The organism is Agromyces sp. Marseille-P2726, assembly GCF_902809835.1.
Lineage (GTDB): Bacteria > Actinomycetota > Actinomycetes > Actinomycetales > Microbacteriaceae > Agromyces.
In genome coordinates this window covers 170179-224782 of the sequence record NZ_CADDWM010000010.1, presented here as the reverse complement: position 1 = coordinate 224782, position 54604 = coordinate 170179, and the positions used below count along the sequence as shown (strand labels likewise).

58 protein-coding genes and 1 pseudogene (2 of these 59 running past the window's edge) are annotated in these 54604 nt (G+C 70.0%); 21 read left to right on the top strand and 38 right to left on the bottom strand.

What is annotated here, in order from left to right:
* On the bottom strand, positions 1 to 1435 hold the 5' portion of the coding sequence (locus HUS56_RS04185; RefSeq protein WP_173922125.1) for a carboxyl transferase domain-containing protein. The gene continues 173 nt to the left of window position 1, outside the view; only the first 1435 of its 1608 coding nucleotides appear in the window; the start codon lies at positions 1433 to 1435; the stop codon falls past the left edge of the window.
* Between the two features lie 104 nt (positions 1436 to 1539).
* On the opposite strand from HUS56_RS04185, the gene HUS56_RS04180 reads away from it, so the two are divergent.
* Together HUS56_RS04180 and HUS56_RS04175 are read left to right on the top strand one after the other, a co-directional pair.
* A complete protein-coding gene (locus HUS56_RS04180) occupies positions 1540 to 2148 on the top strand; it encodes a TetR/AcrR family transcriptional regulator (protein ID WP_173922124.1) in 609 nt (202 codons plus the stop codon).
* A complete protein-coding gene (locus HUS56_RS04175) occupies positions 2127 to 2609 on the top strand; it encodes a GNAT family N-acetyltransferase (protein ID WP_173922123.1) in 483 nt (160 codons plus the stop codon). Before HUS56_RS04180 ends, HUS56_RS04175 begins: the two co-directional genes overlap by 22 nt.
* Positions 2610 to 2618: 9 nt before the next feature.
* Here the strand turns inward: HUS56_RS04175 and HUS56_RS04170 are convergent, their stop codons facing one another.
* The 4 genes from HUS56_RS04170 to pdhA are packed head-to-tail and all read right to left on the bottom strand — an operon-like array spanning position 2619 to position 6528.
* Positions 2619 to 2930: a 4a-hydroxytetrahydrobiopterin dehydratase gene (locus HUS56_RS04170; protein WP_173922122.1), complete on the bottom strand. Its 312-nt coding sequence runs from the start codon at positions 2928 to 2930 to the stop codon at positions 2619 to 2621.
* Positions 2931 to 2957: 27 nt separating this feature from the next.
* The gene (locus HUS56_RS04165) at positions 2958 to 4391 is read right to left on the bottom strand and encodes a dihydrolipoamide acetyltransferase family protein (RefSeq protein WP_173922179.1); all 1434 of its coding nucleotides are present in this window, start codon (positions 4389 to 4391) and stop codon (positions 2958 to 2960) included.
* Between the two features lie 2 nt (positions 4392 to 4393).
* Positions 4394 to 5404 (bottom strand): alpha-ketoacid dehydrogenase subunit beta, encoded by a 1011-nt coding sequence (locus HUS56_RS04160; RefSeq protein WP_173922121.1) that lies wholly within the window; start codon positions 5402 to 5404, stop codon positions 4394 to 4396.
* Positions 5401 to 6528, bottom strand: a complete 1128-nt coding sequence (pdhA, locus tag HUS56_RS04155) for a pyruvate dehydrogenase (acetyl-transferring) E1 component subunit alpha (protein ID WP_173922120.1) — start codon at positions 6526 to 6528, stop codon at positions 5401 to 5403. Before pdhA ends, HUS56_RS04160 begins: the two co-directional genes overlap by 4 nt.
* Positions 6529 to 6695: 167 nt before the next feature.
* On the opposite strand from pdhA, the gene HUS56_RS04150 reads away from it, so the two are divergent.
* The 4 genes from HUS56_RS04150 (at position 6696) to HUS56_RS04135 (ending at position 8983) form a co-directional block, all read left to right on the top strand.
* Positions 6696 to 7160: an Lrp/AsnC family transcriptional regulator gene (locus HUS56_RS04150; RefSeq protein WP_173922119.1), complete on the top strand. Its 465-nt coding sequence runs from the start codon at positions 6696 to 6698 to the stop codon at positions 7158 to 7160.
* A 4-nt stretch (positions 7161 to 7164) separates the two neighbouring features.
* Positions 7165 to 8058 (top strand): RimK family alpha-L-glutamate ligase, encoded by an 894-nt coding sequence (locus HUS56_RS04145; RefSeq protein ID WP_173922118.1) that lies wholly within the window; start codon positions 7165 to 7167, stop codon positions 8056 to 8058.
* Between the two features lie 62 nt (positions 8059 to 8120).
* A complete protein-coding gene (locus HUS56_RS04140; RefSeq protein ID WP_173922117.1) occupies positions 8121 to 8768 on the top strand; it encodes a transcriptional regulator in 648 nt (215 codons plus the stop codon).
* Between the two features lie 2 nt (positions 8769 to 8770).
* Entirely contained in the window at positions 8771 to 8983 is a 213-nt protein-coding gene (locus HUS56_RS04135) for a hypothetical protein (protein ID WP_173922116.1), read from the top strand.
* Between the two features lie 102 nt (positions 8984 to 9085).
* Here HUS56_RS04135 and HUS56_RS04130 read toward each other — a convergent pair whose 3' ends face one another.
* Positions 9086 to 11380 (bottom strand): polyribonucleotide nucleotidyltransferase, encoded by a 2295-nt coding sequence (locus HUS56_RS04130; protein ID WP_173922115.1) that lies wholly within the window; start codon positions 11378 to 11380, stop codon positions 9086 to 9088.
* Between the two features lie 274 nt (positions 11381 to 11654).
* On the opposite strand from HUS56_RS04130, the gene HUS56_RS04125 reads away from it, so the two are divergent.
* Complete coding sequence (locus tag HUS56_RS04125; protein ID WP_173922114.1) at positions 11655 to 11846, top strand: DUF5302 domain-containing protein; 192 nt, start codon at positions 11655 to 11657, stop codon at positions 11844 to 11846.
* A 167-nt stretch (positions 11847 to 12013) separates the two neighbouring features.
* Here the strand turns inward: HUS56_RS04125 and HUS56_RS04120 are convergent.
* A pseudogene (locus HUS56_RS04120) lies at positions 12014 to 12947 on the bottom strand (glycosyltransferase family 4 protein); the annotation flags it as partial.
* 203 nt (positions 12948 to 13150) lie between these two features.
* Here HUS56_RS04120 and HUS56_RS04115 point away from each other — a divergent pair.
* Positions 13151 to 13354, top strand: coding sequence for a dodecin family protein (locus HUS56_RS04115; protein WP_173922113.1), 204 nt, complete (start codon positions 13151 to 13153; stop codon positions 13352 to 13354).
* A 74-nt stretch (positions 13355 to 13428) separates the two neighbouring features.
* On the opposite strand, the gene HUS56_RS04110 is transcribed toward HUS56_RS04115, so the two are convergent.
* The 4 genes from HUS56_RS04110 to HUS56_RS04095 form a co-directional block, all read right to left on the bottom strand.
* The gene (locus HUS56_RS04110) at positions 13429 to 14058 is read right to left on the bottom strand and encodes an FMN reductase (RefSeq protein WP_173922112.1); all 630 of its coding nucleotides are present in this window, start codon (positions 14056 to 14058) and stop codon (positions 13429 to 13431) included.
* On the bottom strand, positions 14055 to 15278 hold the full coding sequence (locus tag HUS56_RS04105; protein WP_173922111.1) for an LLM class flavin-dependent oxidoreductase: 1224 nt from the start codon (positions 15276 to 15278) through the stop codon (positions 14055 to 14057). Before HUS56_RS04105 ends, HUS56_RS04110 begins: the two co-directional genes overlap by 4 nt.
* Positions 15279 to 15360: 82 nt before the next feature.
* Positions 15361 to 16140 (bottom strand): fructosamine kinase family protein, encoded by a 780-nt coding sequence (locus HUS56_RS04100; RefSeq protein WP_254431287.1) that lies wholly within the window; start codon positions 16138 to 16140, stop codon positions 15361 to 15363.
* Between the two features lie 105 nt (positions 16141 to 16245).
* On the bottom strand, positions 16246 to 17841 hold the full coding sequence (locus HUS56_RS04095; protein WP_173922110.1) for a M28 family metallopeptidase: 1596 nt from the start codon (positions 17839 to 17841) through the stop codon (positions 16246 to 16248).
* A 154-nt stretch (positions 17842 to 17995) separates the two neighbouring features.
* On the opposite strand from HUS56_RS04095, the gene HUS56_RS04090 reads away from it, so the two are divergent.
* Positions 17996 to 18796 carry a glycosyltransferase family 2 protein gene (locus HUS56_RS04090; protein ID WP_173922109.1) on the top strand — a complete coding sequence of 267 codons (801 nt, stop codon included), beginning with the start codon at positions 17996 to 17998 and terminating at the stop codon, positions 18794 to 18796.
* Between the two features lie 21 nt (positions 18797 to 18817).
* On the opposite strand, the gene HUS56_RS04085 is transcribed toward HUS56_RS04090, so the two are convergent.
* Positions 18818 to 19798 (bottom strand): alpha/beta fold hydrolase, encoded by a 981-nt coding sequence (locus tag HUS56_RS04085; RefSeq protein ID WP_371808293.1) that lies wholly within the window; start codon positions 19796 to 19798, stop codon positions 18818 to 18820.
* Positions 19799 to 19905: 107 nt separating this feature from the next.
* On the opposite strand from HUS56_RS04085, the gene trxA reads away from it, so the two are divergent.
* Entirely contained in the window at positions 19906 to 20283 is a 378-nt protein-coding gene (gene trxA, locus HUS56_RS04080; RefSeq protein WP_173922107.1) for a thioredoxin, read from the top strand.
* A 46-nt stretch (positions 20284 to 20329) separates the two neighbouring features.
* Here the strand turns inward: trxA and HUS56_RS04075 are convergent, their stop codons facing one another.
* Complete coding sequence (locus tag HUS56_RS04075; RefSeq protein WP_173922106.1) at positions 20330 to 20932, bottom strand: hypothetical protein; 603 nt, start codon at positions 20930 to 20932, stop codon at positions 20330 to 20332.
* A gap of 96 nt (positions 20933 to 21028) precedes the next feature.
* Complete coding sequence (locus HUS56_RS04070; RefSeq protein WP_173922105.1) at positions 21029 to 22018, bottom strand: DMT family transporter; 990 nt, start codon at positions 22016 to 22018, stop codon at positions 21029 to 21031.
* A 92-nt stretch (positions 22019 to 22110) separates the two neighbouring features.
* On the opposite strand from HUS56_RS04070, the gene HUS56_RS04065 reads away from it, so the two are divergent.
* Positions 22111 to 22656 carry a CGNR zinc finger domain-containing protein gene (locus tag HUS56_RS04065; RefSeq protein ID WP_173922104.1) on the top strand — a complete coding sequence of 182 codons (546 nt, stop codon included), beginning with the start codon at positions 22111 to 22113 and terminating at the stop codon, positions 22654 to 22656.
* A gap of 42 nt (positions 22657 to 22698) precedes the next feature.
* Here HUS56_RS04065 and HUS56_RS04060 read toward each other — a convergent pair whose 3' ends face one another.
* On the bottom strand, positions 22699 to 23262 hold the full coding sequence (locus HUS56_RS04060) for a type 1 glutamine amidotransferase domain-containing protein (RefSeq protein ID WP_173922103.1): 564 nt from the start codon (positions 23260 to 23262) through the stop codon (positions 22699 to 22701).
* Between the two features lie 115 nt (positions 23263 to 23377).
* Between HUS56_RS04060 and HUS56_RS04055 the strand changes: the two genes are divergently transcribed.
* Positions 23378 to 23830 (top strand): SRPBCC domain-containing protein, encoded by a 453-nt coding sequence (locus HUS56_RS04055; RefSeq protein WP_173922102.1) that lies wholly within the window; start codon positions 23378 to 23380, stop codon positions 23828 to 23830.
* Positions 23831 to 23851: 21 nt separating this feature from the next.
* On the opposite strand, the gene HUS56_RS04050 is transcribed toward HUS56_RS04055, so the two are convergent.
* From HUS56_RS04050 to HUS56_RS04040, 3 genes are all read right to left on the bottom strand, one after another.
* Positions 23852 to 24334, bottom strand: coding sequence for a hypothetical protein (locus tag HUS56_RS04050; RefSeq protein ID WP_173922101.1), 483 nt, complete (start codon positions 24332 to 24334; stop codon positions 23852 to 23854).
* Between the two features lie 107 nt (positions 24335 to 24441).
* Positions 24442 to 24711, bottom strand: coding sequence for a 30S ribosomal protein S15 (gene rpsO / locus HUS56_RS04045; RefSeq protein WP_173922100.1), 270 nt, complete (start codon positions 24709 to 24711; stop codon positions 24442 to 24444).
* A gap of 255 nt (positions 24712 to 24966) precedes the next feature.
* Positions 24967 to 25923 carry an NAD(P)-dependent alcohol dehydrogenase gene (locus tag HUS56_RS04040; protein WP_173922099.1) on the bottom strand — a complete coding sequence of 319 codons (957 nt, stop codon included), beginning with the start codon at positions 25921 to 25923 and terminating at the stop codon, positions 24967 to 24969.
* A 46-nt stretch (positions 25924 to 25969) separates the two neighbouring features.
* Between HUS56_RS04040 and HUS56_RS04035 the strand changes: the two genes are divergently transcribed.
* From HUS56_RS04035 to HUS56_RS04025, 3 genes are all read left to right on the top strand, one after another.
* Positions 25970 to 26338 carry a DUF488 domain-containing protein gene (locus HUS56_RS04035; RefSeq protein WP_173922098.1) on the top strand — a complete coding sequence of 123 codons (369 nt, stop codon included), beginning with the start codon at positions 25970 to 25972 and terminating at the stop codon, positions 26336 to 26338.
* Positions 26339 to 26466: 128 nt separating this feature from the next.
* Entirely contained in the window at positions 26467 to 27852 is a 1386-nt protein-coding gene (locus HUS56_RS04030) for an HNH endonuclease signature motif containing protein (protein ID WP_173922097.1), read from the top strand.
* Positions 27853 to 28011: 159 nt separating this feature from the next.
* A complete protein-coding gene (locus HUS56_RS04025) occupies positions 28012 to 28476 on the top strand; it encodes a hypothetical protein (protein WP_173922096.1) in 465 nt (154 codons plus the stop codon).
* 42 nt (positions 28477 to 28518) lie between these two features.
* Here HUS56_RS04025 and HUS56_RS04020 read toward each other — a convergent pair whose 3' ends face one another.
* On the bottom strand, positions 28519 to 29364 hold the full coding sequence (locus HUS56_RS04020) for a type II CAAX prenyl endopeptidase Rce1 family protein (RefSeq protein WP_173922095.1): 846 nt from the start codon (positions 29362 to 29364) through the stop codon (positions 28519 to 28521).
* Positions 29365 to 29411: 47 nt separating this feature from the next.
* Between HUS56_RS04020 and HUS56_RS04015 the strand changes: the two genes are divergently transcribed.
* A complete protein-coding gene (locus HUS56_RS04015; protein ID WP_254431276.1) occupies positions 29412 to 30536 on the top strand; it encodes a M4 family metallopeptidase in 1125 nt (374 codons plus the stop codon).
* Positions 30537 to 30582: 46 nt separating this feature from the next.
* Positions 30583 to 30921 (top strand): protealysin inhibitor emfourin, encoded by a 339-nt coding sequence (locus HUS56_RS04010; protein WP_173922094.1) that lies wholly within the window; start codon positions 30583 to 30585, stop codon positions 30919 to 30921.
* Positions 30922 to 30938: 17 nt separating this feature from the next.
* Here HUS56_RS04010 and HUS56_RS04005 read toward each other — a convergent pair whose 3' ends face one another.
* The 10 genes from HUS56_RS04005 to HUS56_RS03960 form a co-directional block, all read right to left on the bottom strand.
* Positions 30939 to 31733, bottom strand: a complete 795-nt coding sequence (locus tag HUS56_RS04005; RefSeq protein WP_173922093.1) for an anti-sigma factor — start codon at positions 31731 to 31733, stop codon at positions 30939 to 30941.
* A complete protein-coding gene (locus HUS56_RS04000) occupies positions 31714 to 32379 on the bottom strand; it encodes a sigma-70 family RNA polymerase sigma factor (RefSeq protein ID WP_173922092.1) in 666 nt (221 codons plus the stop codon). Before HUS56_RS04000 ends, HUS56_RS04005 begins: the two co-directional genes overlap by 20 nt.
* A 14-nt stretch (positions 32380 to 32393) precedes the next feature.
* The gene (locus HUS56_RS03995; protein WP_173922091.1) at positions 32394 to 33053 is read right to left on the bottom strand and encodes a class F sortase; all 660 of its coding nucleotides are present in this window, start codon (positions 33051 to 33053) and stop codon (positions 32394 to 32396) included.
* Between the two features lie 5 nt (positions 33054 to 33058).
* Positions 33059 to 33904, bottom strand: a complete 846-nt coding sequence (locus tag HUS56_RS03990; protein WP_173922090.1) for a DUF4397 domain-containing protein — start codon at positions 33902 to 33904, stop codon at positions 33059 to 33061.
* 98 nt (positions 33905 to 34002) lie between these two features.
* Positions 34003 to 36336, bottom strand: coding sequence for an FdhF/YdeP family oxidoreductase (locus HUS56_RS03985; protein ID WP_173922089.1), 2334 nt, complete (start codon positions 36334 to 36336; stop codon positions 34003 to 34005).
* Positions 36333 to 37190 carry a formate dehydrogenase accessory sulfurtransferase FdhD gene (fdhD, locus tag HUS56_RS03980; protein WP_173922088.1) on the bottom strand — a complete coding sequence of 286 codons (858 nt, stop codon included), beginning with the start codon at positions 37188 to 37190 and terminating at the stop codon, positions 36333 to 36335. Before fdhD ends, HUS56_RS03985 begins: the two co-directional genes overlap by 4 nt.
* A gap of 4 nt (positions 37191 to 37194) precedes the next feature.
* Positions 37195 to 37857, bottom strand: coding sequence for a lysoplasmalogenase (locus tag HUS56_RS03975; protein WP_173922087.1), 663 nt, complete (start codon positions 37855 to 37857; stop codon positions 37195 to 37197).
* A gap of 179 nt (positions 37858 to 38036) precedes the next feature.
* Entirely contained in the window at positions 38037 to 38408 is a 372-nt protein-coding gene (locus tag HUS56_RS03970; RefSeq protein ID WP_217423923.1) for an FKBP-type peptidyl-prolyl cis-trans isomerase, read from the bottom strand.
* A 155-nt stretch (positions 38409 to 38563) separates the two neighbouring features.
* Positions 38564 to 39721 (bottom strand): PrsW family intramembrane metalloprotease, encoded by a 1158-nt coding sequence (locus tag HUS56_RS03965; protein ID WP_173922085.1) that lies wholly within the window; start codon positions 39719 to 39721, stop codon positions 38564 to 38566.
* A 25-nt stretch (positions 39722 to 39746) separates the two neighbouring features.
* Positions 39747 to 41159: an FAD-binding oxidoreductase gene (locus tag HUS56_RS03960; protein ID WP_173922084.1), complete on the bottom strand. Its 1413-nt coding sequence runs from the start codon at positions 41157 to 41159 to the stop codon at positions 39747 to 39749.
* A gap of 75 nt (positions 41160 to 41234) precedes the next feature.
* Here HUS56_RS03960 and HUS56_RS03955 point away from each other — a divergent pair, with 75 nt between their 5' ends.
* Together HUS56_RS03955 and HUS56_RS03950 are read left to right on the top strand one after the other, a co-directional pair.
* Positions 41235 to 42746, top strand: a complete 1512-nt coding sequence (locus tag HUS56_RS03955; RefSeq protein WP_173922083.1) for an AlkA N-terminal domain-containing protein — start codon at positions 41235 to 41237, stop codon at positions 42744 to 42746.
* 113 nt (positions 42747 to 42859) lie between these two features.
* Positions 42860 to 43735 carry a fumarylacetoacetate hydrolase family protein gene (locus HUS56_RS03950; protein WP_254431275.1) on the top strand — a complete coding sequence of 292 codons (876 nt, stop codon included), beginning with the start codon at positions 42860 to 42862 and terminating at the stop codon, positions 43733 to 43735.
* A gap of 8 nt (positions 43736 to 43743) precedes the next feature.
* Here HUS56_RS03950 and HUS56_RS03945 read toward each other — a convergent pair whose 3' ends face one another.
* The 8 genes from HUS56_RS03945 to HUS56_RS03910 form a co-directional block, all read right to left on the bottom strand.
* A complete protein-coding gene (locus tag HUS56_RS03945; RefSeq protein WP_173922082.1) occupies positions 43744 to 45258 on the bottom strand; it encodes an aspartate ammonia-lyase in 1515 nt (504 codons plus the stop codon).
* Between the two features lie 130 nt (positions 45259 to 45388).
* A complete protein-coding gene (locus HUS56_RS03940; protein ID WP_254431274.1) occupies positions 45389 to 45715 on the bottom strand; it encodes a hypothetical protein in 327 nt (108 codons plus the stop codon).
* Positions 45716 to 45816: 101 nt separating this feature from the next.
* Complete coding sequence (locus HUS56_RS03935; protein ID WP_173922081.1) at positions 45817 to 46167, bottom strand: peptidase; 351 nt, start codon at positions 46165 to 46167, stop codon at positions 45817 to 45819.
* Entirely contained in the window at positions 46164 to 47342 is a 1179-nt protein-coding gene (locus tag HUS56_RS03930; RefSeq protein WP_173922080.1) for an inorganic phosphate transporter, read from the bottom strand. The genes HUS56_RS03935 and HUS56_RS03930 overlap by 4 nt, the downstream gene beginning before the upstream one ends.
* Positions 47343 to 47430: 88 nt before the next feature.
* Entirely contained in the window at positions 47431 to 47913 is a 483-nt protein-coding gene (locus HUS56_RS03925) for an 8-oxo-dGTP diphosphatase (protein WP_173922079.1), read from the bottom strand.
* Between the two features lie 7 nt (positions 47914 to 47920).
* Positions 47921 to 48952 carry a 6-phosphofructokinase gene (locus tag HUS56_RS03920; protein ID WP_173922078.1) on the bottom strand — a complete coding sequence of 344 codons (1032 nt, stop codon included), beginning with the start codon at positions 48950 to 48952 and terminating at the stop codon, positions 47921 to 47923.
* A gap of 78 nt (positions 48953 to 49030) precedes the next feature.
* Positions 49031 to 51160 (bottom strand): DEAD/DEAH box helicase, encoded by a 2130-nt coding sequence (locus tag HUS56_RS03915; protein WP_173922077.1) that lies wholly within the window; start codon positions 51158 to 51160, stop codon positions 49031 to 49033.
* A gap of 247 nt (positions 51161 to 51407) precedes the next feature.
* Positions 51408 to 53453 carry a DUF2207 domain-containing protein gene (locus HUS56_RS03910; protein WP_173922076.1) on the bottom strand — a complete coding sequence of 682 codons (2046 nt, stop codon included), beginning with the start codon at positions 53451 to 53453 and terminating at the stop codon, positions 51408 to 51410.
* 88 nt (positions 53454 to 53541) lie between these two features.
* Between HUS56_RS03910 and HUS56_RS03905 the strand changes: the two genes are divergently transcribed.
* Complete coding sequence (locus HUS56_RS03905; RefSeq protein WP_173922075.1) at positions 53542 to 53820, top strand: metal-sensitive transcriptional regulator; 279 nt, start codon at positions 53542 to 53544, stop codon at positions 53818 to 53820.
* A gap of 8 nt (positions 53821 to 53828) precedes the next feature.
* Positions 53829 to 54395 (top strand): O-acetyl-ADP-ribose deacetylase, encoded by a 567-nt coding sequence (locus tag HUS56_RS03900; protein WP_173922074.1) that lies wholly within the window; start codon positions 53829 to 53831, stop codon positions 54393 to 54395.
* Between the two features lie 93 nt (positions 54396 to 54488).
* Here the strand turns inward: HUS56_RS03900 and HUS56_RS03895 are convergent, their stop codons facing one another.
* Positions 54489 to 54604, bottom strand: the final stretch of a protein-coding gene (locus HUS56_RS03895; protein WP_173922073.1) for a hypothetical protein. The gene runs 118 nt beyond the window's last position; the window shows 116 of its 234 coding nt (coding positions 119-234); the start codon falls outside the window, past its right edge; its stop codon occupies positions 54489 to 54491.

Genomic DNA, 54604 nt, shown 5'->3' with positions numbered 1-54604 from the left:
CCTTGAACTCCTCGGCCTGCTCGGCCGTCCACTCCTCGCCGCGCACCGCGAGCTGATCCTGCTTCACGGTCGAGAGCACGGATGCCGCCTGCTCACCGCCCATCACCGAGATCCGCGCGTTCGGCCACATCCAGAGGAACCGCGGCGAGTACGCGCGGCCGCACATCGAGTAGTTGCCGGCACCGAATGAGCCGCCGATGACGACGGTGAGCTTCGGAACGCGAGTGGTGGCCACGGCGGTCACCATCTTCGCTCCGTGCTTCGCGATGCCGCCCGCCTCGGCGTCGCGGCCGACCATGAAACCCGAGATGTTCTGCAGGAAGACCAGCGGGATGCCGCGCTGGTCGCCGAGCTCGATGAAGTGGGCGCCCTTCATGGCCGACTCGCTGAAGAGCACGCCGTTGTTCGCGACGATGCCGACCGGGTGTCCGTCGATGTGGGCGAAGCCCGTCACGAGGGTGTCGCCGTACTCGGGCTTGAACTCGCTGAACTCGCTGCCGTCGACGAGGCGGCCGATGACCTCGCGCACATCGTAGGGCTGCTGCACGTCCACCGGGACGGCGGCCGTGAGCCCCGCCGGATCGACGGCCGGCGGCCGCGACTCCCGCACGGCCCACGCCCTCGGCGCCTGCTCGGGCAGGGTCGCGACCATGTCGCGCACGAGCTCGAGGGCGTGCTCGTCGTCGTCGGCGAGGTGGTCGGTCACGCCCGAGATCCGCGAGTGCAGGTCGCCGCCGCCCAGCTCCTCGGGTGTTACGACCTCGCCGATCGCGGCCTTCACGAGCGGGGGTCCGCCGAGGAAGATCGTGCCCTGGTTGCGCACGATCACCGTCTCGTCGCTCATCGCGGGCACGTACGCCCCGCCCGCGGTGCACGAGCCCAGCACGGCGGCCAGCTGCGGAATACGCATCGACGACAGCTGCGCCTGATTGAAGAAGATCCGGCCGAAGTGGTCGCGGTCGGGGAACACCTCGTCCTGCAGGGGCAGGAAGGCGCCGCCCGAATCCACGAGATACACGCACGGGAGCCGATGCTCCTTCGCGACCTCCTGGGCGCGCAGGTGCTTCTTCACGGTCATCGGATAGTAGGTGCCGCCCTTCACGGTGGCGTCGTTGCAGACGACCATCACGGGGCGGCCGTGCACGAGCCCGACGCCGGTGATGATGCCGGCACCGGGCGAGTCTCCTCCGTAGAGGCCATCGGCCGCGAGCGGCGAGAGCTCGAGGAACGGACTGCCTTCGTCGAGCAGGCGGTCGACCCGGTCGCGAGGAAGGAGCTTGCCCCGAGCGACGTGGCGTTCACGCGAGCTCTCGGGCCCGCCGCGGGCTGCGGCGGCCAGCCGACCGCGCAACTCGTGCACGAGCTCGGCGTGCTCGGCGGCGTTGCGTCGCGCCGAATCGCCGGCGAGGTCGATGCTCGTCGTGAGGGTCGTCATGCGGCTCCGCCCGTCTGCGTCGACGGCGCGCCGCTTGTGCCGGACACGCCATTTCGGTTAGTGTTCATTAACTCGATTTCCGATGTTAGCGAGCACCCCTCCCGATGGCAAACACCCTCGACACCCCGCGCACCGAGCGCGGACGACAGAAGGCCGATCGGCGCGCCTCCATCCTCGGCGCGGCGGCCACCCTGTTCGCCGAGCGCGGCTACGCGGGCGTGACCATCGAAGACCTGGGCGCGGCCGTCGGCGTCAGCGGACCGGCGGTCTACCGTCACTTCCCCGGCAAGGCCGCCGTGCTCGCGGCCATCCTCGAGGGCACGAGCCGCACCCTGCTGAACGGCGCCGAGCGCGTGCTCGACGAGGCGCCCGACGCGGCATCCGCCCTGCGCTCGCTCATCCGCTTCCACGTCGACTTCGCCCTCCGCGAGGCCGACGTCATCGTCGTGCAGGACCGGGAGCTCGAGCAACTCGATGCCGGCGCACGACACGAGGTGCGCTCCTTGCAGCGGCGATACGTCGAGCACTGGGTCGACACCCTCTCCCGACTCCGGCCCGATCAGGCCGAGACGGAGCTCAGGTTCCGGGCACACGCCGCCTTCGGTCTCCTGAACTCCACTCCGCACAGCGCCCGCATCCCTGGGCGCCGACCCGCCGACGGCACCATCCGCGGCATCCTGGAGGAAATGGCATGGGCGAGCCTCATGTCGTGACCCTGCGCGCGACCCGCGACGGGGATCTCGATGCACTGTTCTCGATCGAGCAAGATCCGGTGGCCGTGCACATGGCCGCATTCACGGCATCCGATCCCACGGATCGAGCTGCGTTCGACGCGCACTGGCGACGGCTCATGCTCGATCCCCGGGTCGACACCCGAACCATCCGCGCCGACGGCACCGTCGTGGGCAGCGTCGGCCGATGGTTCGAAGACGATGCCGCCGAGATCACCTACTGGATCGACCGCGCGCGCTGGGGCCAGGGCATCGCGACCCGTGCGATGCGGCTGTTCCTCGACGTGCTGCACGAGCGCCCGGTGCGCGCACGCGTGGCCGCCGACAACGCCGGCTCCATCGCGGTGCTCGAGAAGCTCGGCTTCCGCCGGGTCGGCGCCGAGCTGAGCTTCGCGAACGCCCGGGAGGCCGAGATCGAAGAGCTGACGTTCAGGCTCGACTGAGTTCAGGCGTTACACCGCAGGCTGAGCGCCGGCTTCGTCGGCGATGGCCCGAATACGGCGCGCCAGTTCGAGATCGCGAACGGTCACCCCGTCGACGTCATGCGAGCTGAGCGCGAACTCGACGCGCCCCCAGGCGAGCCGCACGTCGGGGTGATGGTTGAGTTCATCGGCGACCACGGCCACTGAGTCGAGCAGCCGAACCGCGCTGCTGAAGTCGGCGGTCGTGAAGGTCGCCTCGAGGTGCTCCTGCACATGCCTGAAGCCGGTTCCGGCGAGCTCGTCGGCGGTGTCGGCGGGCGAGAGGATGCTGCGTCCGTCCATGCTCCCATCCTCCCGCCTGAGCCGACCTCACGCCATGGTCAGCGCGAGCCCGGGTTCGCGGAGGATGGTCGCGACATCCGCGAGGAAGCGCGATCCCTGCTCGCCGTCCACCAGTCGGTGGTCGAACGAGAGGCTCAGCGTCATCACCTCGCGCAGGGCGATCTCACCACGGTGCTCCCACGGCTGACGACGCACCGCACCCATCGCGAGGATGGCCGCCTCGCCGGGATTCAGGATCGGGGTCCCGGCGTCGATGCCGAAGACGCCGATGTTGGTGATCGAGATCGTACCGCCGGCCAGGTCGGACGGTGGGGTCTTGCCGGCACGCGCCGTCTCGGCGAGCGACGAGATCGCGTCGGCGAGCTCGATGAGCGTCAGCCGCTCAGCGCCCTTCACGTTCGGCACGACGAGACCCCGGCCGGTCGCCGCGGCGATGCCGAGGTTCACGCCGCCGAACTGCACGATCTCCTGAGCCTCCTCGTCCCAGCGGGAGTTGACCTCGGGCGTGCGACGGGCGGCCAGGCAGACCGCCTTCGCGACCACGGTCAGCGGCGTCACCTTGTGACCCGCGAACGCGCGGTCGTCGCGGATGCCGCGCAGGAGCTCCATCGTCGCCGTGACGTCGATCGTCAGAAACTCCGTGACGTGCGGCGCCGTGAATGCGCTCTGCACCATCGCCGCCGCGGTGTGCTTGCGGACGCCCTTGATCGGGATGCGCGTCTCGCTCGGGCCGGCGTCGGTCGCCGAGGGCGTCGCGGTCGGTCGGTCGATCCGCTCACGGACGGATTCACCGGATGCCGCAGCCTCGACATCCGCTCGCGTGATGAGCCCGCGCTCGCCGGTTCCGGCGATGGTCGTGAGGTCGATGCCGAGATCGCGGGCGAGCTTGCGCACCGGCGGCGTCGAGCGCGGTCGCTCGGGCGCACCGGTCGTGAGCCGACCGTCGGGACGCGTGGGGTCGAACCCGCTGGCGGCTGGTGGCGCCGCGTCGGCGTCGATCTCGGTCTCGGGCGTCGCCGGCACGAGGTCGGCGGCGAGCGCGGAACGCCGCGCACGCCGCTTCGGGCCGCCCTCGTCGCGTGCGCCGTAGCCGACGAGGTTCGGGCCGGCGGCGGCCTCGGATGCGTCGGCAGACCGGGGCGACGACTGCGGCGCGGCCGCGGCGGCATCAGGCGCATCGGCAGGCGCGGCATCCGCCGCCGTCGCGCCGGCCTCGGCCCCGTCGCTCGTGTCGCACGAGAACAACGGCTCGCCGACGTTCACGGTCTCGCCCTCGGCGGCGTGCAGTGCGGTGATGACGCCCGTGTACGGCGACGGCAGCTCGACCACGGCCTTCGCCGTCTCGACGTCGGCGATGATCTGGTTCAGCTCGACGCGATCACCGACCGCCACACGCCACGCGACGATCTCGGATTCGGTGAGACCCTCGCCGAGGTCGGGAAGCGGAAACTCCTTGATCATGCTCACGCCTCCACTCCGCTCAGCGAGTTCGGGCGGCCCATCACACGATCCACGCCGTCGAGGATGCGGTCGAGGTCGGGCAGGTGGTGTCGCTCGAGCTTCGCGGGCGGGTACGGGATGTCGTGACCGGTGACGCGGACGGGGGCCGCCTCCAGGAACTCGAAGCACCGCTCGGTGACACTCGCCGCGAGCTCGGCGCCGACACCGCCCTGCTGACCCGCCTCGTGGGTGATCACGAGTCGCCCGGTACGGCGCACCGACGCCTCGACCGTCGCGTAATCGATGGGCGCGAGCGAGCGCAGGTCGATGACCTCGATCGAGATGCCGTCCTCCGCCGCGGCGACGGCGGCATCGCGTGCGGTCTGCACGAGACCGCCGTAGGTCACGAGGGTGACGTCGGTTCCGGATGCCACGACCGACGCGACCCCGATGGGCTTGGCGTCGGCGAGGCTCGCCGTCTCATCGACCTCGCCCTTCACGTGATAGCGGCGCTTCGGCTCGAAGAAGAGCACCGGGTCGTCGCTCGCGATGGCCTGCTGGATCATCACGTACGCGTCCGCCGGGTTGGAGCACGCCACGACGCGAAGACCAGCGGTGTGGGCGAAGTACGCCTCGGGTGACTCCGAGTGGTGCTCGGCGGCCCCGATGCCCCCGCCGAACGGCACGCGGATCGTGATCGGCATCCGCACGCTGCCGCGCGAGCGGTAGTGCAGCTTCGCGACCTGGGCGACGATCTGGTCGAACGCGGGATAGATGAATCCGTCGAACTGGATCTCGACCACCGGGCGGAACCCGCGATATGCGAGGCCCACGGCGGTGCCGAGGATGCCCGCCTCCGAGAGCGGAGTGTCCACCACGCGATGCTCGCCGAACTCGGCCTTCAGCCCGTCGGTGATGCGGAACACGCCGCCGAGGGTGCCGATGTCCTCGCCCATCAGGACGACCTTGTCGTCGCCGGCGAGGGCGCGGCGCAGCCCGGCGTTCAGTGCCTTCCCGAACGTCATGGTCGTCATCGGACGCCCTCCTCGGCCTCGTCGAACATCGCGAGGTAGCGCGCGTAATGGTCGCGCTGCCGGGCCAGGTGGCTGTTCGGCTCCGCATACACGTGGTCGAAGACGGACATCGGCTCGGGGTCGGGGATCGACGTGACCGCGGTGCGGAGCTCGGCGGCCGCGCGCGTCGCCTCCTCGGCGACCTCGCGCTCGAACCCGTCGGCGTCGACACCCGAGGCCGCGAGCAGCGACAGCACGCGTGTGAGCGGGTCGCGCTCACGCCACTCGGCGATCTCGTCGTCGGTGCGGTAGCGCTTCGGGTCGTCGGCCGTGGTGTGCGGACCGAGACGGTAGGTCACGGCCTCGATGAGGGTGGGCCCGTCACCGCGGCGCGCTCGATCGAGCGCGCTGCGGGTCGCGGCCAGCACGGCGAGCACGTCGTTGCCGTCCACACGGATGCCGGGCATTCCGAACCCGTCGGCGCGGCGCGCGAGCGGCTGCTTGGATTGCAACCCCACCGGCTCCGAGATCGCCCACTGGTTGTTCTGGCAGAAGAAGACCACCGGGGCGTCGAAGCTCGAGGCGAACACGAACGCCTCGTTCACGTCGCCCTCGCTGGTCGCGCCGTCGCCGAAATAGGTGATGGTCGCGGCATCCGACCCCTGCCACGCCGAGCCCATGGCGTAGCCGGTCGCGTGCAGGGCCTGGGCGCCGATGATGATCTGCGGCACGGCCATGCGGTGCTCGAACGGGTTCCAACCGGATGCCGCGGAGCCGCGCCAGACGGTCAGCATCTCGGCGGGGCCGACACCGCGGCACCAGGCCACGGCGTGTTCGCGATAGCTCGAGAACACGAAGTCGTCGTCGCGAAGCGCTCGCGCGGAGCCGATCTGGGCGGCCTCCTGGCCGGCGAGCGGCGGCCAGAGGCCGAGCTCGCCCTGGCGCTGCAACGCGGTGGCCTCGGCATCGAGTCGGCGCACGATCGCCATGTCGCGATACAGCCGGCCGAGGGCGGCGGTGTCGACGTCGGCGACCCAGCGGTCGAACTCGGCGTCGCTGCGGCGCTCGCCCGTCGGCGTGACGAGCTGCACGAAGTGGTCGGGTCGGGTCAGGAGCCCGGTGGCGTCTCGGTCGGATGGGTTCATCGTCGATCCTCGCTTTCGGCGGGCCAAGCCTCGTGAGCAGCCCACGCCCGGCGACTCTGCCGGATACTGCGAGGCTACTTCGATCTGTCACACAGCTCAAGCGTGGCCCGACGCATTGAGCATGTTGCCCAGCCGACCTCGGTCATCCACTGCTATCGTGTGGCGTTATGACCAGCTATGACGCCGTGGACCGTGCGCTTCTGGCCGAGCTCGCGGGCGACCGGCGAGCGACGGTCGTGGCACTCGCCGACCGCCTCGGTCTCTCGCGCAACACGGTGCAGGCGCGGATGTCGCGACTGGAGTCCTCAGGCGCCTTCCTCTCATTCGAGCGCAGCATCGATCCGGCTCCGCTCGGATACCCGCTCGAGGCGTTCATCTCCGTGCACGTGCGCCAGAAGGAGCTGGCCGAAGCCGTGGCCGAGATCGCCCGCATCCCCGAGGTCATCCAGGCCCACGGACTGTCGGGCAGCGTCGACCTGCTGGTGCGGGTGGTGTGCCGTGACGCGCCCGACCTGTTCCGGATCGACGGCGAGATCCTCGCGATCGACGCGGTCGAGCGCACCGAGACCTCCCTCGCGATGGGCGAGCTCATCCCCTACCGACTGCAGCCGCTCCTGCAACGGAAGGCGTAGGTCGATGCGCGTCGCGGTGCTGCGGTGCGAACAGCTCCCGAGCTTCGTGACTTGGGAGATACCCGACGTCGAGGCGCTGTTCTCCGACGACCGCACGCTGCTCGATGCCTTCGCGGAGCGAGGGGTCGATGCCGAGCCCGTGGCATGGACGGATCCGCACGTCGACTGGGACGCGTTCGATGCCGCGGTGCTGCGCAGCACGTGGGACTACGTCGACCACATGCCGCGCTTCCTCGACACGATGGAGCGGATCGAGCGTTCAGGTTGCACGCTGCTCAACCCGGTGGGCGCGGTGCGATGGAACGCCGACAAGCACTACCTCGACGACCTCGAGCGCCTGGGCGTGCCCATTGTGCCGGTCGTGCGCGGAACCCGCGCCGACGCGCCGCGGATCCAGGCGACGATCGCCGAGTCGGGCTGGGACGAACTCGTGGTGAAGCCCGCTGTCGGCGTGGGCGGGTCGGGCGTGGTCCGCACGACGGCCAGGCGACTGGGCGACGCGCTCGGCGCGTTCCCCACCGGGGCCGAGGTGATGGTGCAGCCGTTCGCCGAGGCGATCGTCGACGAGGGCGAGCTCTCGTTCGTCGTCCTGGGCGGAGCGCTCAGTCACGTGTTGCGCAAGCGCCCGGCCACGGGCGACTTCCGCGCCCACGGCATCTACGGCGGAACGGTGGAGCCCACCGAGGCCGACGGCGGCGATGCGCGGGCGGTCGACGCGATGTTCGAGCGACTCCCCTTCGATCTGCTCTACGCCCGCTTCGACGTCGTCCGACATGGCGGACGACTCGCGGTGCTCGAACTGGAACTCATCGAGCCGATGCTCTATCTCGACCTTGCGCAGGGCAGCGCCGCACGCCTCGCGGAGGCGACTGTGGCCCGGCTCGCTGCAAAGGAATGATTGCAAAGGAACAATTGCAAAGAACCTATTGCAAAGGTCCTTTGCAGCAGTACCTTTGCACTATGGACGCCACGAACGACATCCAGTCGCAGCCGAGCAGCACCCAGCACCCGTTCGTCGATCACGTGCTCCCGATCGACAGCCTGAAGTCCTTGGCGCACCCGCTCCGCGTGCGCATCTACGACGAGCTGTCGGCCTACGGCCCGCTCACGGCGAGCGGCCTGGCCGAGCGGCTCGGTGAATCGAGCGGGTCGACCAGCTACCACCTGCGCCAGCTGGAACGCGCCGGTCTCGTGCGTGAAGACACGACGAGGGGCAAGGGTCGGGAGCGGTGGTGGGAGCGCACTCCCGGCTCCATCGCGATTCCTGACGCCCGCTCCCTCCCGGCCGGCAGTGCCGAGCGCCTCGCAGTCAAGCTCGTCGAAGACGAGTGGTACCGGTCACGCGATCAGAACTTCCACGAGTTCGCCTCCGAGGGCGAGCGGGTCTTCGGTGACGAATGGCTCGACGTCGCCGCGAGCGACACCATCAACCTGCGCCTCACGCCCGATCAACTGCACGGGCTCGTCACCGACATCGATGTCGTGCTCAAGAAGTACATCGACGCCTACAAGCGGACCCCCACCCCGGGCTCTCGCCCGGTGCAGATCCAGATCAACGCCTTCCCGCTCGTTCGCGGGGAGCCGACCGAAGACACGCCGAAGGGATGACGATGAACACCGCACTCCTGAACCCCAACTCCGGCATGCTCGCCGGATGGGCCGTCCGCAGCGGCCTCGGGCTCGCCACCTGGGGCCTGCAGCGCGCGAACCGGCGCACCGACCGCGACCGCCTCCTGCGTCGCATCGAAGCTCGGGGCGCGGCCGAGGCGGCCCTTTCCGAGCGCGACGCGGCCTACCGGTCGACGACGTTCGGACTGATGTAGGCGCCTCGACCGGCGCTGGATGAGACGACGGATGCCCCGCCCGACCCCGCTCCCTCGACATGTTCGAGGAACGGGGCGGTGCGGGGCATCCGCTGCTCGTGGCTACTGGACCTCGGCGACCTCGGCGCCTTCCGCCGGCTCCTCGGTGTGCGCGCCCGACGCGTCACGGCCGTTGGTGTCTGCCGACTCGGCCAGTACCGGGGCGAGCGAGAGCTTGCCTCGGTCGTCGACCTTCGTGATCACGACGAGGATCTTCTGGCCGACGCCGAGCACGTCGTCGACGTTCTCGACCCGCTTGCCGCCGGCGAGCTTGCGCACCTCCGAGATGTGCAGCAGACCGTCTTTCCCGGGCAGCAGGGAGATGAACGCACCGAAGGCGGCGATCTTCACGACCGTGCCGAGGAACTGCTCGCCCACCTCGGGGTTCTGCGGGTTCGCGATTGCATTCACCTGGGCGCGGGCGGCCTCGGCCGAGGGGCCGTCGGTCGCGCCGATGTAGACGGTGCCGTCCTCCTCGATGGAGATCTCGGCGCCGGTCTCGTCCTGGATGGCGTTGATCGTCTTGCCCTTCGGGCCGATGAGCTCGCCGATCTTGTCGACCGGGATCTGCACCGAGATCACGCGCGGCGCCGTGGGAGCCATCTCGTCGGGTCCGTCGATGGCGGCGTTCAGCACGGCGAGGATCGTCGTGCGGGCGTCCTTCGCCTGCGTCAGCGCGCCCGCGAGCACCGAGGCCGGGATGCCGTCGAGCTTGGTGTCGAGCTGGATCGCGGTGACGAAGTCGCTCGTCCCGGCCACCTTGAAGTCCATGTCGCCGAGGGCGTCTTCGGCGCCGAGGATGTCGGTGAGCGCCGCGTAGCGGGTCTCACCGTCGACGGTGTCGGAGATGAGGCCCATCGCGATGCCCGCGACGGGGGCGCGAAGCGGCACGCCGGCGTTCAGCAGGGACAGCGTCGAGGCGCACACCGAGCCCATGGACGTCGAGCCGTTGGAGCCGAGCGCCTCGGACACCTGGCGGATGGCGTACGGGAACTCCTCGCGCGACGGAAGCACCGGCACGAGCGCGCGCTCGGCGAGGGCGCCGTGCCCGATCTCGCGACGCTTCGGCGACCCGACGCGACCGGTCTCACCGGTCGAATAGGGCGGGAAGTTGTAGTTGTGCATGTAGCGCTTCTTGGTGACCGGGCTCAGCGAGTCGATCTGCTGCTCGAGCTTCAGCATGTTCAGCGTCGTGACGCCGAGGATCTGGGTCTCGCCGCGCTGGAAGATCGCGGACCCGTGCACGCGAGGCACGACCTGCACCTCGGCGTCGAGCGGACGGATGTCGGCGAGCCCGCGACCGTCGATGCGCACGCCCTCGGAGAGGACGCGTGAACGGACGACCTGCTTCGTCACCGATTTGTATGCCGCGGACACCTCGGCGTTGGCCGACTCCGGCAGCTCGCCCGCGTCGACCTTCGCGGCGACGTGCTCCTTGACGCGCGCCTTGAGGGCGTCGTCGGCATCCTGACGCTCGGTCTTGCCGGCGATCTGGTAGATGCCCTTCAGCTCGTCGAGCGCGAACGCCTCGACGACGCGCTTCGTCTCGTCTTGGTAGGGCGGGAACGTCGGGTAGTCGGCCGTGGGCTTCGCGGCCGTGGCGGCCACCTGCTGCTGCGCCTCGACGAGCTGCTTGATGAACGGCTTCGACGCCTCGATGCCCTGCGCGATGACGGTCTCGTCGGGCTTGACCGCCCCGGCCTGGATGAGCCCCCACGCGTTGTCGGTGGCCTCGGCCTCGATCATCATGATCGCGACATCCTGAGAGCCGTCGGCCTCGGTGACCACGCGACCGGCGACGACCATGCTGAACACGGCCTCTTCGATCTGTGAGTACTTGGGGAACGCGACCCACTGGCCGTCGATGAGCGCGACTCGCACGCCGCCGACCGGGCCCGAGAACGGCAGGCCGCTCAGCTGCGTCGAGAGCGACGCGGCGTTGATCGCGAGCACGTCGTAATACTCGTCGGGCTCGATGGCGAGCACCGTGACGACGACCTGCACCTCGTTGCGAAGGCCCTCGACGAAGGAGGGGCGCAATGGGCGGTCGATGAGCCGGCAGGTGAGGATCGCCTCGGTCGACGGACGGCCCTCGCGGCGGAAGAACGAGCCGGGGATGCGGCCCGCGGCGTACATGCGCTCCTCAACGTCGATGGTGAGCGGGAAGAAGTCGAAGTGCTCCTTCGGCTGCTTCGAGACCGAGGTGGCCGACAGCAGCATGGTCTCCTCGTCGACGTATGCGACAGCGGAGCCCTGCGCCTGCTGGGCGAGGCGGCCGGTTTCGAAGCGGATGGTGCGGGTGCCGAACCTGCCATTGTCGATGACGGTCTCGGCGAACGTGATTTCAGGACCTTCCAAGAGGTCGTCTCCTTTGTTTTCCGTCGCACCCCGTCTGGGCACGACCAACGTCGGGAGCAGGAACAGGCATTACGAAACGCATCAGCCGATACGCTCACGCTGGCCACCAGTAGAAGTCCACCAAACCGAGTTGGTGATCCACCACAGGGGACCAGCTTCCTGCCGGCCTGCTCCATCATGCGGCTGCCCATGGGGCAACCGCTCCAATGCTAGCAGAGCGGCCGATTCCGCCCCCAGGGCGCCCGGTTGCGGCATCCGTGACAGACTCTGGAGCATGACTTCCGACGAGCAGAAGGCGACCGGCCCTTCCGAGGAGACCAAGCGCAAGTTCCGCGAGGCGCTCGAGCGCAAGAACACCGCCGCGAAGCAACGGGAGGGCGAGTCGCACCTCGACGGCGGGTCCTCGGCCCAGGGCACGCACGGACCGGTCGACCACAAGCGGGAGTTCCGCCGCAAGAGTGGCTGAACCGACAACGCCCGCCGAGGTCACGAACCCGACTGCATGCCGGTAGGCCGCGAACCCGGTTCGGCCGACACGACGACCGGCAGCGGTTCGGGCCGCTTCGGCCCGCGCCCGTCGCCGGCGGTGCGTCCCTGGAGCCGGCGCCCGACCCGCTCGGTGCGTATCGCGGTGCGAACCTCGGCGACCGCCTCGTAGTGCTCGATGAGCTCGTCGACGAGGCGATCCCACCCGCGGCCGGCCACGCCCTCCCTGGCGCGCACGGCGAACGCCCGCCGCTTCGCGTCGTCGCCCGTGAGGTCGAGCACTCGGCTGCGCAACTCGTCGAGGTCGCCGGGCCGGTAGAGCCAACCGTCGACGCTCGAGCGCACGAGGTCGAGCGGTCCGCCGGCGCCGGTCGCGACCACGGGCACCCCGCTCGCCATCGCCTCCTGAACGGTCTGACAGAAGGTCTCGCTCTCGCCGGGATGCACGAACACGTCGAAGCTCGCCATCGCCCGGGCGAGGTCGTCGCCGCCGAGGAACCCGGTGAAGTGCGCATGGGGCAGCTGCCGTTCGAGCGCGGCCCGATCGGGCCCGTCGCCGACGATGGCGAGGCGCACGCCGGGGAGGTCCGCGATCGCGCGCAGGTCCTCCACCTGCTTCTCTGGAGCGAGCCGGCCGACGTAGCCGACCACGATCTCGCCGTTCGGCGCGACGTCGCGTCGCCACTCCGCGCTGCGCCGACCGGGCGCGAACCGCTCGGTGTCGACCCCGCGCCGCCAGAGCGCGAGCCGATCGACGCCGAGCGATTCGAGGCGGTCGACCGCAGAGGTCGACGGCGCGAGCGTGAGGTCGGCACGGCGATGCAGCCGCCCCAGGTGACGGGTGAGGGCCGGGGCGGCGCCGCGGACGCCGTAGCGCTCGGCGTACGAGGGGATTTCCGTCTGGTACACGGCGACGGACGGGATGCCGACGGCTTCGGCGGCGAGCACGCCGCGCCAAGCGAGGGGCCACGACGAGGGCCTCGTGACCGCGTCGCTCGAGGTGCCGGAGCACCTGCAGCAGCGAATGAGTCACGCCGTTCATGTGCGGGAGGAACGATTCCGCGAGGAGTGCGACCTTCACGAGTCCAGCGTGGACGTTCGCGCGCTCCCGTCGGCCGCGAAGGCCTCCGTTGCGCCGAGGATTCACCGAGTCGTCGGATGCCGTTCGCCGAACGGTCCCCGAGGCGTCGGCTCCCGGCATCCGGCCGTCAACCCCTCGCGCTTCGGGCACGAGGGGAGGACGATGGGGCGTGAAGCACACCTGACTGTTCGAGGAGGAACACCATGTCATCCGTCGCCAGGGTCACCACCATCACGGTCCGCTCCGACAAGAGCTTCGAGGACGCCGTTGCGATGGGCATCGAACGTGCTGCGCAGACGCTGCGGCACGTGAGCGGCGCGTGGGTCAAGGAGCAGAAGGTCGAGGCCACCGAGGGCAAGATCACGGCGTGGTCCGTGGTGCTCGAGGTCAGCTTCGTGCTCGACTGACGCGGGTCGTCTCAGGGGCTCGACGCCGGATGGGCGTCGAGCCCCTGAGGTGTCACCGCGGCATCCGCTTCGGGCTACTCCCCCGTGAATCCGCCCACGAGGTGGCCGACCGGGCGGTCGAGCGCGAACGGGTCGCGCACGAGCTCGGAGCGGTCGGTGCGCTCGACGAGGTCGGCGAACTCCTTCGCGCCCCGGAAGATGCGGTCGGGCAGCGAGCGCACACCGTCGCCCTCGGTTCCCCAGTCGCTGGTCGCCGCGAACACGCCCGTCGTGACGGGGATGGCGTGCAGGTAGGTGAACAGCGGGCGGATCGCGTAGTCGATGGCGAGCGAGTGGCGCGGCGTGCCGCCCGTCGCGCCGATGAGCACCGGGAGATCGGTGAGCGCCTGCGGGTCGATCACGTCGATGAACGACTTGAACAGCCCCGCGTAGCTCGTCGTGAAGATCGGCGTGACCGCGATCAGACCGTCTGCCGACGACACGGCGTCGAGCGCGGCCTGCAGCTTCGGCGGGGCGAAGCCCATGAGCAGGTGATTCGTGATGTCGTGGGCGAGGTCGCGAAGCTCGAACACCTGCGTCTCGACCTCGAAGCCGCGCTCCTGCAGCAGCGACACGGCGTCGCCTCCCAGGCGGTCGGCGAGCTGGCGGGTCGAGCTCGGCGTGCTGAGGCCGGCCGAGATGACGACGATGCGCTTGGTGGTCATCGCACGAACTCCTTGCGGGTCGCGGCAGGGCCGAAGGCCGAGCCGGGCTTGGCGGCTTCGACGACCGCCGTGTCCTGGTAGGGAGAACCCAGCGTCAGGTTGTCGCCGCGGTTCGCGTTCGGCGTGGCCTGGCGCGGGGTCTCGTCGCCGTACTTCGCCTTCACGAGCGAGGCGTGGGTGGGGGCGTCGGGCACGTCGGCGGGGCGGTTCTTGGCGAACTCCTTGCGAAGCACCGGCACGACCTCCTCGCCGAGCAGGTCGAGCTGCTCGAGCACGGTCTTCAGCGGCAGGCCGGCGTGGTCCATGAGCCAGAGCTGGCGCTGGTAGTCGCCGACGTAGTCGCGGAAGCCGAGCGTGCGGTCGATGACCTCCTGTGGGCTGCCGACGGTGAGCGGCGTCTGCTGGGTGAAGTCCTCGAGGCTCGGGCCGTGGCCGTACACGGGAGCGTTGTCGAAGTAGGGGCGGAACTCGTTGACCGCGTCCTGCGAGTTCTTGCGCATGAAGACCTGCCCGCCGAGTCCGACGATGGCCTGGGCCGCGGTGCCATGACCGTGGTGCTCGAAGCGCTGGCGGTACAGCGCGATCATGCGCTGGGTGTGCGATGCGGGCCAGAAGATGTGGTTGGCGAAGAAGCCGTCGCCGTAGAACGCGGCCTGGTCGGCGATCTCGGGGGTTCGGATGGAGCCGTGCCAGACGAACGGCGGCACGTCGTCGAGCGGACGCGGCGTGGCCGTGAAGCCCTGCAGCGGCGTGCGGAACTGGCCCGACCAGTCGACGACGTCCTCGCGCCACAGTCGGTGGAGGAGCTCGTAGTTCTCGAGGGCGAGCGGCAGGCCCTGGCGGATGTCCTGGCCGAACCAGGGGTAGACCGGACCGGTGTTGCCGCGGCCGAGCATCAGGTCGACGCGACCGTCGGACACGTGCTGGAGCATCGAGTAGTCTTCGGCGATCTTCACCGGGTCGTTCGTGGTGATGAGCGTGGTCGCCGTCGACAACTGCAGCGTGGAAGTCTGCCCGGCGACATGCGCGAGCGTGGTGGTGGGCGACGACGACCAGAACGGCGGGTTGTGATGCTCGCCGAGGGCGAAGACATCGAGCCCGACCTCCTCGGCGTGCTTCGCCATGGTGAGCGTGGCCTTGATGCGCTCGTGCTCACTCGGCGTGCGACCGGTGGTTGGGTCCTGGGTGATGTCGGTGACGGTGAAGATACCGAACTGCATTTCGCCCTCCTGGGCTGTGAGAACATGTCCATGCGTTTGCATGTAAATACCAGAACGGATGTCTGGCCCGATCTATTCCCGTCTACTCCAGCGATGTTCGACCCTCGTTTCCTCCCGATTCGAGGACCGCCGCCGCGGCCTCCGCCAGCGCGACACCGTAGCTTCGACCGTGCCCCGCGGCGTGCACGGCGAGCGGATGCAGCTGGTGGAGCGGGATGCGTTCGCGCCATCCCGCACGTAACGGCGCCGACAGATCGTACGCCTCGATCACCTCGTCGAGGAAGGGGCATCCGAAGAGCGCGAGCATCGCGAGATCCGTCTCGCGATGCCCACCGTGTGCGGCGGGATCGATGAGGACCACGCCCCCGGCCGACCACAGCAAGTTGCCGTTCCAGAGGTCGCCGTGGACCCGGGCAGGCGGTTCCTCGTCGTCGAAGGCACCGGCAGCGATCGCGTCGCAGGCGCGTCGGACCAGATCCGCCTCGGCTGCGGTGGTGTTCCCCACCTGCTCGGCGACCTCCAGGTAGGGCAGCACCCGGTCGCGCGCGTAGAACGCGCCCCACGTGGCGTCCTCGGCCGCAGGCAGGACGCGCCGTCCGATGTACATCGGACCGTGCCAACCGTCGGGTCGGGCGCCGAACGCACGTGCGCCCGCCGCGTGCGTCCGGGCGAGGGCGGCGCCGAACGATCGCGCTGCGGCGACATCCGGTCGCGTCTCGACCACCCGCTCGAGCTCGATGCGACCTGGTGCCACGGATGCGACGGCGACGGTCTTCGCTCCACCGGCCGCGGCCAGCCATGCCAGACCGGCCGCCTCTGCCTCGAAGAAGCCCTCGGGGGCATCCGCCCGTCGCTTGACGATGGTCTCCACCAGCTCAGTGTGCCCGACGTGGCAAGGTACGCACCGGGAAACGGGAAAGCGGGGGTGCCATCCGGCACCCCCGCTCTCGCGTTCGGATCAGTCGACTCAGTTGTCGTGCGTGTGGCCGCCGTCACTGCCGACGGTGCCCTCAGGCCCTGCCGGGGCAGGGAGCGAGAGTCCGCCGGGGATGTTCTTGCCGGGCACGCCGTTCACCGACTCCGTGGAGTAGGAGTAGGCGAGGATGGCGAGCGCGATCGCATCGATGTTGACGTCGAGCGCCTCCATGCTGATGTTGTCGATCGTGTCGCAGACCAGGTGGTAGCACGGGTCGTACTGCTGGCCCGCTTCGCCGCCCCAGATCGCCTCCTGCTCCGCGGTCTTCACGACCTCGGCGCCGGTGAACAGACCACCGGCCGGGATGCCGTTCAGGATGAACGCCTCGTAGTCGCTGCGACCGCTGAACTCGGCGTCGTCGTACGGCTCGCCCACGCTCGTGAAGTAGCTCTCGAAGAGGTCCTCGATCTGCACCGAACCCTCGGGCACCACCACCGGCGCCTCGAAGCCCGACTCGTCACCGTCGTAGATCATGAAGATGTAGTTCGGCGACGCGACCATGTCGAAGTTGAGGTACAGCGCGATGCGGTCCTTCTCGGCCTGCGAGAGCTCATTCACATAGGCAGCCGAGCCGAGGAGGCCTTCCTCTTCAGCACCCCACCACGCGAGGCGGATGGTGTTCTGCGGCTTCAGTTTCGACAGGTTCTCAGCGATCTCGAGCAGCGCAGCGGAGCCGCTGCCGTTGTCGTTGATGCCGGGGCCCGCCTGCACGGAGTCGAGGTGCGCACCGGCCATCACGACGTTGTCGTCGTTCTTGCCCGGGAGTTCCGCGATCACGTTCTTCTGCGGACGCTGCTCGGGCGCGGGCACGAAGATGCGAGCCGTCGAGCCCTCCGCCGCGAGCGCGACGCCCTGCTGGAAGCTCGCCCCCACCACCGGGATGGTGTGCTTGACCGTCGTGCCGTCGGTGCGCGATGAGGCGTCGGCGACGATCAGGCCCTCACGGTCGGGGGTGTTGCCCTGGTTGAAGATGATGACCGCCTCGGCGCCGGCCTGCTCGGCGAAGAACGCCTTGTCCCCGAAGTTGCACGTGCCGCGCTGGACGAGCGCGATGTCGTTGTCACCGGACCAGTCGAGGCCCGTGAAGTCGGCCGCCTCGCAGCCGCTGTCGCTGGCCCGATCACCTTCGAGGTTGATGTCGACGGGGATCACATTGCCCGTGACCTCGCCGGAGCCGCTTCCCGTGAAGGAGCCGGTCTCGTAGATGGCCTGAACGGGCGTCAGCTGCTCGAGCTCCGAGGGGCCGGTGAACTCGAAGTCGAACGTATCGATCGAGACGTTCCATCCGGCCGCTTCGAGCGTGTCGACGACGTAGTCGACGCTCGCCTCGTAGCCGGGGAGGCCTGCGGCACGGTTGCCGCCGTTCTCGTCGGCGATCTGCTGGAACGCCTCCAAGTGCTCCCGGGCTCCGTCGGCGTCGACGCACTCGAGCAGCTTCGCGATCGTGTTGTTGTTGCGGTTGTCACAGCTCTGTGCCCCCGGTGCCGCGAAGGCCGCCCCTGTCGGCACGAGCGCCAGGGCTGCGATCGTCGCGGTAGCGACTCCCACCGCCTTGGCGCGTCGGGAAAGTGTGGCAGATGACTTCATCGTCTTCCTTTCACTCGTGGCACCCTCCTTCGGGTGACACACATTGAGGGAGAGCATAGGTGCAGCGAGCGCAGTTGAACAGCCCTTGCGTCGAACTCGGGCGACGCGCAACGATCTCGCGTGACGCGGTGCCGTAGTGGATAGACTCCCGACGATGGGCACCATTTCGGTCGTCATCCCGAGCTACAACGACGCGGGCTATGTCGCCGCCTGCCTCGACGCCCTCGCCGTGCAGACCCGGCCGGCAGACGAGATCATCGTCGTCGACAACGGTTCGACGGATGCCACGGCCGACGTCGCTCGCGCCGGAGGTGCCACCGTGGTCACCGAGCCGCTGCGCGGCATCTGGCCGGCGACCGCAGCCGGGTTCGACGCGGCATCCGGCGACCTGCTCGCCCGCCTCGACGCCGACTCGGTGCCCGCGCCCGGGTGGCTCGCCGAGGTCGAGTACCGGATGTCGCGTTCCGACCGCCCGACGTTCGTCACGGGTTCGGGCGTCTTCTACGGCGCGAACCGGGTGATCCGCTGGATCGCGCGCAACGTCTACATCGGCGGCTACTTCTTCGCGATCGGCGCGCTGCTCGGCCACTCGCCCGTGTTCGGATCGAACTACGCCATGCGCCGGGAGGCCTGGCTCGAGCTCCGCGAGGTCGTGCATCGTGATCGCGGCGACGTGCACGACGACCTCGACCTCTCGTGGTGGATCCGACCGGGCATGACGGTGGTCCGCGACGACCGCATGCTCGTCGGCGTCTCGGCGCGCCCGTTCGACAGCGTCGAGGGGCTGTGGCGCCGCGTCCGCGTGGCCTTCCACACGATGGCCCTGGACTTCCGCGGCTGGGGGCCGCTCGAGCGACGCGCCGAGTACTGGCGCGCCCGCAAGCGCTCGACCGTCGTCGACGAGCTCGGGACGGAGGTCGAGGCGACCGAGGGCGACGAGCCGCTGCCGGCCTGACCGGCCCGCGGCATCCGTGCCTCAGTTGTGGGGGTCGGCGTCGACCTCGGCGAACAGCGTCAGCATGTCGCGCACGAGCTGGTGCGGCGCCGTCTCGCAGGGGCTGTGCCCCGTGAGGTACACCGCGAAGCCGGCTCCGATCTCTTGCGCGAAGCGCTGATGCAATTCGCTCGACCACAGATCGTGCTCGCCGACCGCGACGAGCTTCGGCACCGGTGAGGCGGCGAGGTCGGCGCGCAGGTCGGGCGTGCGCATCATGAGGTCGATGATGTCGTCGACGCTCTCGCGGCGGGTGAGCGCGAACCGCTCGCGCACGAAGGCGATGCGCCCCGGCGACACCTTGTTCAGGTTGTTCCGGATGCCCCAGAGCATCAGCCCTGCGCTGACACGAGCGGTCGTGAAGGAGCTGAGCGCACCGATGCGCTTGATGAAGCGGAACACCTGACCGGGTACGGGCGGCGCGCTCAGGAGCGTGAGGGTCGCGAAGCGGTCGGGACGTTCGAGCAGCGCGAGCTCGGCCAGCGTGCCGGCGAAGCTGTACCCGAGCACGTGGGCACCGCCGGGGCCGTCGTCGAGCACGGCGAGCAGGTCGTCGAGGAAGAGACGCTGGTCGTAGCGGGCTCGCGGCGGGTCGAGGTTCCACGGCCCGGCGTGTGCGGACTCGTACTGGCCCGCGAGGTCGAACGACTCCACGCGATACCCCGCGGCGGCGAGCAACGGCAGCATGAGCACGAAGTCCTCCTTGGACCCCGTCGCCCCGGGCACGAGTACTACCCGTCGACCCGATGTCGGTCCGTACGCGATGCGCGCGAGATCACCACTGGGCGCCCGGAACATCGTGCGCTCGGTGCCGCGCGGGAATGCCCGCCAATCGACCACGTCGCCGATGGCGGCATCCAGCACTCTCGATTCGTCGTCGGCCGGAGGCGCCTGCGGAACGACTGCATCGGGCGACTCGCCACGGCGACGGAACGATCCCTGCACTCCGTCGAATGCGACCACGACCACACCATACCGCCCTGGCGACACGCCCGGGCGGCGACCGGGCTCACACCGCGCCCACAGCGAACACCGCATGCACGACCAGCCAGGCCGCATAGGGTGGACCCATGGCTACCGTGGCGCTCACCCTTGACGACTTCGAGAAGACCATCCTCGAGGGCGGCACTGTCTTCGTCGACTTCTGGGCGGAATGGTGCGGCCCGTGCCGCCAGTTCGCCCCGAACTACGAGGCGGCGTCCGAGGCCAACCCCGACCTCGTGTTCGCGAAGGTCGACACCGAAGACCAGCAGCAGCTGGCGGCCGCGATGAACATCACGTCCATCCCCACCATCATGGCTTTCAAAGACGGCATCGGCGTCTTCGCGCAGGCCGGCGCACTCCCCCGCCCGATGCTCGACGACCTCATCTCGCAGGTGCGGGCGCTCGACATGGACAAGGTCCGAGCCGAGCTGGCCAGCCGCCAGGGGGCCGAGGCGCAGGGCTGAATCCGATCGGTGAGCTGCCGAAGCGACGGGATGTCACGCCGCGGCGTCATTCCCCCATCGCACCGAGGCCGCTGAGGTCGAGTTCGACGCCGTAGGGCCGCGATGATCCGGTGATCGTCGCGGGCACTCGCACGTACTCGCCGCGTTGTCCCCGGTCATCGAGCAGTTCCACCCATCGCTCCTCGGCCGCCCGCGCGAGGAATCCGGCGTGACGTGGTCGATCTCCCCCCACGAGCTGTACGCCGATGCGGTACCGCCGCTTGAGCCATCGACTGGCCCGCGGCACCAGCAGCGCGGACTGCTCGGCACCGCCGTGGATGCGGGCGAGTTCGATCGCGGGCTGATGGCGCTGCACCTCGTCGACCGGCACGACCGTGCGAACGTCACGCGCAGCCCGCGGCGCATCGGTGATCACGAGGCCGTCGAGCGTGGAGAGGTCGCCCCACGGGTCGGGATTCATCCGCCTGCTCGCCCGGACGAGCGATACGACCAGCCACACGAGCGCGGCGAGGATGCCCGCGGCCAACCCCCAGACGTACACGGGAGGGCTCTCGGGTCGCACGACGCCCGTGAGCAGCAGCAGCACGAGCAGCACGAGGAACGGGAGCGGCTCCCAGCTGAGCAGGGGCTTCGAGCGGGGTGCGGGCATGCGCCTCAGGCTATCGCGGGGAGCGGGCGCGCTGCCCCAGCGGACACCCCGCGGAGCATGCGCTCGTTCCGAGCTGCCGCAGCGCGTGGGCGGAGTCTACGGACGACGAACGGATGCGGCATCCGCTCGCTCTGCGACGAACTCGGGCGTCTCGTCGACGAGCTCGGACGCGCTCGCTCGACCTGGCCGGCGCTCGAGCTTGACGAGCACGATGCCGCCCAGGATCAGGAGTCCGCCGAGCGCCTGCACCGGCCCGATCGCCTCGCCGAGGAGCGCCCACGCCACGATCGCGGCGAAGATGACCTCGGAGAGTCCGAGGAAGGACGAGAGGCGCGTGCCGAGCATGCGGATGGCCTGGATTCCGGCGACATAGGCGAACGCCGTCGAGAACGCGCCCACCGTGAGCATGGGCACCCACCACGGGGCGCTGGTGCCGAGGAAGTCGACGTTCGTGAACGCGACCTCGAACGGGACGAGGCCGGTCAGCGCCGAGAGGCCGAGCACGAGGCATCCGATGAGGCAACCGACCGCGGCGAGGGCGATCGGCGGCACGCCGAGGTCGGATCGCTCGCCGAGCACGTAGTAGACCGCGACCCCGAGCATCGCGATACCCGCCATGATCACGCCGAACGGATCGAGCGGCCCGCCAGTGGGGCCGATGACCAGCACGAGACCGGTGATCGCGACGACCGAACCTGCGAGCACGACGAGCTGCGGGACGTGCCGTGTGCGAGCCCAGGCGAAGGCGACCAGTGCCACGGGCGCGAGGTACTCGATGAGGAGGGCGGTGCTCACGGGAATGCGGGCGATCGAGGTGTAGAACGCCAGCTGGACGCCCGCGACCGCGATGACCGAATAGACCAGGACGACCCATTTCGCTCGCCAGAGCGGGCGGAGGTCGAACTTCAACGCGAACAGCCCGGGGATCGCGAGCAGGAGCGCCGCGACCGTGATGCGGAAGAAGACTGCCGCTCCCGGCGACCAGCCTGCCTCGAGGAGCGGCTTCACGATGGCGCCGCCTGCGCCGAACGCGAGGCCCGCGGCCAGACCGAGGAGGATGCCGATGACGCCCTGTGAACTGCGCATCCGTACTCCCCGCCGCTCGCAAGTCGGGCCGCCCGTCATGCCCGAAACTCGTTATGCTAGTGACAGTACTCGCGGTTGGCGTCAGGAGTCAAATGTTTTTCACCCATGACACGGAGGCGGCGCTGAAGTTCGTCGCGGCACTCGCCGACACGACCCCCGAGGCATCCGACTCCGGCACCGACGAGCTCGCCGAACCGACGCAGCTCGACGCCCTGCTCGACGAGTGGAAGTACTCCGGGCGCCGCGACGGCGACGCGCGAGAACTCGCCGAGGTTCGCGAAGCCCGCGCGCGCCTGCGCGACATCTGGCTGCTCGATCGCGACGACGCCGCTGCAGCGGTGAACGAGCTCCTCGTCGGGGCTCGGGCGCTCCCGCAACTCGTGCGCCACGACGACCTCGACTGGCACATCCACGCGACCGAGCTCGATGCGCCGCTGGCCCGGCGAATCCTCGTCGAGGCCGCGATGGCGATCATCGACGTGATCCGCTCCGACCAGATGGATCGGCTTGCGATGTGCAGCGCCGACGACTGCGAGAGCCTCTACGTCGACCTGTCGAAGAACGCGTCACGTCGCTTCTGCAGCACGCGGTGCGGCAACCGCATGGCCGTGCGCGCCTATCGCGCCCGCATCGCCTGATGCGGCGCGCCTGACACGCTCGCCGCGCCCGCCCGAGGCTCGCTAGGCGCGCTGGCCGGCGTGCACGCCCTCGGCGATCTCCTCGATCGCCTTGTCGATGAACGCGGGCAGGTCGTCGGGGTTCCGGCTCGTCACGAGCCCCTGGTCGACGACGACCTCCTCATCACTCCAATCGGCACCGGCGTTGACGAGGTCGGTCATCAGGCTCGGATACGAGGTGAGGTTCCGTCCACGCGCGACGCCCGCCTCGATCAGGACCCACGGGGCATGGCAGATCGCGGCGACCGGCTTCTGCTGTTCGAAGAAGGCCCGGACGAAGTCGACGGATGCCTCGTCCATTCGCAGATGGTCGGCGTTCACGACGCCGCCGGGCAGGACGAGCGCGTCGAACTCCGATGCATCCGCTTCGCTCACGTGGAGGTCGACGTCGAACGTGTCCGCCTTGTCGGCGGCGTTCATGCCGAACACCCTGCCCTCGGCGGGCGAGACGAGGATCACGTTCGCGCCGGCGCCCTTCAGCGCATCCCAGGGCTTCGTGAACTCGACCTGCTCGAATCCGTCGGTCATGAGGAAGGCGACCTTTCGGCCCGTCAGCTGCTCAGCCATGTGCTGCTCCCGTTCTCGAATGAGCGGCCACCGTAGGCAGGCGCCCGAAAGCGCGACAACCGGGTTGACACGCATGGAAGCCTGACCCGCTCCGGCGTAGCGTGGAGCGGGGGTGATGACGATGGCCGTGGTTCCCGAGGATGAGCCGGTCTTCTCGATCCGCCGACGCTTCGACGCCGACGCAGCACGCCTCTTCCGTGCGTTCGTCGAACCGGCTCGGCTCGCGCACTGGTTCGTGGTCGAGGGCTATCGCACGCCGGCCGATCGCATGAAGGTGACCGCCCGGCCCGGAGGGCGAGTGGATGCGGTCATGATCGCCGACGCCGATGGCTCCGAGATCCCGTTCGGATTCCGTTATGCCGAGCTCGAAGCTCCGCGGCGCGTCGTGCTCGCGTTCGACGAGGAGCAGGAGGTCGTCACGGTGACGCTCAACGAGCGCGACGACGGCGGCACCGACCTCAGCTACACCCTCGCAGCACCGGCGACTGAAGAGCCCGACCTCGCCCGTCGAGGCGCGGAGGATATGCTCGACCGCATTGCCGCCGCGGTCGACCGGGGTGCGATCTGACGCGGCATGCGTCCGCTCTCGCTACGAGCGCGAGTCGGCCCCGACTCGTGCGGCGCCGAGCGACACCGCCGGGATGACGCGTCGTGCATTGACCACGGTGAGCGCGATCAGGATCGCCACGAGCACCACGTCGGCCGCGATGTAGATGTAGTGGAACGGCGACTGCCCTGGTTCGGCGCCGGCGATCACGAGATCGGTGCGGGCGTTCAGCGGCGGTCGGATGACGAGGATCTCGAGGAGCAGGACCGCCCACGCTCCGCCGAGCAGCCACCACGACAGGCGGCCGGCGGCCGGGCGGATGCTGACGAGCGTGAGCACCGCGGCGATCACCACGCCGAGGAAGTTGAGGGCGGTGAACACGAGGCGCCCGATGCCGAGGCCGAGGGGGATGGTGATGCCCGGCGCCTGGAACTTCAGGGGCGACTCGATGAACGAGAGTGCGATGAGTGCGCCGAGCCAGAAGGCGGGCAGGATGACACGCAGGGCGAGGGCGAGACGGGGCATGCTTCCACCGTAACCTCTGATGACGAAGGCCCCGCCTGCTGGTCGTCAGCAGTGGGGCCTTCGCAAGAAGTTCGCGGTGTCGTCGAGAGCCGCGCGGAGTACGTCGCCTAGCGGCGCAGCCCGAGACGCTCGATGAGCGAGCGGTAGCGGTTGATGTCGACGTCGGCGAGGTAGCCGAGCAGACGACGACGCTGACCGACGAGAAGGAGCAGGCCACGACGCGAGTGGTGGTCGTGCTTGTGCGCCTTCAGGTGCTCGGTGAGGTCTTTGATGCGCTTCGTGAGCAGCGCGATCTGGACCTCAGGGGATCCAGTGTCACCGGGGTGCGTCGCGTACTCTTCGATGATCGCCTTCTTGACATCTGCTTCAAGTGCCATAGATGGGATCCCCTTCCTCTCGTTGCGCGCTGCCCGGGGCCTTCTGCCTGGGCTCTCTTGATGCGCGGCCGTTTCACGGCAACCTCAAGAGTCTAGCAGAGCGGATGCCGCGTCGCGGTCTCTCCCGAACGGGGCCGCGAGGCGCATCGGGGGCAGCGCGCAACGAGAGGAAGGGGATCCCATCTATGGCACTTGAAGCAGATGTCAAGAAGGCGATCATCGAAGAGTACGCGACGCACCCCGGGGCAGGCACCGTCACGGCACGATGACCACCTTGCCGAACACCGCGCCCGCGCGCAGTCGCTGAATCTGGTGCGGCACCGCCTGGAGCGGATGCGTGCCGTCGACGATCGCCCGCACCGAGCCCTCGGCAGCGAGGCTCGCGAGTTCGGCCAGGTCGCGGTTCGGCACTGCCGCGAGCAGACGCACCCTGCGACCGTCGTCTCGGTCGGCCTTGCGCGCACCCGCCAGTGCATAGCCCAGGATGCGTCGGGGACGACCGCCGATCGCGACCGCCGAGCCACCCGGTGCGAGCAGACCGCGATGCTGGGCGGGCGACAGCGCGCCGACCACGTCGAGGATGCGGTCGAAGCCGCCGGCGTCGACCGGGATCGCGCCGGCGACGAAGGCGTCGGATGCCCCGAGCTCGCGCAGGCGGTCGAGCTTCGCCGCCCGATCGATGACGGCGACGCGCGCTCCGGCCTGCGTCGCCAGCTGCAGTGCGAACGTGCCCACTCCCCCGCCGGCGCCGACGATGAGCACACGACGCCCCTCGAGCGCGTCGCGGTCGACGAGCGCCTGCAACGCCATGCTCCCCGCCTGCGGCAACGCCGCGGCGGTGACGTCGTCGACCGCGGTGGGGAGCGGCACGAGGGCGTCCTCGCGCGCCGCGACGAACTCCGCGAATCCGCCCCAGCCTGCAGCGGTCAGCTCGCCGAACACCCGGTCGCCCGGGCGATGACGGGTCACGCCGTGGCCGACGGCGATGACCTCGCCCGCGACATCCGACCCGATGATCTGATGCTTCGGACGAAACGGCGCCACGACCCTCGTGAACAATGCGCCCGTCACGACGTCGACATCCCACGAGTTGATCGAGACGGCGGCCACGCGGACGAGCGCCTCACCCGGCGCGGGTGTCGTCCGCGGCACGTCGGCGAGGCGCATGACCTGCTCGGGCGGGCCGTAGCGGTCGAGGACGATCGCGCGCATGAGGCGAGCGTAGCGAGCCGGCGCGAACGCGGGCAGACTGGCGGGTATGGGGTTCACGATGAAGCGCGTGTACGACGAGCCCGCGGCATCCGACGGCTACCGGGTGCTCGTCGATCGGCTGTGGCCCCGCGGTGTCTCGAAGGACCGCGCCGCCCTCGATCAGTGGCTCAAGGAGGTTTCGCCGTCTGCCGACCTTCGCAAGGAGTGGCACGGGAGCCCCGATCGACATGACGAGTTCGTGGGCCGATACGTCGCCGAGCTCGACGCGAATTCCGACGCGACCGACGCGCTGCTCGAGCTGGGACGAGAGCACGACCGCGTCACGCTGCTCTACTCATCGCACGATCCGACCGTCAACCACGTGGCGGTGATCCTCGAGTGGCTCGGCCGGCACGGGGCATCCGTCGAGAAGTAGGCGTCGGATGCCGCGAGCCGCCCCCTTGAGGCATCCGCCCCGATCTCTCAGCGGCGTGCCCGAATGGTCGGCTGACCGCTGCATCCATTCACCGCATGAGTGTCGGTGGGTGCTGCTTCGATGGTCTCATGCTGGCCGAACTCGACCTCTCGCCCCAGGCGGAGCTCGAGTTCGAATTGACGGCGATCGAGACGTTCGAACGCGTCATCCGGCAGATCCAGGCCGGCCAGTACGTTCGCATCCAGCGCGCCCGCGAACTGGCGAACGAGGTCGAGGGCGTCGCGGCGACGAGCACGAGCGCCGAGCGCGACATGGCGACCCGGTCCTTCATCGCCGAGCTCGCGACCACGCTCGGGCAACACGAGGCCGGGGCGTCGCGGCTGGTCTCCGAGGCCGAGCGGCTCACCGGTGCGCGCAGTGACACGCTCGGAGCGCTGCGCCGGGGCGACATCGCGCTCACCCAACTCCGGTCGGTGCTCGAACTCACACAAGACCTGCCGGTCGACGTCGCCGACGCCGTCGAACGGGTCGCGCTCGACGCCGCGTCGGCCGCGCTCGAACGCGGCGTGGTGTCGACGAACTCCGACGTGCGGCGGCGCATGCGTCGGGTCCGCGAGCAGTTGCATCCCGAGCCCCTCGCCGACCGGCGGGCGCGGGCCGCCTCCGAGCGGCGAGTCTGCGTCGAGCCCGCGCCCGACGGCATGGCGTGGCTCAGCCTGTGCATCGAGGCCGAGCGTGCGGTGGCCGTCCAGAGTCGGCTCGACATGCTCGCTTCGCGCCATGCGGCGGGCGACGCTCGCACGACGGCCCAACGCCGGGCCGACCTCGCCGCCGACCTGCTCCTCGCCGGGGTGCTCACCGACGACGAGCGCACCCGCAGCCTCACCGGCGCCGTGCAACCGCGCATCAACGTGACCGTGCCCGTGCTGACGCTGATCGGGCTCGACGGTGGGCCCGCCGAGCTCGAGGGATACGGTCCGATCGACGACGACACCGCGCGGCGGCTCGTGGGGCACGCGCCGTCGCTGCGCCGCCTCCTCGTGCACCCAGAGACGGGCGCCGTGCTCAGCTACGGGCGCGAGCACTATCGCGCGCCGGCCGACCTCGACGGGTTCGTGCGGTTGCGCGACGGGCAGTGCCGCTTCCCCGGCTGCTCGCGACGGGCCGACCGCGCCGACCTCGATCACACGGTCGCCCGTGCGCACGGCGGCGAGACCTGCGACATGAATCTCGCGGCGCTCTGCCGACACCATCACCGCCTCAAGCACGAGAGCGGATGGCGCGTGGTGCAGGAGCCCGGCGGCGTGATGCGATGGACCTCCCCCGCTGGGCACATGCTGCGCACCCTGCCCGAGCGGCCGTTCACGCCGGTGTCTCCGGGCGAAGGTCCATCGCGAGACGCGGTGCCGGATCCACCGCCCGCTCCGCCGCCGATCCCACCCGATCCGGCCGCCGGTTGGATCGATCTCGAGTTGGAATGGTTGATCGAGGAGCACGATCCGGTGCCGTTCTGACTGCTTCGGCGTCGTCGGGTCCGACTGCTTCGGCGCGATCGGGTCCGACTGCTTCGGGGTGGTCGGGTCCGACTGCTTCGACATGGTCGGGTCCGACTGCTTCGGCGTGATCGGGTCCGTGTCACGATGGTGAGAAGGAAGTCCTGAGAGGTCGCACCCATGACCGCCGACCATCGAACCAGAGAACCAGCTGGGTACCCGCCGCCCGCGGTCACCGCCACCGTGCTCGCGATCATGGCCGCCGTGCTCGGCGTGCTGGCGGTCGTCGCGATCATCCAGACCTCCGCTCGTGCCACCGCAACGTACCCGCCGGTCGAAGCCACCGTCGTCGCCGAGCACACCGAGCAAGCGATGGTCGCCGACCGTCGCGGCAACGGCCTCGAATCGTTCCGCGTCGTGACCGTGGAACTCCCCGATGGCGCCAGTGCCGACCTCCGCAGCGACGATCTTGTGGTCGGTGACACCGCGACCGTCTATGGCAGCGAATCAGGTGCGGTGTTCGAGACCCCGCCGCCGAAGCCGGGGCCCTTCGACTGGGCCCTCTGCGTCGCGATCGTCGCTGCAGCCGGCGTACTCACCGTCGCCGCGGTGCGATCGGTGATGCGGCTGCGCCGACCGTCCTGAGGTCGACGCAGCTGCCTCCCGCGACATCCGTTCGCCCGACCTCTACCCGCCCGGCACCAGCGGGAAGATCGCCGGCCAGCCGTTGTGCGCGTACACGATGACGCAGAAGACGACCGCGTCGAAGATGAGGTGCACCACGAGCACGTAGGTCAGCGACTTCGTGAGCTTGAACGTGTAGCCCTGGATGAGCGCGAACGGGATGGTGAGCAGCGGACCCCACGACTGGTAGCCGAGTTCCCACAGGAACGACACGAACACGACCGCCTGCAGCAGGTTGGCCTGCCACGTCGGGAAGTGCCGGCGCAGCAGCGCGAAGACCGTGCAGATGAAGAACAGCTCGTCCCAGGTGCCGACGGCGTTGACGCCGACGAAGAGTCGGGCGATCTCGTCGGGTGCGGTGACGGTCGGCCAGTTCTGGTAGACGCCCGAGGTGATGAAGTAGAAGGGGAGGATGAGCCATCCGGCCACGGTCACCGCGATGAGGTAGATCCACTGGGTGCGGGTCCAGCGGCGGCCGGTCCGCCAGGGGAAGCGGATGACGCGGTCGCCGTACCAGTACCGCGAGAGCACGTACGGCACGACCACCGCTGCGCCGAGCACGACCGCGAAGCGCGCCATCGCCGGATAGCTGATGTCGGCCTCGAGCGAGATCGTCGAGATGATCACCTGCCCCACGGCGATGAGGGCGAGGTCGGCCAGCAGCCGGCTGGTGCGACCCGACCGGTCGGTGAGCCACGCGGCGACGAGACCGGCCGCGAGCATGGCGTAGCCCGCGATCGGCAGCAGGAAGCCGAACAGCAGCACCGCGGCCCCGCACACGAGCGCCGCCGGGATGAGCCCGATCGGGTGGGTTCGCACCGTCGGCTGGGTTGCGAGTGCGGCGGACACCCTCTCAGCTTCCCATGCCTGTCGGCGGGACATGCCACGATCGTTCCATGACGCGGATGCCACGGCCCTACTCCCATCCGACGCCGCACCACGCGATCGTGCCGCCCTACCTGCTCGCACGCATCGCGCTCACCGCCGGGCCACGGTTCGATGAGGCTGCGGAAGCCGCACGCAGGTCGCTGCTCCGCGATGCGCCGCTGCTCGAGTGGCGCGCCGCCGGCGATCTCCCGCCGTTCGTCGGGCCAGAGCTGCGCGCCCGCGACGAACGACCCGCCGCGCGGCCCGGCCCCGCGCCGCAACCCGATCGGCGCATCTCCGGCGCCGAGGGCGCCGACACGCTGCCCGGGCGGCTCGTGCGGCGGGAGGGCCAGCCGCCGACCGGCGATGCCGCGGTCGACGACGCCTACGACGGGCTGGGCGAGACGGTCGAGCTGTTCGCCCGGGTCTACGCCCGCGACTCGATCGATGACGCGGGCATGCCGCTCGAGGCGACCGTGCACTTCGGCGACCGGTACGACAACGCCTTCTGGGACGGCGAGCGCATGGTGTTCGGCGACGGTGACGGCGAGATCTTCCGCGGGTTCACCGACTCGATCAGCGTCATCGGGCACGAGCTCACCCACGGGGTCATCGAGCGCACCGCACGACTCCGTTACCAGCGGCAGTCGGGGGCGCTCAACGAGCCCGTCGCCGACGTGTTCGGCGCGCTCGTCGAGCCGTACTCGATGAGCCAAGACGCCGAGTCGGCGACCTGGCTGATCGGCGAGGGCGTGTTCACCGACGCGGTCGAGGGTCGAGCCATCCGTTCCATGAAGGAGCCCGGCACCGCCTACGACGACGACATCCTCGGCCGCGACCCGCAGCCCGACCACTTCGACCGCTACATCGAGACCGACGACGACAACGGTGGCGTGCACCTGAACTCGGGAATACCGAATCGGGCATTCGCGCTCGCCGCGGTCGAGATCGGCGGTTTCGCGTGGGAGCACACCGGGCGTGTGTGGTACGACGTTCTCACGTCGGGCCGGCTGCGTCCGACCGCGAGTTTCCGGCAGTTCGCGGCCGAGACGGCGCGCGCAGCCGTCGAGCGGTTCGGCCGCACCTCGGCCGAGACGAGGGCCATCATGGCCGGGTGGGCCGCCGTCGGCATCGAGGTCTCGCCGCCCGCCTGACGGCGCGACCTCCGGCGCGTCCCATGCACCGGAGTACCATCGCGGCATGGACGTCATCGTGTCGCGGAGCGGCGGCCTGGCGGGAATCCGGCTGATGTGGCACGTGCACATCGAGGAACAGCCTGACCCCGACGACTGGTACCTGCTGATCGACGAGATCCCATGGAATCAGCCGCCGCCCGCGCCGCCCGAACCCGATCGCTTCGTCTACCGCATCCGCTGTCCTCCGCGCGAAGCGACGCTCGCCGAGCGTCAGCTCGTCGGCCCGTGGCGCGAACTCGTCGAACGGGTGCAGGAGACGACCGAACCCGAGCGAGTGCGTCCTGAGCGCGAGCACGATCGCGGGTCTTCACGCGGCACCACGCGGCGCGATCGGGACGCCTGACGGGCGAGTCCGCCACGCTAGCTCGAGCGCTCCTCCTGCAGCTCGCCCCGCACGATCGAGTCGCCCGAGTGCGCCGGCTCGCCGTCGAGCGGCTCGGCCGACACGTCGACGATGGGGTACTCGCCGAGATCGATTCCGCTCGGCAGTGTGAAGCGACCGGATGCGCCGTCCAGCAGTCCCAGGCTCACGAGCCCCGAGGCATCCGACCGGATCAGCCACACCTCCCGCACGGAACCCGAGGGAACGGTGGAGTCCAGGTCGACCACGATCGATCGGACGCCGTCGTCATCCTCCTCGACCAGCGCCTCGCCACTGGCCTCCCATCCGGGGAACGGCTCGAGGGCGGCCCGCGCGAGGACCGTCTCGGCGGGCGGCGCGAGGGTCTGTGCGATGCCCAGGCCGAGGCCGACTCCGGCGAGGATGCCGGCACCCGCTGCCGCGAGCGCGAAGACCCACCACCTCGTGCCACCCCCGCGGGAGGGGGCGGACGCGGGCTCGTCGGCGGTGGAGAGGAGCGCCGGCGCAGGCGGGGGCACGGGCATCGCGGGCGCGTCGTCGCGTGCTGCCAGCGGATCGGGCGCGAGTGCGGGGTCGAGCCCGAGCTCGGAATGGATGCCCGCCCAGACCGAAGGTGAAGGGTACGCATCGTGCTCTCGGGCCACGCCGCCACGGCCCAGCGCGGCCGTGCGGGCGAACGCCTCGTACTCGGCGAGGCACTCGGCGCACTCGTCGAGGTGACCCCTCGCCGCGGCGTCGGGCTCGTTGCCGTCGAGGGCGAGGACGGCGAGATCTTCAGGCTCGATGTGCCTCATCGTCCACCTCCCATCGAGTGCGCATGCGCATCAGGCTACGTCGGATATGGCTCTTCACGGTGCCGACGGGCAGGTCGAGCGTCTCGGCGATCTCGGCGTGAGTCAGCTGATCGAAGAACGCCAGTCGCATGACCCGCCTCGGAACGGGATCGAGTCGTCCGAGCTCCTCGGCGACCATAGCCCGCTCCGCCAGGTCGTCGTCATGCACCGGCGGGGACGCGACGGCCTCAGCGGCCAACGTGTCACCGAGCCGGTGCCGTCGGGCGCGGGCCGCGTGCGCGTCCGCGATGCGGTGACGGGTGATGCCCACGAGCCACGCGCCGAGCGCCGACCTCGCCGGGTCGAACCCCGCTCGTCCGCGCCACGCCGAGATGAAGACCTGTTGGGTGACATCTTCGGCGTCGGAACGGTCGCCGAGCGACCGCAGCGCCAGCCGGAAGACCAGCGCGCCCCACCGGGCGTACGCCTCACGCAGCGCCTGGTCGTCGCCCGCCCGGAAGCCGGCGACGAGGGCATCGTCGTCGACCTGTTCGGGGTCTGCAGCAGTCACGTCGCGCCAGCCACCCCCTCGTCGCCCGTCGATCCTTGCTCGGGGAACCGACTCGGCGAGCTCCCGCCAGGTCGGCTCCACCGCTTCGATCAGCATAGCCATCCACCCGGTCAGGTGATCGGTGACGCGGTCACGACCACGTTGCTGAGATAGCGCCGGGCGTCGTAGTCGAACTCGCCTCCGCACGTGACGAGCGTGAGCCTGGGGCTCCCGTCACGAGCGAAGACGGCCGACCAGTCCACCGACTCCTTCGGAACGACCTCGGTGGACGCGAGCGCGAACGCGTACACTGCGCCGTCGGCGGTGGTGACCTCGATCCGCGTGCCGGCCGCGGCGCCGGCCAGCTTCGCGAACGGACCGATGTCGTAGACGAGCGAGTCGACGTGCGCGGCGATCACGGTCGATCCGGCGACGCTGGCCGGTGCAGAACCGAACCGGTACCAGGCGGCGATCGCAGGATCCGCCGGGAGGGCCATGCGACCCTGCCCGTCGAGTCCCACCGCCTCGACCGGGACATCGATACCGAGCTCGGGGATCAGGAGCCGCACCGGAGCAGGCGCCGACAGCGCCGGCCGCTCCGAGAGGGACGCCGAGAAGCGCGGGATGTCGGGCACGGCTGCCGCGGGGGCGGGCGGAGGCACCGAGGGCGTCGGCGTGCTGCTGGCCGGCGAGGCCGACGGGGTGCAGCCGACGGTGAGCGAGACCAGGAGCACGGCGAGGGCCGCGAGCAGGGCGTCCTTCGCCGTGCTCGCGACCCTGGCGCTCAGCATTGCGATCAGCGCCCCGCCCGAGCCGCCGCCCGTCGACGAGCCGCACCCACGATGAGCGCCGCCGCCGCGAGGAGCGAGGCCCCGATCACGGCACCCCACACGGGGGCCGAGGAGTCAGGGCCGTTCGTTGCGACGAGCCCGGCCGAACCCGCCGGGATGCTGTCGGGCGCGGAGTGCATACCGGCCACGGCGACGGACTGCACGGCCAGGTCGAGGTTGTCTCCCTCGAGGCTGCCCCACGCGTACACGATGGTGTTCGCGCCCTCGGCGACCTCGACATCCGCCGGACCGAGCACGGGGTCGGTCGTGCCGGTCGCGGCGACCGCTGCCGAGACGGTTCCGGCGGCCAGGTCGAGCTTCGCCTCCTGGGGGTTCGCCAGCGCCGTGATCACGGCGGTTCCGCCCGCGAGCACGTCGACTGCTGGCGCCGCGGCGACGTGGCGCACCGTCAACCGGCCCTCACCGGCGGCCACCTGGGCGGTGTCGTTCGTGAAGAGTGTGGCGGTGGGATCACCCGCCTCGCTCAGGTGCGCGACGGCGGTGTAGTCGACGCCGGCCTCGAGCGGCAGGTCGATCGGACCGATCGCCGGCGACGAGGCATCCGCCGCATCGGCAGCCGTGATCGCGACCGTGTAGGTGCCCCCCGGAAGCTCGAGCGGGCCGGCGAGATCGCCGGGGGCGAAGTCGTCGAGTGTGAGTTCGTCGTTCACGTAGACGTCGACCGTGAGGTCGGGAACGCCGTGCAGCACCGACAGCATCGCGGTGTCCGCGGATGCGGCGGTCGCCGGCGCTGCGCCCGCGAACGCCACGAGTGCGCCGGCTCCGAGCGCGGCGACGAGGATCTTCTTCATGGTTTCCTCCAGATCCGGCCCATAGGGGGCGGTGAATTGCTTTCACCATCTGATTCCGGAGAATCCATGCGAACGGATGCATCGCATCCGGATTTTTTTCAGCGCGTCATGCGCGTCCCCACCGTCTCGACCGTCGCCGACTTCTCGCTCACCGGCTCCAACCGCACGATCACGGCCTTCGAGACCGGCGTGTTGCTGCCGATCGCGGTGCTCGAGAGCGAGACGAGCACGTTCGCCTCGGGGAAGTACGCCGCGGCGCACCCGCGCGCAGTGGGGTACGCGACGATGCGCTGGTTCGGCAGCACGCGATCGGGCTCACCCGTCCACTCGCTGACCACGTCGACCCGGTCGCCGTCGGCGAGGCCGAGTTCGGAGAGATCATCGGGATTCACGAAGACCACGTCTCGGCCCTTCTTGATGCCGCGATAGCGGTCGTTCAGGCTGTACACGGTCGTGTTGAACTGGTCGTGCGAGCGCAGCGTCTGCAGGATGAGTCGTCCGGGCGGGCACTCGATCGCCTCGAGCTCGTTGACGCTGAACTGCGCCTTGCCCGTGGCGGTCCGCCAGGTACGCGAGTCGCGCGGCCCGTTCGGCAGCACGAAGCCGTCGCGGCGCCGCACGTCCTCGTTGTACCGCTCGAACCCGGGGATGACGCGGCTGATGTGGTCGCGGATGACGTCGTAGTCGCGCTCCATGCCCGTCCAGTCGATGGCGGTCGAATCGCCGAGCGTCGCGCGCGCCATGCCCGCCACGATCGCGATCTCGCTGCGCACCTCGTCGGAGATCGGCGGGATGCTGCCGTGGGACGCGTGCACCGCGCACACCGTGTCCTCGACGGAGACGAACTGCGGACCGGTCTCCTGCAGGTCGACCTCGGTGCGGCCGAGGGTCGGCAGGATGAGCGCCTCCTTGCCCGTGACCACGTGCGACCGGTTGAGCTTGGTCGAGATCTGCACCGTGAAGTCCGCGCCCCGCATGGCGGACTCGGCGGCCATCGTGTCGGAGATGGCACCCACGAAGTTGCCGCCGAGCGCGATGAACACCTTCACCCGCCCTTCGCGCATCGCCTGCAGGGTCTGGACGGAATCGAATCCGTGCTTGCGGGGCGGTTCGAACGAGAACTCCCGCGCGAGGGCGTTCATGAAGACGTCGGGCATCTTCTCCCAGATGCCCATCGTGCGGTCACCCTGCACATTGGAGTGCCCGCGGATGGGAGATGCACCGGCGCCCGGCTTGCCGATGTTGCCGCGCAGCAACAGCAGGTTCACGATCTCCTTGATCGTGTCGACCGCCCGGCGCTGCTGCGTGAGGCCCATGGCCCACGTGATGATCACCCGGTCGGCCTTGATGTAGCGAGCCGCCAGGTCGTCGATCTCCTCGGATGTCAGCCCGGTCGCCGCGAGCACCTCCGCCTCGTCGAGGTCGGCGAGCCCGGCAGCGAACGCCTCGTACCCGGCGGTGTGCTCGTCGAGGAACGCATGGTCGAGCACCGTGCCGGGCGCGGCCGCCTCGGCGTCGAGCACGCGCTTGGACACCGCCTGCAGCAGCGCGAGGTCGCCGCCGGACCGGATCTGGAGGTGGCGATCGGCGATGGGCGTGCCCTTGCCCACGACACCGCGCACCTTCTGGGGGTTCCGGTATCGGATGAGCCCGGCCTCGGGAAGCGGGTTCACCGCGACGATCGAGCCCCCGTTGCGCTTGGTCTCCTCGAGTGCCGTCAGCATGCGCGGATGGTTCGTGCCCGGGTTCTGCCCCATGACGATCACGAGCTCGGCCTTGCCGAAGTCGTCATAGGTCACGGTCGACTTGCCGACGCCGAGCACCTCGCCCATGGCGGTTCCGGTCGACTCGTGGCACATGTTGGAGCAGTCGGGCAGGTTGTTCGTACCGAACGCACGCACGAACAGCTGATAGAGGAACGCCGTCTCGTTCGCCGTGCGCCCGCTCGTGTAGAACGCGGCCTCATCAGGCGACTCCAGCGCACGCAGGCGCTCGCCGATGAGGTCGAACGCGGCATCCCAGCCGATGGGCTCGTACACGTCGCTGTCGGCGGACTTGTACACGGGCTCGATGAGCCGGCCCTGCTGGCCGAGCCAGTACTCCGTGGCATCCTGCAACGACGACAGCGGATGCTCGGCCCAGAACGAGCGCTCCACCTTCATGGGGGTGGCCTCCCAGGTGACGGCCTTCGCGCCGTTCTCGCAGAACTCCAGCTTGTTGCGGTCGCCCGGGTCGGGCCACGCGCAACTCATGCAGTCGAAGCCGTCCTTCTGGTTGATGTCGAGCAGGAGGCGTGCGGCGCGCGCGGGCCCGAGTGCCCGGACCGTGGTGTCGAGCGTGCGGACGATCGCTTCGGCTCCGACCGCCTCGCGCTTCGGGGTCCCGACCTCGAGGTCGGGGTACTCGGCGTGCTGTGGGATCTGCTGGCTCATGCCCCTACCTCCAGTTTCGCGTCAGCGGGACTCATGCGTTCATCCCCGGCGTAGACGACGAAAGACGCCCCGCGGACGAAGCCCGCGAGCGTGAGTCCGACCTCGTTCGCCAGGTCGACCGCGAGCGACGACGCGGCGGAAACCGCGGCCAAGGCTGGAATGCCCGCCATGGATGCCTTCTGCGCGAGCTCGAAGCCCGCGCGCCCCGAGACGACGAGCACCGTCCCGCGAAGCGGAAGTCGGTCCTCCCGGAGCGCCCACCCGACCACCTTGTCGACCGCGTTGTGGCGACCGATGTCCTCACGGACCACGAGGATCTCGTCGCGTTCGACGTCGACGAGGGCGGCGGCGTGCAGGCCGCCCGTGCGTGCGAACAGCGCCTGCGCCTCGCGCATCCGGTCGGGCAGGGCCGCGAGCCACGCCGGATCCAGGCGCACGGGGTCATCGGCGACGTCGTACGCCGACCTGGACCGGACGGCGTCGATCGAATCCTTGCCGCAGATGCCGCACGCGCTGGTCATCGTGAGGGCGTGGTGCGCGGTGGTCGCCGGCGGCGCGACACCGGCCGCGAGCGTCACGTCGACGACGTTGTACTCCGCCGAGCCGTCGATCGGGTCGCCGGCGCAGTGGCGGGCACCGAGCACGTCGTCGCGACGGCGCAGCACGCCCTCGGAGACGAGGAGGCCCAGCGCGAGCTCGACGTCATGGCCGGGCGTCCGCATCGTGACGGCGAGCGGATCGCCGGCGACTCTGACCTCGAGGGGTTCCTCGACCGTGAGCTCATCCTCGCGACGCGACGTGCGCTCACCGAGGGTGTATCGGGCGACACGGCGCCGTGCCGTGATGCGTGACATGGGATCACCACCGTTCCGTACGAAGTGTTCGCAGCACGCCGGCTGCGATGAACGCCTGCGCCATGAGATAGCTCGCCATGACGACGAGGTCGTGGAGGGGGAAGTCGTAGCCCGGCAGGAATCGGCCCGAGCCGAGCACCGAGTCGGACAGGACGAACAGCGCACCGCCGGCCGCCACGAGCGGCCCGTGCCATGCCGAGGCCGCAGCCATCGCCGCGAGGACGAGTCCGTAGAGGGCGACGGGCGCGAGCAGCACTCCGGTGTGGGGGCCCAGCAGCGCGAGGAACACCGCGTACCACGCGACGTAGACGAGGGTCCATGCCGGCGGGAGCCGCCGGGTCCGCGACATCCTGAGGAACGCGGCGATGTAGCCGACATGCGCCAGCAGGAAGCAGCCGAGACCCACCACGAAGGCCGCGGAGCCGGGCAGCGACAGGGCGACGTCGCCCGCCCAGGAGAATGCGATGGCGAGAAGGAGGACCCGGACGGTCGCGGTGAGCGGGCGGGCCACGATGACGACGGCGAGCGCGAGCAGCGGCATCAGCAGCGCCTTCGTGGCCGTGACCGCCCACACGGGTCCGGTCTGCTGGAGGACGAGGTGCGCCACGGAGAGGACGACGTACGGCGCGAACGCCCGAACCATCGTGCGCTCGCGGCTGCTGCGCATCGGCGCAATCATCTGGGCCACGTCGTCGTACCTCTCGCGATAGGTATTTCGATGCTAACCCCACCGGTGACCGCTTCGGCCCCGACCCATCCATTGTACGGAAGGGCAGGCTGTCTTGTATGGAAGCGAAGGAGGCCGCCGGGTGGACCCGGCGACCTCCTGGAACGGCGGTGCGCCGCTCAGCTCACGCCGAGCAAGTCGATCACGAAGATCAGCGTCTTGCCCGACAGCTGGTGGCCACCACCCGCCGGCCCGTAGGCCTTCGCGGGCGGCACGGTGAGCTTCCGGCGCCCGCCGACCTTCATGCCGGGGATCCCCTCCTGCCACCCGGCGATGAGTGCCTGCAGCGGGAAGTTGATGGACTGGCCGCGACCCCATGACGAGTCGAACTCCTCGCCCGAGTCGTACTCGACGCCGAGGTAGTGCACGTCGACCGTCGACCCGGGAGTCGCCTCGGCGCCGTCGCCCACGACCAGATCCTCGATGACGAGATCTGCGGGCGCCGGCCCCTCGGGAGCGTCGACCTCGGGCTTGCTGTTGGTGTCAGTCATGCGTTCCATCCAATACGCAGCCGTGCCGGCGGACAAGCGTCCACCACCCTCTTGCGCTGACTGCGAACACTCTGCACTCTGGAATCCAGAGAACTCGTCGCCTGGTAGAGATGTCGGCAGTGCCACACCACAGGGCGGCGAGTTTTTCTGTGGAGTCAGCGCATGAGTGCAGCGCGGTCGGCCGCGACAGCGGTGAGCAGCGCCCGCTCGTCGGCGGCCGCACGTCGCACATCGACCTCGTGCAGCAGGCGTTGACGGGTGAACGCCAGGTGCGTGGCATCCCTGATGAACTTGCGCATCAACGCCGTGCGCGGCGGCACCTGCGCGGCCGCCCACTGCTTCGCCTGCCGACGCCCCGCAGGCGTGGCGAGCATCTCGACCTCGGCGGGACTGAACCACCCGGCCGCCCCGTACTCGGCGAGGCGGGCGCGGGTGGTGCGCACCTCCTGTCGCCGCAGGAAGACCGTGAGCAGGATCGCACCGACGAAGATCGGCACCTGCACCGTGAAGTACAGGCCGATCGCATCGGCGAAGGCGAGCGATCCGTTCCACAGCGCGTGCAGCGCGACCGCGCCGCCGAGCCCGAGCAGGAACCACCCGATCACCCCCGCTCCCCCGCCCCGACGCGCACCGACGCCGATGAGCAGCCCGGTGCATGCCGTGAAGAGCACGTGCGCGAACGGCGAGAAGAGGCCGCGCACCACGAACGTCGAGCCCAGCTCGCCTGCGCCGCCCTCCGCGAGCGCGGCACCGAAGTAGAGGATGTTCTCGGTGAACGCGAAGCCGGCCGCGACGGTCGCCGCGTAGACCAGCCCGTCGACCGGTCCGTCGAAGTGGGACCGCGAGAAGGCGTAGATGAGCAGCACGCCGACGCCCTTGGCGACCTCCTCGACGATGGGCGCCTGCACGACGGCCTGGAACGCCTCATCGGGTCCTGACCCGGGCACCGCGAAGGCGACCGCGAGCTGCACGCCGAGGTCGATGATGAGGGCGATCGCGACCGAGGCACCCGCGCCCCACAGGAAGGCGAACCAGAGCGCCCAGCGCGGCTCGGGTTCCCAGCGATCGACCCAGCCCACCGCGAGCAGCACCACGGCCAGCGGAACGAGGGCGAGCAGTGTGCCGATGACGAGCGTCGACACGCCGAGACCCGTCACGAGGTAGGCCAGGACGAGCAGGCCGGCGAGGCCCGCGACCGCGATGCCCGTCACGGCGAAAGCGAGGCCGCCGCTCCGCGCTCGGGGCGGCGGCGCACTCCACAACGACGGCGCGGGCTCGGGGTTGCGTGCGGGCGATGGGTACGGGCTGGTCACTCGCGCAGCATACCGACCGGATGCCTCACGCCCCGGCGTGCACGGCCGAGACCGGCGCCTCGAACATCACGCCGGGATTGAGGATCCCCGTGGGATCGAACAACGCCTTGATGCCCCGCTGCAGGTCGAAGGAGTCGTCGCCGAGCTCGTCGGCGAGCCAACGGCGCTTGAGGATGCCGACCCCGTGCTCGCCGGTCAGCGTGCCCCCCAGCTCGACCGCCGCGCGGAACAGGTCATCGGCCGCCGCCCACACGTCGGCGGGCACCTCGTCGCCCGTGAACACGAAATTCGGGTGCAGGTTGCCGTCGCCCGCGTGCGCGATCGTCGGGATCTCGATCCCGTAGCGCCGACCGATGCGCTCGATCGCGCGGAACATCTCGGGCAGCCGCGAACGCGGTACGGCGACATCCTCGATGAGCACCTGCCCGGATGCCGCGAGCGCCGGGTGCATCGCCCGCCGGATCTCGAGCAGGCGCTCACCGGCCGCGGCATCCGCCGACACGCTCACTCGGCCACCCGCCGCCGTGAAGATCCGCGCGATCTCGGCCGCCTCGGCCTGCGCGCCCATCGTGTCGCTCTGCGCGAGCAGGAACGTCTCGCCCGCGGTGATCCCCTCGATCGGGGTGCCCGCGATGCCCGCTGCACCGAGGTACGCGGCGACCCTGGCGAGCCCCGCGGCGTCGATGAGCTCGAGCACGGCCGGGCGGATGCGGGCCGCGGTGACGGCGGCTGATGCCGCGGCCGCCGCCTCGACGTCGGGGAACGCCGCGGCGACGGTGACGACCTCGCCCGCCGGGATGGGACGGAGCCGCACCGTCGCCTCGACGATGACCCCGAGCGTTCCCTCGGATCCGGTCATGAGCGCCGTGAGGTCGTACCCGGTGACGCCCTTCACCGTGCGACGCCCGGTGCGCAGGAGCCGGCCGTCGGCCAGCACGACGGCGAGCCCGAGCACGGCCTCGCGCGTGACCCCGTACTTGGCGCAGAGCAGCCCCCCGGCGTTCGTCGCGATGTTGCCGCCGATGGTCGAGATGGCCCGGCTCGCCGGGTCTGGTGCGAACCATAGGCCCATTGGCGCGATCCGAGCGTTGAGGTCGCCGTTCAACACGCCGGCTTCGACGACGGCGAGCTCGTCGGCCTCGGAGATCTCGACGATGCGGTTCATGCGCGAGACGTCGAGCACGATCGCACCCGGGCTCGCGATGGCACCGCCCGCAAGTCCGGTGCCGGCGCCGCGAGGCACGACGGGGGTGCCCGATGCGTGCGCGATGCGCATGGTCGCCTGCACGTCGGCGACGGATGCCGCGTGGACGACCGCGAGAGGGTCGGCCTTGCTTCGCCATCCGGAACGATCTTCGCGGGTCGCGTCGAGTGCACGGGCATCCGTGGTCACGGCGGCGCCGAGCGCCTCCTGGAGTCGGGCGAGGACGTGCGGCATCCCTAAACCCTAGACCGCTCGGGCCGTGTCCGATTCCCGCCAGTCGATGTCGGTGGCGCGTGGGAGGCTTGTGGCATGAGCACGCAGCAACGCCTCGGCCCGAGCGCGGCCGACCCGCTCGCCGACCCGGTGTTCGCCGAACGATATCGGGCGATGCAGGCTCGCGATGCTCGATTCGACGGGCAGTTCATCACCGGCGTGCACTCCACGGGCATCTACTGCCGGCCCAGCTGCCCGGCAGTCGCTCCCAAGCCCTCGAACGTGAGCTTCTACCTCACCGCGGCCGCCGCCCACGAGGCGGGCCTTCGCGCGTGCAAGCGATGCCTGCCCGACGCCGTGCCGGGTTCGCCCGAGTGGGACTTGCGCGACGATCTCGCCGCACGGGCCATGCGCCTCATCGCCGACGGCGTCGTCGAGCGCGAGGGCGTACCCGGGCTGGCCGCACGTCTGGGCTACACGACGCGGCACCTCACCCGCGTGCTCACGGCCGAGCTCGGCGCGGGTCCGCTCGCCCTGTCGCGAGCCCACCGAGCGCAGACGGCCCGCGAACTGCTCACCTCGACGTCGCTGCAGGCGTCCGACGTGGCCTTCGCATCGGGTTTCGGCAGCATCCGCCAGTTCAACGACACGATCCGAGCGGTCTACGAGCGCAGCCCGCTCGAGCTCCGCGCCGCCGCACGACTGCGGCATCGGGTTCCCGCCGATGCCGACGCGAGCACGGTGCACCTGCGGCTGCCTGCACGAGCGCCGTTCGACGCGGCCGGGGTCTTCGCGTGGCTCGCGGCGCGTGCGCTCGACGGCGTCGAAGACGCCGGGCCGGCGCACTACGCCCGCACCCTGCGACTGCCCTCCGGGCCCGCCTCCGTTCGGCTCCAGACGGGCGGCGACGCGAATGCGCCCACCGTCGAGGTGACGGCACGACTCACCTCCCTCTCCGATCTGCCGCCGCTCGTCGCGCGGGTGCGTCGCCTCTTCGACCTCGACGCCGATGCCGTCGCGATCGATGCCGCCCTGGCTGCCGATCCGGCGCTCGCGGCCTCGGTCGAGGCGGTTCCGGGCATTCGCGTACCCGGATGCCTCGATCCGCACGAGCTCGTCATCCGCGCCCTCGTCGGCCAGCAGGTTTCGGTCCGGGCCGCCCGCACCGCGCTCGCACGCCTGGCCGACGCGCTCGGCGAGCGCGTCGGAGGCGACGATCCCGGTCCCCACGTGCTGTTCCCCAGCGCGGCCGAGATCGCCGCCGGCGGCGAGCGCGTGCTGCGCGGGCCAGCCGCGCGCATTCGCACCATCCTCGACGTCGCAAGGCGGCTCGCCGACGGCGAACTCGTCGTCGCGCCCGAGCGTGAGCGCCTCGACCTCCAGGCCGAGCTCCTCGCGGTGCCCGGCATCGGTCCGTGGACGGCGGGTTACATCGCCATGCGCGTCACACGTGCGCCCGACATCCTCCTCGCGAGCGACCTGGCGCTCCGCAACGGTGCGGCGGCGCTCGGGCTGCCCCGCGAGCCGAAGGCGCTCCGCGCGTACGGCGCCCGATGGGCTCCCTGGCGCAGCTACGCGTCGATGCATCTGTGGCGGGCGGCCGCCTGATCTCCCTGCTTCGGCGACGCCGCGGCGAACGTGTCGACACCGGGCAGATCCGAGCGCCTTCGTTGTGCCCTTCGAACAACTTTCGTGTGGAGATCGCCCGATAGCCTAGATCGGTGAGATTCGCACACCTCAGAGTCGAAGGCCAGTCAACCCCTCGACTCGCGGTGGTGGTGGCGGAGGCCGCGCTCTTCCTCGACGACATCATGCCCACGCCGCCCCGCGACCTGCAGGACCTCATCGAACGCGGCGATCACGGACTGACCGAGGCCCGCGAGGCCGTCGATGCCGCCCTCGCCGGCGGCGCCGAGCTCATTCCGGTCTCCGATCTGCGGCACTCGTCGGCGGTGCTCCGGCCCGCGCAGGTCATCGCCATCGGAGCGAACTACGCGGCCCACGCCTCCGAGCTGAAGCTGCGGTCCGAGACCGCGATGACGATCTTCTCGCTCTGGCCGAACTCGCTCGCCGGCCACGGCTCCACGACGGCGTGGCCCGAGGACCTCTCGAGCCAGGTCGATTACGAGGCGGAGCTCGGCGTCATCATCGGCCGCCCCGCGCGGCACGTGCACGCACGCGACGCCCTCGACTACGTGTGGGGCTACACCGTGGTGAACGACATCACCGCCCGCGACATCCAGTTCAGCGAGGCCCAGTGGTCGCGATGCAAGTCGTTCGACGGCTTCACGCCGACGGGGCCGGTCGTCGTGACGGCTGACGAGATTCCCGACCCGCAAGACCTCTGGCTCACCACGAACCTCGATGGTCGGATCCTGCAGGACGCGTCGACGAACGAGATGGTGCGCAGCGTCGCGGAGATCATCTCGTACCTGTCGCGATCGGCCACGATTCCTCCGGGCACCCTCATCTCGACGGGAAGCCCTGGCGGCGCGGGCTACTCCCGCAACCCCCAGGTCTTCCTCCGCGACGGATCGACGGTCTCCGTGACGATCGAGGGCATCGGCTCACTGACGACGCACTGCCGCGTCGTGTAGGCGCAGCCTCACTCGCTCGGCTCGCCCTTGCGCTCGATCACCGGCATCGCCTCCGTGACCGGGCGCACGCCCGACAGGCGCTCGGGCACCAGCTGGCGGGTGACCTCCTCGCGCGTCATGAGGCCCGCCTCGACCACGAGGTCGGCGACCGGGTGCCCGGTCGCGAGCGCGGCCTTCGCGATCTTCGCCGCCTCGGTGTAGCCGATGAACGGGATCAGCGCGGTCACCACGCCCACGCTCGAGGCGACCTGTGCTTCGAGGTGCTCGGTGTTCGCCGTGATGCCGTCGACGCAGTTGACGCGCAGCGTCCAGCAGGCCTGGCGCATCCACGTGATGGACTGGAGCAGGGAGTGGGCGATCACCGGCTCGAACGCGTTGAGCTGCAGCTGCCCGTTCTCGGCGGCCATCATGACGGTGACATCGGCCCCCGCAACCGAATAGGCGACCTGCGAGACGGCCTCGGGGATGACCGGGTTCACCTTGCCGGGCATGATGGACGAGCCGGCCTGCTTGGGGGGCAGGTGGATCTCGCCGAGGCCGGCCTGCGGGCCCGACGACAGCAGGCGCAGGTCGTTGCAGATCTTCGACAGCTTGATCGCGCTGCGCTTCAGCGCGCTCGAGAACGTCATGAACACGCCGGTGTCGCTCGTCGCCTCGACGAGGTCGGGCGCGATCTCGAGCGGCCGGCCCGCGATCTCGCTGAGGTGCCGCACAACGGCGGACGAGTAGCCGGGATCGGCCGTGATGCCGGTGCCGACCGCCGTACCGCCGAGGTTCACCTCCGACAGCAGCTTGATGGTCTCGCGCAGTCGCGCGATGTCTTCGCCGAGGGTCGTGGCGTAGCCGTGGAACTCCTGGCCGAGCGTCATCGGGACCGCGTCCTGCATCTGCGTTCGCCCGACCTTCAGGACGCTGCGGAATTCGCGCCCCTTGCGACCGAACGAGATGCGCAGCTGGTCGAGCTGCTCGAGCATGGTCGTGAGCGACGCCGTCATCGCCAGCTTCACGGCGGTCGGGTACGTGTCGTTGGTCGACTGGCTGCGGTTGACGTCGTCGATCGGATGCAGGATGTCGTACCGGCCCTTGGCGTATCCGGCGACCTCGAGCGCGACGTTCGTGATGACCTCGTTCGCGTTCATGTTCGTCGAAGTGCCCGCGCCGCCCTGGATCACGCCGACCAGGAACTGGTCATGGAACTCGCCGTCGATGATGCGCTGGCACGCCTCGTCGATCCAGACCTGCTTCTGCGGGTCGAGCGCGCCCACGTCTTTGTTGGCCCGAGCCGCGGCCTGCTTGACCTGGGCGAGCGCCACCACGAGCTCGGGGTAGACCGAGATCGGCCGCTTCGAGATGGGGAAGTTCTCGAGCGCCCGCATGGTGTGGACGCCCCAATAGGCATCGGCCGGCACCTCGACGCTGCCCAGGGAATCGGTCTCGGTGCGAGTGGCGGACCGGGTGGATTCGGATTTCGCCACGGTGTCCTCTGCGGTCGTGGGATCGGACAGGTGTTCTGGTCGGGTCATCGACACTGGTATCGGCTCCATCGCCTCGGGTTGCCGCGGGATCGCCGCGCTGTTCTCACTCGAGCCTACCGCTGACACGAGAAACGGGCCGCGCCCCGAAGCCGGGGGCGCGGCCCGAGTCGGGCCCTGGTCAGAGGAATGCGAACGGCAGCATCGCGAGACCGAAGAGGGTCGCGCCGATGCCGACGAGCAGCGCACCAGCGAGCATCACGCCGTTGAGGACGATGCCCCAGATCGCCATGCTCCGCGATGCGGGCTCGCGGCTCAGGGCCATGATGCCGAGCACGAGACCGACGACCGGCACCACGAAGGTGTAGCTCGCGACAATGGAGACGAGGCCGAGCACGAGGCTCGCGATGCTGAACCCGCGCGACTCCGTCACGGGCGCAGAGGCGGCCGCGTACGGATTCGCCTCGGCGAAGGGCGCCTGCGGCTGGGTGGGGGTTGCGGTGGTCATGGTGGTGATCTCCTGTTCGTGGGGTGTGATTCCACGCTACGGATGCCCGGGGCGCCGAGGTATGGGGCTATCCCCCGCATCCGCCGGGAGGAGGTCCGCCGTCAGGACCCTCCGAGGAGCCTCAGCACGTGCTCCCCGACGATGAGCCAGATGCCGACCACCACGGCGAGGCCGGCGATGGCGAAGCACGCCCACGCGCTCACGTACGCTGCGGTCTTCTGGCCGTCGGTGAGCGGGTTCTTCTTCGCGGCCTTCGCCGCCCGCTTCTCGGCCTTCCGGATCTGCGCCGGCGTCACCACGGCGATCGCATCGGTGAACTCGGCCGGCGTCACGATCGGCGTTCGGCCCGACGCCGTCAGGAGGCGCAGGCCCAGCGCGTAGGCGCTCACGACGATCGTCGCCGCGAGGAGCGCCGAAACGAAGACGACGAGGAACGCGAGCCAGTCGATCACAGCTTGGCCTTCTTCCTCGACTTGGAGCCGGGCTTGATCTTGACGGCGCGGCCCGCGACGGCGACCTCGCTCACCACGTTCTTGTGCGACACCTCGTTGCGACGCGACCAGAGGAAGATCCCGACGATGACCACGACGCCGACGATCGTGTCGATCATGATGCCGATGACGCCGAGGTGTGCGACCACGGCCGCGAGCGCCCCGACCGTGCCCGCCGCAGGCAGGGTCATCAGCCAGCCGACGCCGATGCGCCCCGCGGTGCGCCACCGCACCTTGGAGCCGCGGCGCCCGAGGCCCGACCCGATGACCGACCCCGACGCGACCTGGGTGGTCGAGAGCGCGAAGCCGACGTGGCTCGACGCGAGGATCGTGGCGGCGGTCGAGGTCTCGGCGGCGAAGCCCTGGGCCGGCTTCACGTCGGTGAGGCCTGTGCCGAGGGTCTTGATGATGCGCCATCCGCCCATGTACGTGCCGAGGGCGATCGCGACCGCGCACACCACGATGACCCAGAACTCGGGCCCCGTGCCGACCGGCTGCAGGCCGACGGAGATGAGTGTGAGGGTGATGACGCCCATCGTCTTCTGGGCGTCGTTCGTTCCGTGGGCCAGCGCCACGAGCGAGCTGGAGAAGATCTGGCCGTAGCGGAAGCCGTCACGCCCGTCGGGCCTGCCGTCGGAACGACGCGTGATCGAGTACGCGAGCCGCGTCGCGGCGAAGGCGATCAGCCCGGCGGTGAGTGGCGCGAGGATCGCGGGCAGGATGACCTTCGACAGGACGACGCCGAAGTCGATGGCCTGCAGGCCGAACCCGACGAGCGCAGCGCCGATCAGGCCGCCGAACAACGCATGGCTCGACGACGATGGCAGGCCGAGCAACCAGGTCACCATGTTCCACACGATCGCGCCGATGAGGCCGGCGAAGATCAGCTCGGGCGTGATGAGGACCCCGCCGTCGCCCTCCTTGATGATGCCGCCCGAGATGGTCTTCGCGACCTCGGTCGAGAGGAAGGCGCCGATGAGGTTCAGGATGGCGGCGAGACCGACCGCGACCTTCGGCCGCAGCGCGCCCGTCGCGATCGGCGTCGCCATGGCGTTGGCGGTGTCGTGGAAGCCGTTCGTGAAGTCGAAGAAGAGGGCCAGTGCGATGACCAGCACGACGATGAGGGTGAGTTCCACCGGCGTCTTTCTCTGAAACGGTGGTTGGTTCTACCGAGGGGTTCAGCGGACGTGGATGCGGGAACGGCGAGCGCCGTGCTCGTCGATACTACGCGACCGGATCGCGCTCCTCCACCACGGTCGCGAGGTCGGGTCCGAACACGAACGTGCGGCGCACGCGCCCGCCCGCGAGCACGTCGGGCAGCCATCGACGCGCGTCATCCCACATCTCGCCGAACGGCACCGAGTCGATGGCGAACCACTCGGGATCGAGCTCGTCGGATCCGGTCGGCTCGCCCTGCCAGGTGCGGCACACGAACACGCTCGACTCCTGGCTCCACGCCTCGCGGTGCGGGAAGTGATAGGTGAGCCGTCCGCGTGGCTCGAGGTCGGATGCCGCAACGACGACCCCGGCCTCCTCGAACACCTCGCGCACGGCGGCGTCGACGGCCGACTCCCCCGGCTCGAGCTTGCCGCCGAGCCCGACGTAGTTCCCGGCGCCGAGGCCGTGCTTCTTACGGCCGAGCAGCACCTCGGCGCCTCCCGCCCGCTCGCGCAGGAGGTAGCAGACGCAGACCTGGGGCAGCGGCATCCGTCGCTCAACCGAAGAGGATCTTCGCCTCGTCGTAGCGGTGCGGAGGAACGCTGTTGAGGCTGCCCACCGCCTCGGCGATCGAGACCGTCTTGATGTCGGTGCCGCGGAGCGTGACCATCGAGCCCCACGCGTTCTCGTAGACCGCGTCGACCGCATGCATGCCGAGGCGTGTCGCGAGCACCCGATCGTACGCCGACGGCGCACCGCCCCGCTGGATGTGGCCGAGCACGGTGGCACGCGACTCGATGCCGGTGCCCTCCTCGATCATGGGTGCGAGGCGCTCGGCGATGCCGCCGAGGCGCGGCCGGTTGAAGGCATCGAGACCCTTGTGCGAGTGCGCGCTCTCCATGTCGGGGAGGCGGAAGCCCTCGGCGACCACGACGAGTGGTGCGCGGCCGCGGTCGCGCACCGACAGGACCCATTCGCAGATCTGCTCGATCGACTGCGGCTGCTCGGGGATCAGGATGGCGTGCGCGCCCCCGGCCATGCCCGAGTGCAGCGCGATCCAGCCGACGTGCCGGCCCATGACCTCGAGGACCATGCAGCGGCCGTGCGATTCGGCCGTCGTGCGGAGGCGGTCGATGGCCTCGGTCGCGATCTCGACCGCCGTGTCGAATCCGAACGAGTAGTCGGTCGCAGCGAGGTCGTTGTCGATCGTCTTCGGGACGCCGATGATGTTGATGCCGCCCTCGTCGTGCAGGCGGCCGGCAGCGGTGAGCGTGCCTTCACCCCCGATGGCGATGATCGCATCGATGCCGTTGTCGGCGAGCATCCGCTGGATGTTCTCGGGACCGCCTCCCTCGCCCTCGTAGGGGTTCGTGCGGCTCGACCCCAGGATCGTTCCGCCCTGCTTCGACAGGCCGCGCACGTCATGCCGCGTGATCGGCATGAAGTCGCCCTCGACGACCCCGCGCCAGCCCCACCGGAATCCCACGAACTCGGCGTCGTGCGTGATGACGCCCTCGAGCACGGCGCCGCGGATGACGGCGTTGAGGCCGGGGCAGTCGCCTCCGCTCGTGAGGATCCCGATCTTCATGGTGGTCGACTCCAAGGTGCTCGTACGAAACCTGCTGGTGCCGTGGCCACGACGACGGGGCGCTTCGACTGCCGCAGTCTATAGCGAGAGCTCGCCGTCGAGCGCGGCTCGCAGCAGGTGCTGCAGCGCGTCGAGCTGCACCGAGTCGGCGGAGCCCGCCTCGACCTCGCTGCCGTCGAGCGCCCTCGCGGCGAGACCCTGCTTGGAGTCGATGAGCTCGGCGATGCGGGCGTCGATGGTGTGCGCGGCGATGATCCGCCATGCGGTCACGGGCTCGTCCTGCCCGATGCGGTGCACGCGGTCGATCGCCTGAGTCTGTTCGGCGGCGGTCCAGCTGAGCTCGGCGAGCACGACGTTCGATGCCGCCTGCAGGTTCACGCCGACGCCCGCCGCGGTCAGCGAGCAGACGGCGACCGCCACCTCGGGGTCCTTGTTGAACGCGTCGATCGCGGCCTGGCGCTGCAGCGCCGTCTGGTCGCCACGCAGCGACACCGTCCGGAGCTCGCGTGCCGCGAGGGCCGCTTCAGCCTGGTCCATGACGTCGATGTGCTTGGCGAAGAACACGACCTTGCCGACGGAGTGCGCGAGCTGCGCCGCGTAGTCGGTCGCGAGCCCGGCCTTTGCCTGACCGATCCGCCGCACCATGGTGAACACGTTCTCACCCGACTTCGACGACTTCGATTCGTCGAGCTCGGCACTGGCGACGGCCCGGATGAACTGATCGCGCTGGTCCTCATCGAGGTTGCCGACTCGGAGGCCGCGGGATTCCACCAGGGCCCGGAAGCGACCGGCGAGGCGGTTGCCGAGCTCTCGTTCGGCTGCACGCACCGAGCGCCCGAGCTCGTCGTCGAGTTCGACGGGCAGGTCGGCGATGCGCTTGTCGGGCAGGTCGGCGGCGACGTCGACCTTGCGGCGACGCACGATGCCGAGGTCGATGACCGTGCGGCGTGCCTCGGGATAGAACCCGTGGTCGGCCGGCGTGAGCCCCGTCTCTTCGAGCTTGGCGAGCAGGCGAGGCGCCGGCTTGTCGCCGTCGATCCAGCCGAGGAACTGCCAGATCGCCCGGAAGTCGTCGACGTCGTTGATGAGCGGCGTGCCGGTGAGTGCCAGCAGCAGCGGGTCGCCACCGGGCGTCGTCTGCCGGATGCGCTCCGACAGCGCGAGCACGTTGCGGGATCGCTGCGACTGCAGGTTCTTGATGAAGTGCGCCTCATCGACGACCATGCCCCGGAATCCCATGGTCGAGAGCCACGCCATGTGGCGGTCGAGCACGTCGTAGTTCACGACGACGACGTCGGCGAACGCATCGAGCGTCTCGCCGTCGCCGTGGATGACGGTGGCCCGTCGGTGCGGGGTCCACCGCTCGACCTCGCGCGCCCAGTTCATCTTCACGACGTTCGGCACGACGGCCAGCAGCGGGTAGGCATCGGCGACGGATGCCGCGAGCACCGACTGGGCGGTCTTGCCGAGTCCGGGCTCGTCGGCGAGGAGGAACGTGCGGTGGCCCAGCCGGGCGGCCTCGATGAAGCGGATCTGGTGCTTCATGAGCTCGAGCCCCCGCGGCGAGAGCCGATCGATGGCGGGTGCTTCGGGAAGCTCCATCGTGGCGGCCTGGCCCCCGGAGCCCATCTCGAAGGACTTGAAGAGCGGGCCGAGCAGCTCCCAGTTCGCCAACCGGCGAATCGGCACCGCCGGGGCCGCCGGCGTGGCGAAGTCGGGGGCGAGGAACGGGTTCGCGAGCTGCCGCGAGCGCACGGATGCCGGAATCACCTGATTCTCGGCGAGCTCTGGCTTCTGCTCGGGCTCGCGGGTGATGATCAGCTCATCGGGGCTCAGTTCGGCGCCCGACTCGATCAGCCAGTCGCGGCGGAAGCGCTGTGCGACCGTCGAGATCGAGGCATCGGGCTCGAGCAGGGCGATGAGGCTCGTATCGCGAGCTGCGGTCTTCGCGAGGATCTGCGCGATGCCGTCGAGTCGTTTGAGGAGCTCGACCCTCGTGGCATCCGTCACTTCAGCGTCGGCCTTCACGCGCGCCCGCTCCTCGCGCATCAACAGCGCGATGACCTGGAACTTCGTTCGATTCGTGGGGCCGAGCTTCCCCTTCTGCGCCTTCGTCTCGACCTCGCGCACCTTGCGCGCGAGGATCGGGATGATCGGTGCGTCATCGTCGCGCGAACGCGTACGCTGGCGCTGCCTCGTCTGGGCCAATGGTCCTCCCGTTCCTGGGCCGCTCCCCGGCGGCCGCCTCCGGCACGCCCCCTCGGCACCGGCTGCGGTGATCGGGCCCCCGCTCGGGACATGTGCATGCCGCCGCACGCGGTACGCCGAATCCCGAACCGAGCAGCACGTGAGCGGAACCCACGCGGTCGGCCGTAGAACGGATTCGTCGGGCGCCCTGCCATTCTAGCGGGCGCACGGCCGTCTCTGCGACCGATGCGATCGGACCGGAGTCCGCCTATGCTGCAGACATGGACGATCTCGCGGGCTTGGGCGTATCACCCGAAGACGACGACTTCACGGTCGCACAGGACACCGAGTTCGACGAGCACGAGCCCGCGGTCGATGACGACAGCCGCCCGCTCGACGATTCGCTCGAAGACGAGCTTCCCGGTGTCGACGAGGAACGGCGCGTCGACCTCCGCGACGAACAGCTCGCCGACGACGAGACCTGACTCGGCAGACTCGAGCTCGACCCCGACCACGATGTGCTCGCCGCCGACGAGAACGACGACACGGCGACGGCGAAGGCACCGGGGTTGAAGCCGTCGCGACCCGCGTACCAGCCCGGCTGCTCCCCGCGCTGCTCGTACAACGCCGCCAGCTCCCGGCTCCACTCCTTCTCGAGGCCGAACAGCACCGCGTAGGGCAGCAGGCGCTCGTTGAGCTTCAGCACGACGGCCGAGTCGAGGGGCGGATCGACGAGTCCCGGAGCACCGATGGATGCCGCCGCCGGACGGTCCACCCGCATCGCGCCGCTCGGGCTCTGCAGCACGCGGAGCCGGTCGGCCTCGGCCAGACGGATGTACAGTCGCAACCCCTCGAGGTGATCGCGCAGCTCGCGCCCCAGCTCGGTCAGCGGCCGTACGTCGACCACTGCGATGAACGTGGCGATCGCCGCCGCGATCGCGAGAATGAACAGGATCGCCGGGATGCCGCCGCCCATGTGGTCGTCGAGTGCGACGATGCCGAACCAGGTGCTGGCCACCGCGCCGAGCGTGGAGACGATCGCCAGGAGGCTGCGGATGCCGAGGTCGGGCCGGCGCCGCAGTCCCGATTCGACGACGCGCTTGCGCACTCCCTGCCGGATCGCGAGCAGCCGCTTGCCGAGGGACGTGTCGGTCGACTTCAGGTCGCGCACCGCTCCAGGTCGGGGCACCCTGCCGAACAGCGCCTGCACGACCGAACGGGCGTCGCCGTCGCCGGCTTCGCCTCCGACGAACTCGACGGCGTACTTCTTGCGACCGGTCTCGACGATTCGGAGCTCACGGGCGACCGCCCGTTCGAGGATCGTCGCCGTGACGCCCTTCCCGGACTGGCCCACGAGATCGGCGGCGACCATGGCGCTCACGTCGGGTCGTGGCTGGTACTGCGCGATGATCGTGCCCCGGCCGGGGTGGTCGCGCCACCGGGTCAGTCGCAGGACGATCGCCGCGGCCAGGGCGAGCACGGATACCACGGCACCCACCCCGCCGGCGATCGCCCAGCCCGAGGCCCAGAACGACTCGTCGCGCGGCTCGAAGGTGCCGAGGCGGAAGCCGGCGGCGATCGTGAGGTTCTGGAACGGGCCGAGGTCGGCCGCCTCCGCGGTCATGACCGGTGGGGACGACTCCGCCACGGTGAGCGAATCGCACGGCGTCGTGGGGCCGGCCGAGCCGCGGTAGCAGGCGACGTCGCCCGTGAAGCCCGCCGCGACCTCGTCGCTCATCCTGAGCTCGGCGGTGACGCGACCGAACGGCTGGGCCCACCCCGTGCCGTTCACGTCCCAGTAGAACTCGTCGATCGCCGCATCGTCGGGCCGGTGGGTGACATTGTGCTGGCGATACGTGATCACGTAGGTCTGCTCGCCGTGCACGTAGTCGTCGGCGCGTACGGTCACCAGGAGGAACTCGCCGTCCTCGTCGCGCTCGACCTCGTACCCGCGAGGCTGGCCTGCGGCATCCGTCACCGACTCGACCTCGATGTTCGTCGGGTGGCCGTCGTAGTGCAGCGGGATCGCTCGGCGGATTCCGCGGTTCTGGTCGAACTCGGGGAAGACGGCGACGAGCGTCTCGGTCGTCTCGAGCACCGAATGCCGGCCATCGTCGCGGCTCAGTTCGAAGACCGCGTCGAACGAGGCGAAGGTGAAGTCGTCGACGTCGGTCGGCAGAGCGGTGACGGATGCCGCGAGCGGGGGCTCGGCGGCGGGCGCCGATGCCGCGGCAGCGGCGGCACCGGGTGCCGCGGCGAGCGCGGCGAGCAGGAACGGCAGCGCGAGGAGCGCGCGCACGGACGGGCGGGCCATGCCTCCACGCTATCGCTCACCGGCAGGACGCGGCATGGCCTCTCGAATACCCGTCATGGGTATGGTGCGCGCGGGGTATCCTGTCAGGGTGATCGACGACATCAAGAAGCGCGCCCTGCATCGCACGAAGATCATCGAGGGACAGCTGCGCGGCATCGAGAAGATGATCGAGAACGAGGATTACTGCGTCGACATCATCACCCTGTCCCTGGCGGTGCAGAAGTCGCTGGGATCCCTGAACAAACTGCTCGTCGAGAACCACCTGCGCACGCACGTGACCGACATGTACGAAGCCGGCGGCGATCGGCGCGACGAAGCCGTGACCGAGCTCCTGCGCATCTTCGAGCTGTCGAACAACCGGGGGTAGCCGAGCGGATGCCGCGCCTCGAGCTCGTCACGGGCGACATCACGACCGAGCGCGTCGACGCGATCGTCAATGCCGCGAATTCGGGGCTGCTGGGCGGAGGCGGCGTGGACGGCGCCATCCACCGCGCGGGCGGGCCGGCGATCCTCGAGGAGTGCCGAGCGCTCCGTGCGACGACGTTGCCCGATGGCCTGCCGACAGGCGAGGCCGTCGCCACCGGGGCCGGTCGGCTGAGCGCGAAGTGGGTCATCCACGCCGTCGGCCCGGTGTGGCCCGGGCTCGGAAGGCTCGCCGATGAGCGGCGGGCGCTGCTGCGGTCGGCGTATCGTCGCTCGCTCGAGGTCGCCCGCGATCTGGGCGCGGCATCCGTCGCCTTCCCGGCGATCTCGGCCGGAATCTACGGGTGGCCGGCCGATGATGCCGCGGTCGTGGCGCTCACCACCTCGGCCGAGGCGGAGCAAGCGCCCGAGCGCGTGCGCTTCGTGCTGTTCTCGGCTCGCATGCACGACACCTTCGCAGACGCCGCGGAGCGCCTGGGGCTCGACGTGGTCGTGCTCGGCGACCGCGACCCCCGGTGAGGCATCGACCCGGCGCCCGCTGCGCCACGGAAATGGGGTCTGCGCCACATTCCTTGGCGCAGAGGAACGCGAAGTGGCGCAGAGGTCAGCTGGTCACTCGTTCCCGCGACGGTAGTTGCCGCTCGCGCGCGCGAGCAGGTGCTGCGCCTGCGAATCGTCGGCCCGCTGCAGGGCGGCGACGAGTCGTGCCGCGTCCTGGCCGCCGACCG

What these genes read in the sequence shown, in the direction of transcription:
- HUS56_RS03925 (WP_173922079.1), bottom strand. Translation starts at nt 47,913, where the DNA reads ATGCCGCTGCCCCAGGTCTGCGTCTGCTACCTCCTGCGCGAGCGGGCG.
- HUS56_RS04180 (WP_173922124.1), top strand. Translation starts at nt 1,540, where the DNA reads ATGGCAAACACCCTCGACACCCCGCGCACCGAGCGCGGACGACAGAAG.
- HUS56_RS04110 (WP_173922112.1), bottom strand. Translation starts at nt 14,058, where the DNA reads ATGACCACCAAGCGCATCGTCGTCATCTCGGCCGGCCTCAGCACGCCG.
- HUS56_RS03970 (WP_217423923.1), bottom strand. Translation starts at nt 38,408, where the DNA reads ATGACTGACACCAACAGCAAGCCCGAGGTCGACGCTCCCGAGGGGCCG.
- HUS56_RS04050 (WP_173922101.1), bottom strand. Translation starts at nt 24,334, where the DNA reads ATGCCCCGTCTCGCCCTCGCCCTGCGTGTCATCCTGCCCGCCTTCTGG.
- HUS56_RS04115 (WP_173922113.1), top strand. Translation starts at nt 13,151, where the DNA reads ATGTCATCCGTCGCCAGGGTCACCACCATCACGGTCCGCTCCGACAAG.
- HUS56_RS03990 (WP_173922090.1), bottom strand. Translation starts at nt 33,904, where the DNA reads ATGAAGAAGATCCTCGTCGCCGCGCTCGGAGCCGGCGCACTCGTGGCG.
- HUS56_RS04125 (WP_173922114.1), top strand. Translation starts at nt 11,655, where the DNA reads ATGACTTCCGACGAGCAGAAGGCGACCGGCCCTTCCGAGGAGACCAAG.
- HUS56_RS03955 (WP_173922083.1), top strand. Translation starts at nt 41,235, where the DNA reads ATGAGCACGCAGCAACGCCTCGGCCCGAGCGCGGCCGACCCGCTCGCC.
- HUS56_RS03920 (WP_173922078.1), bottom strand. Translation starts at nt 48,952, where the DNA reads ATGAAGATCGGGATCCTCACGAGCGGAGGCGACTGCCCCGGCCTCAAC.
- HUS56_RS04140 (WP_173922117.1), top strand. Translation starts at nt 8,121, where the DNA reads ATGGACGCCACGAACGACATCCAGTCGCAGCCGAGCAGCACCCAGCAC.
- HUS56_RS04165 (WP_173922179.1), bottom strand. Translation starts at nt 4,391, where the DNA reads ATGATCAAGGAGTTTCCGCTTCCCGACCTCGGCGAGGGTCTCACCGAA.
- HUS56_RS04035 (WP_173922098.1), top strand. Translation starts at nt 25,970, where the DNA reads ATGGGGTTCACGATGAAGCGCGTGTACGACGAGCCCGCGGCATCCGAC.
- HUS56_RS03945 (WP_173922082.1), bottom strand. Translation starts at nt 45,258, where the DNA reads ATGACCCGACCAGAACACCTGTCCGATCCCACGACCGCAGAGGACACC.
- HUS56_RS03985 (WP_173922089.1), bottom strand. Translation starts at nt 36,336, where the DNA reads ATGAGCCAGCAGATCCCACAGCACGCCGAGTACCCCGACCTCGAGGTC.
- HUS56_RS04175 (WP_173922123.1), top strand. Translation starts at nt 2,127, where the DNA reads ATGGGCGAGCCTCATGTCGTGACCCTGCGCGCGACCCGCGACGGGGAT.
- HUS56_RS03940 (WP_254431274.1), bottom strand. Translation starts at nt 45,715, where the DNA reads ATGACCACCGCAACCCCCACCCAGCCGCAGGCGCCCTTCGCCGAGGCG.
- HUS56_RS04150 (WP_173922119.1), top strand. Translation starts at nt 6,696, where the DNA reads ATGACCAGCTATGACGCCGTGGACCGTGCGCTTCTGGCCGAGCTCGCG.
- HUS56_RS04075 (WP_173922106.1), bottom strand. Translation starts at nt 20,932, where the DNA reads ATGCCCGCACCCCGCTCGAAGCCCCTGCTCAGCTGGGAGCCGCTCCCG.
- HUS56_RS04025 (WP_173922096.1), top strand. Translation starts at nt 28,012, where the DNA reads ATGACCGCCGACCATCGAACCAGAGAACCAGCTGGGTACCCGCCGCCC.
- HUS56_RS03960 (WP_173922084.1), bottom strand. Translation starts at nt 41,159, where the DNA reads ATGCCGCACGTCCTCGCCCGACTCCAGGAGGCGCTCGGCGCCGCCGTG.
- HUS56_RS04145 (WP_173922118.1), top strand. Translation starts at nt 7,165, where the DNA reads ATGCGCGTCGCGGTGCTGCGGTGCGAACAGCTCCCGAGCTTCGTGACT.
- HUS56_RS04030 (WP_173922097.1), top strand. Translation starts at nt 26,467, where the DNA reads ATGCTGGCCGAACTCGACCTCTCGCCCCAGGCGGAGCTCGAGTTCGAA.
- fdhD (WP_173922088.1), bottom strand. Translation starts at nt 37,190, where the DNA reads ATGTCACGCATCACGGCACGGCGCCGTGTCGCCCGATACACCCTCGGT.
- HUS56_RS04060 (WP_173922103.1), bottom strand. Translation starts at nt 23,262, where the DNA reads ATGGCTGAGCAGCTGACGGGCCGAAAGGTCGCCTTCCTCATGACCGAC.
- HUS56_RS04135 (WP_173922116.1), top strand. Translation starts at nt 8,771, where the DNA reads ATGAACACCGCACTCCTGAACCCCAACTCCGGCATGCTCGCCGGATGG.
- HUS56_RS03910 (WP_173922076.1), bottom strand. Translation starts at nt 53,453, where the DNA reads ATGGCCCGCCCGTCCGTGCGCGCGCTCCTCGCGCTGCCGTTCCTGCTC.
- HUS56_RS04005 (WP_173922093.1), bottom strand. Translation starts at nt 31,733, where the DNA reads ATGAGGCACATCGAGCCTGAAGATCTCGCCGTCCTCGCCCTCGACGGC.
- rpsO (WP_173922100.1), bottom strand. Translation starts at nt 24,711, where the DNA reads ATGGCACTTGAAGCAGATGTCAAGAAGGCGATCATCGAAGAGTACGCG.
- HUS56_RS04160 (WP_173922121.1), bottom strand. Translation starts at nt 5,404, where the DNA reads ATGACGACCATGACGTTCGGGAAGGCACTGAACGCCGGGCTGCGCCGC.
- HUS56_RS04090 (WP_173922109.1), top strand. Translation starts at nt 17,996, where the DNA reads ATGGGCACCATTTCGGTCGTCATCCCGAGCTACAACGACGCGGGCTAT.
- HUS56_RS03900 (WP_173922074.1), top strand. Translation starts at nt 53,829, where the DNA reads ATGCCGCGCCTCGAGCTCGTCACGGGCGACATCACGACCGAGCGCGTC.
- pdhA (WP_173922120.1), bottom strand. Translation starts at nt 6,528, where the DNA reads ATGAACCCATCCGACCGAGACGCCACCGGGCTCCTGACCCGACCCGAC.
- HUS56_RS04070 (WP_173922105.1), bottom strand. Translation starts at nt 22,018, where the DNA reads ATGCGCAGTTCACAGGGCGTCATCGGCATCCTCCTCGGTCTGGCCGCG.
- HUS56_RS04040 (WP_173922099.1), bottom strand. Translation starts at nt 25,923, where the DNA reads ATGCGCGCGATCGTCCTCGACCGCTACGGCCCGCCCGAGCAGGTCATG.
- HUS56_RS03975 (WP_173922087.1), bottom strand. Translation starts at nt 37,857, where the DNA reads ATGCGCAGCAGCCGCGAGCGCACGATGGTTCGGGCGTTCGCGCCGTAC.
- HUS56_RS04170 (WP_173922122.1), bottom strand. Translation starts at nt 2,930, where the DNA reads ATGGACGGACGCAGCATCCTCTCGCCCGCCGACACCGCCGACGAGCTC.
- HUS56_RS04055 (WP_173922102.1), top strand. Translation starts at nt 23,378, where the DNA reads ATGACGATGGCCGTGGTTCCCGAGGATGAGCCGGTCTTCTCGATCCGC.
- HUS56_RS03995 (WP_173922091.1), bottom strand. Translation starts at nt 33,053, where the DNA reads ATGCTGAGCGCCAGGGTCGCGAGCACGGCGAAGGACGCCCTGCTCGCG.
- HUS56_RS04065 (WP_173922104.1), top strand. Translation starts at nt 22,111, where the DNA reads ATGTTTTTCACCCATGACACGGAGGCGGCGCTGAAGTTCGTCGCGGCA.
- HUS56_RS04015 (WP_254431276.1), top strand. Translation starts at nt 29,412, where the DNA reads ATGACGCGGATGCCACGGCCCTACTCCCATCCGACGCCGCACCACGCG.
- HUS56_RS04000 (WP_173922092.1), bottom strand. Translation starts at nt 32,379, where the DNA reads ATGCTGATCGAAGCGGTGGAGCCGACCTGGCGGGAGCTCGCCGAGTCG.
- trxA (WP_173922107.1), top strand. Translation starts at nt 19,906, where the DNA reads ATGGCTACCGTGGCGCTCACCCTTGACGACTTCGAGAAGACCATCCTC.
- HUS56_RS04010 (WP_173922094.1), top strand. Translation starts at nt 30,583, where the DNA reads ATGGACGTCATCGTGTCGCGGAGCGGCGGCCTGGCGGGAATCCGGCTG.
- HUS56_RS04105 (WP_173922111.1), bottom strand. Translation starts at nt 15,278, where the DNA reads ATGCAGTTCGGTATCTTCACCGTCACCGACATCACCCAGGACCCAACC.
- HUS56_RS04095 (WP_173922110.1), bottom strand. Translation starts at nt 17,841, where the DNA reads ATGAAGTCATCTGCCACACTTTCCCGACGCGCCAAGGCGGTGGGAGTC.